General features: G+C 72.2%; 50 protein-coding genes (2 of these 50 running past the window's edge). 20 read left to right on the forward strand and 30 right to left on the reverse strand.

Annotation, left to right across the window (positions count from 1 at the left end; genetic code table 11):
- Positions 1 to 682, forward strand: partial view of a D-alanyl-D-alanine carboxypeptidase/D-alanyl-D-alanine-endopeptidase gene (gene dacB / locus ACIBF7_RS31925; RefSeq protein WP_271280015.1) — the 3' end only. It extends 860 nt beyond the left edge of the window; only the last 682 of its 1,542 coding nucleotides appear in the window; the start codon falls outside the window, past its left edge; it ends in the stop codon at positions 680 to 682.
- 213 nt (positions 683 to 895) lie between these two features.
- The gene (locus tag ACIBF7_RS31930; RefSeq protein ID WP_397198808.1) at positions 896 to 1,726 is read left to right on the forward strand and encodes a CAP domain-containing protein; all 831 of its coding nucleotides are present in this window, start codon (positions 896 to 898) and stop codon (positions 1,724 to 1,726) included.
- A 140-nt stretch (positions 1,727 to 1,866) separates the two neighbouring features.
- Here the strand turns inward: ACIBF7_RS31930 and ACIBF7_RS31935 are convergent, their stop codons facing one another.
- A complete protein-coding gene (locus ACIBF7_RS31935) occupies positions 1,867 to 2,709 on the reverse strand; it encodes a LysR family transcriptional regulator (protein WP_397198809.1) in 843 nt (280 codons plus the stop codon).
- Positions 2,710 to 2,817: 108 nt separating this feature from the next.
- Between ACIBF7_RS31935 and ACIBF7_RS31940 the strand changes: the two genes are divergently transcribed.
- Positions 2,818 to 3,330, forward strand: a complete 513-nt coding sequence (locus ACIBF7_RS31940) for a nuclear transport factor 2 family protein (protein ID WP_397198810.1) — start codon at positions 2,818 to 2,820, stop codon at positions 3,328 to 3,330.
- 90 nt (positions 3,331 to 3,420) lie between these two features.
- On the opposite strand, the gene ACIBF7_RS31945 is transcribed toward ACIBF7_RS31940, so the two are convergent.
- The 6 genes from ACIBF7_RS31945 to ACIBF7_RS31970 form a co-directional block, all read right to left on the reverse strand.
- Positions 3,421 to 3,672, reverse strand: a complete 252-nt coding sequence (locus tag ACIBF7_RS31945) for a hypothetical protein (RefSeq protein WP_219548433.1) — start codon at positions 3,670 to 3,672, stop codon at positions 3,421 to 3,423.
- Positions 3,673 to 3,986: 314 nt separating this feature from the next.
- Positions 3,987 to 4,970 (reverse strand): ketol-acid reductoisomerase, encoded by a 984-nt coding sequence (ilvC, locus tag ACIBF7_RS31950; RefSeq protein WP_148034310.1) that lies wholly within the window; start codon positions 4,968 to 4,970, stop codon positions 3,987 to 3,989.
- A 23-nt stretch (positions 4,971 to 4,993) separates the two neighbouring features.
- Positions 4,994 to 5,518, reverse strand: coding sequence for an acetolactate synthase small subunit (gene ilvN, locus ACIBF7_RS31955; protein WP_148029472.1), 525 nt, complete (start codon positions 5,516 to 5,518; stop codon positions 4,994 to 4,996).
- Entirely contained in the window at positions 5,515 to 7,251 is a 1,737-nt protein-coding gene (locus ACIBF7_RS31960) for an acetolactate synthase large subunit (protein WP_148029471.1), read from the reverse strand. Before ACIBF7_RS31960 ends, ilvN begins: the two co-directional genes overlap by 4 nt.
- 215 nt (positions 7,252 to 7,466) lie before the next feature.
- A complete protein-coding gene (locus ACIBF7_RS31965) occupies positions 7,467 to 10,085 on the reverse strand; it encodes a bifunctional diguanylate cyclase/phosphodiesterase (protein WP_271276417.1) in 2,619 nt (872 codons plus the stop codon).
- Positions 10,086 to 10,324: 239 nt separating this feature from the next.
- Entirely contained in the window at positions 10,325 to 11,245 is a 921-nt protein-coding gene (locus tag ACIBF7_RS31970; RefSeq protein WP_148029470.1) for a 2-hydroxyacid dehydrogenase, read from the reverse strand.
- A gap of 38 nt (positions 11,246 to 11,283) precedes the next feature.
- On the opposite strand from ACIBF7_RS31970, the gene ACIBF7_RS31975 reads away from it, so the two are divergent.
- The gene (locus ACIBF7_RS31975; protein WP_397198811.1) at positions 11,284 to 12,333 is read left to right on the forward strand and encodes a PQQ-dependent sugar dehydrogenase; all 1,050 of its coding nucleotides are present in this window, start codon (positions 11,284 to 11,286) and stop codon (positions 12,331 to 12,333) included.
- Positions 12,334 to 12,336: 3 nt separating this feature from the next.
- Here the strand turns inward: ACIBF7_RS31975 and ACIBF7_RS31980 are convergent, their stop codons facing one another.
- From ACIBF7_RS31980 to ACIBF7_RS31990, 3 genes are all read right to left on the reverse strand, one after another.
- Entirely contained in the window at positions 12,337 to 14,220 is a 1,884-nt protein-coding gene (locus ACIBF7_RS31980) for a VanW family protein (RefSeq protein ID WP_397198812.1), read from the reverse strand.
- A 179-nt stretch (positions 14,221 to 14,399) separates the two neighbouring features.
- Complete coding sequence (locus ACIBF7_RS31985; protein ID WP_148029467.1) at positions 14,400 to 15,062, reverse strand: response regulator; 663 nt, start codon at positions 15,060 to 15,062, stop codon at positions 14,400 to 14,402.
- A complete protein-coding gene (locus ACIBF7_RS31990; RefSeq protein ID WP_261808327.1) occupies positions 15,059 to 16,606 on the reverse strand; it encodes a sensor histidine kinase in 1,548 nt (515 codons plus the stop codon). Before ACIBF7_RS31990 ends, ACIBF7_RS31985 begins: the two co-directional genes overlap by 4 nt.
- A gap of 142 nt (positions 16,607 to 16,748) precedes the next feature.
- Here ACIBF7_RS31990 and ACIBF7_RS31995 point away from each other — a divergent pair, with 142 nt between their 5' ends.
- The 3 genes from ACIBF7_RS31995 to ACIBF7_RS32005 are packed head-to-tail and all read left to right on the forward strand — an operon-like array spanning position 16,749 to position 19,759.
- Positions 16,749 to 17,711, forward strand: coding sequence for a tripartite tricarboxylate transporter substrate binding protein (locus ACIBF7_RS31995; RefSeq protein WP_148029465.1), 963 nt, complete (start codon positions 16,749 to 16,751; stop codon positions 17,709 to 17,711).
- A complete protein-coding gene (locus ACIBF7_RS32000) occupies positions 17,711 to 18,238 on the forward strand; it encodes a tripartite tricarboxylate transporter TctB family protein (protein ID WP_148029464.1) in 528 nt (175 codons plus the stop codon). The genes ACIBF7_RS31995 and ACIBF7_RS32000 overlap by 1 nt, the downstream gene beginning before the upstream one ends.
- Positions 18,239 to 19,759 (forward strand): tripartite tricarboxylate transporter permease, encoded by a 1,521-nt coding sequence (locus ACIBF7_RS32005; RefSeq protein ID WP_397198813.1) that lies wholly within the window; start codon positions 18,239 to 18,241, stop codon positions 19,757 to 19,759.
- A 39-nt stretch (positions 19,760 to 19,798) separates the two neighbouring features.
- On the opposite strand, the gene ACIBF7_RS32010 is transcribed toward ACIBF7_RS32005, so the two are convergent.
- The 7 genes from ACIBF7_RS32010 to ACIBF7_RS32040 all read right to left on the reverse strand — a co-directional run bounded on the left by ACIBF7_RS32010 (position 19,799) and on the right by ACIBF7_RS32040 (position 30,118).
- Positions 19,799 to 21,118 carry an MFS transporter gene (locus ACIBF7_RS32010; protein ID WP_397198814.1) on the reverse strand — a complete coding sequence of 440 codons (1,320 nt, stop codon included), beginning with the start codon at positions 21,116 to 21,118 and terminating at the stop codon, positions 19,799 to 19,801.
- Between the two features lie 112 nt (positions 21,119 to 21,230).
- A complete protein-coding gene (gatB, locus tag ACIBF7_RS32015; RefSeq protein ID WP_397198815.1) occupies positions 21,231 to 22,736 on the reverse strand; it encodes an Asp-tRNA(Asn)/Glu-tRNA(Gln) amidotransferase subunit GatB in 1,506 nt (501 codons plus the stop codon).
- A gap of 38 nt (positions 22,737 to 22,774) precedes the next feature.
- Positions 22,775 to 24,268 (reverse strand): Asp-tRNA(Asn)/Glu-tRNA(Gln) amidotransferase subunit GatA, encoded by a 1,494-nt coding sequence (gatA, locus tag ACIBF7_RS32020; protein WP_397198816.1) that lies wholly within the window; start codon positions 24,266 to 24,268, stop codon positions 22,775 to 22,777.
- Positions 24,265 to 24,564 (reverse strand): Asp-tRNA(Asn)/Glu-tRNA(Gln) amidotransferase subunit GatC, encoded by a 300-nt coding sequence (gatC, locus tag ACIBF7_RS32025; protein WP_049556801.1) that lies wholly within the window; start codon positions 24,562 to 24,564, stop codon positions 24,265 to 24,267. The genes gatA and gatC overlap by 4 nt, the downstream gene beginning before the upstream one ends.
- A gap of 109 nt (positions 24,565 to 24,673) precedes the next feature.
- Positions 24,674 to 26,734, reverse strand: a complete 2,061-nt coding sequence (locus ACIBF7_RS32030; RefSeq protein WP_364231014.1) for an EAL domain-containing protein — start codon at positions 26,732 to 26,734, stop codon at positions 24,674 to 24,676.
- A gap of 161 nt (positions 26,735 to 26,895) precedes the next feature.
- Complete coding sequence (gene ligA, locus ACIBF7_RS32035) at positions 26,896 to 29,058, reverse strand: NAD-dependent DNA ligase LigA (protein ID WP_271276452.1); 2,163 nt, start codon at positions 29,056 to 29,058, stop codon at positions 26,896 to 26,898.
- Between the two features lie 70 nt (positions 29,059 to 29,128).
- On the reverse strand, positions 29,129 to 30,118 hold the full coding sequence (locus ACIBF7_RS32040) for a methionine synthase (RefSeq protein ID WP_271276424.1): 990 nt from the start codon (positions 30,116 to 30,118) through the stop codon (positions 29,129 to 29,131).
- Positions 30,119 to 30,142: 24 nt separating this feature from the next.
- Here ACIBF7_RS32040 and ACIBF7_RS32045 point away from each other — a divergent pair, with 24 nt between their 5' ends.
- The gene (locus tag ACIBF7_RS32045) at positions 30,143 to 30,772 is read left to right on the forward strand and encodes an MBL fold metallo-hydrolase (RefSeq protein ID WP_271276425.1); all 630 of its coding nucleotides are present in this window, start codon (positions 30,143 to 30,145) and stop codon (positions 30,770 to 30,772) included.
- Here the strand turns inward: ACIBF7_RS32045 and mnmA are convergent.
- Both mnmA and ACIBF7_RS32055 read right to left on the reverse strand, forming a co-directional pair.
- Entirely contained in the window at positions 30,769 to 31,827 is a 1,059-nt protein-coding gene (gene mnmA, locus ACIBF7_RS32050; RefSeq protein ID WP_187280965.1) for a tRNA 2-thiouridine(34) synthase MnmA, read from the reverse strand. The two genes, ACIBF7_RS32045 and mnmA, sit on opposite strands and share 4 nt — an antisense overlap.
- 284 nt (positions 31,828 to 32,111) lie before the next feature.
- Positions 32,112 to 32,333, reverse strand: coding sequence for a hypothetical protein (locus tag ACIBF7_RS32055; RefSeq protein ID WP_397198817.1), 222 nt, complete (start codon positions 32,331 to 32,333; stop codon positions 32,112 to 32,114).
- 201 nt (positions 32,334 to 32,534) lie between these two features.
- Here ACIBF7_RS32055 and ACIBF7_RS32060 point away from each other — a divergent pair, with 201 nt between their 5' ends.
- The gene (locus ACIBF7_RS32060; RefSeq protein WP_397198818.1) at positions 32,535 to 33,584 is read left to right on the forward strand and encodes a DUF695 domain-containing protein; all 1,050 of its coding nucleotides are present in this window, start codon (positions 32,535 to 32,537) and stop codon (positions 33,582 to 33,584) included.
- Positions 33,585 to 33,611: 27 nt separating this feature from the next.
- On the opposite strand, the gene ACIBF7_RS32065 is transcribed toward ACIBF7_RS32060, so the two are convergent.
- Positions 33,612 to 34,775, reverse strand: a complete 1,164-nt coding sequence (locus ACIBF7_RS32065) for a cysteine desulfurase family protein (RefSeq protein ID WP_397198819.1) — start codon at positions 34,773 to 34,775, stop codon at positions 33,612 to 33,614.
- A 54-nt stretch (positions 34,776 to 34,829) separates the two neighbouring features.
- On the opposite strand from ACIBF7_RS32065, the gene ACIBF7_RS32070 reads away from it, so the two are divergent.
- The 10 genes from ACIBF7_RS32070 (at position 34,830) to ACIBF7_RS32115 (ending at position 43,639) form a co-directional block, all read left to right on the forward strand.
- The gene (locus ACIBF7_RS32070) at positions 34,830 to 35,342 is read left to right on the forward strand and encodes a TetR/AcrR family transcriptional regulator (RefSeq protein ID WP_148029454.1); all 513 of its coding nucleotides are present in this window, start codon (positions 34,830 to 34,832) and stop codon (positions 35,340 to 35,342) included.
- Positions 35,343 to 35,501: 159 nt separating this feature from the next.
- Entirely contained in the window at positions 35,502 to 36,689 is a 1,188-nt protein-coding gene (locus tag ACIBF7_RS32075; RefSeq protein WP_397198820.1) for an MFS transporter, read from the forward strand.
- A gap of 91 nt (positions 36,690 to 36,780) precedes the next feature.
- Complete coding sequence (locus tag ACIBF7_RS32080) at positions 36,781 to 37,701, forward strand: ABC transporter ATP-binding protein (protein ID WP_271276431.1); 921 nt, start codon at positions 36,781 to 36,783, stop codon at positions 37,699 to 37,701.
- Positions 37,698 to 38,495 (forward strand): ABC transporter permease, encoded by a 798-nt coding sequence (locus tag ACIBF7_RS32085; RefSeq protein ID WP_271276432.1) that lies wholly within the window; start codon positions 37,698 to 37,700, stop codon positions 38,493 to 38,495. The genes ACIBF7_RS32080 and ACIBF7_RS32085 overlap by 4 nt, the downstream gene beginning before the upstream one ends.
- Before the next feature lie 50 nt (positions 38,496 to 38,545).
- Positions 38,546 to 38,800, forward strand: coding sequence for a LuxR C-terminal-related transcriptional regulator (locus ACIBF7_RS32090; RefSeq protein ID WP_333485704.1), 255 nt, complete (start codon positions 38,546 to 38,548; stop codon positions 38,798 to 38,800).
- Positions 38,801 to 38,817: 17 nt separating this feature from the next.
- Entirely contained in the window at positions 38,818 to 39,318 is a 501-nt protein-coding gene (locus tag ACIBF7_RS32095; RefSeq protein WP_271276433.1) for an HIT family protein, read from the forward strand.
- Between the two features lie 94 nt (positions 39,319 to 39,412).
- Positions 39,413 to 40,309: an ABC transporter ATP-binding protein gene (locus tag ACIBF7_RS32100; protein ID WP_271276434.1), complete on the forward strand. Its 897-nt coding sequence runs from the start codon at positions 39,413 to 39,415 to the stop codon at positions 40,307 to 40,309.
- On the forward strand, positions 40,306 to 41,067 hold the full coding sequence (locus ACIBF7_RS32105) for an ABC transporter permease (RefSeq protein WP_271276435.1): 762 nt from the start codon (positions 40,306 to 40,308) through the stop codon (positions 41,065 to 41,067). Before ACIBF7_RS32100 ends, ACIBF7_RS32105 begins: the two co-directional genes overlap by 4 nt.
- Positions 41,068 to 41,102: 35 nt before the next feature.
- Entirely contained in the window at positions 41,103 to 41,816 is a 714-nt protein-coding gene (locus ACIBF7_RS32110; protein ID WP_148029447.1) for a response regulator transcription factor, read from the forward strand.
- On the forward strand, positions 41,813 to 43,639 hold the full coding sequence (locus tag ACIBF7_RS32115) for a HAMP domain-containing sensor histidine kinase (protein ID WP_271276436.1): 1,827 nt from the start codon (positions 41,813 to 41,815) through the stop codon (positions 43,637 to 43,639). Before ACIBF7_RS32110 ends, ACIBF7_RS32115 begins: the two co-directional genes overlap by 4 nt.
- Before the next feature lie 404 nt (positions 43,640 to 44,043).
- On the opposite strand, the gene ACIBF7_RS32120 is transcribed toward ACIBF7_RS32115, so the two are convergent.
- From ACIBF7_RS32120 to ACIBF7_RS32165, 10 genes are all read right to left on the reverse strand, one after another.
- Positions 44,044 to 44,997: an electron transfer flavoprotein subunit alpha/FixB family protein gene (locus ACIBF7_RS32120; protein ID WP_148029445.1), complete on the reverse strand. Its 954-nt coding sequence runs from the start codon at positions 44,995 to 44,997 to the stop codon at positions 44,044 to 44,046.
- 19 nt (positions 44,998 to 45,016) lie between these two features.
- On the reverse strand, positions 45,017 to 45,796 hold the full coding sequence (locus ACIBF7_RS32125; protein ID WP_397198821.1) for an electron transfer flavoprotein subunit beta/FixA family protein: 780 nt from the start codon (positions 45,794 to 45,796) through the stop codon (positions 45,017 to 45,019).
- A 229-nt stretch (positions 45,797 to 46,025) separates the two neighbouring features.
- The gene (locus ACIBF7_RS32130) at positions 46,026 to 47,252 is read right to left on the reverse strand and encodes a serine/threonine-protein kinase (RefSeq protein ID WP_271276437.1); all 1,227 of its coding nucleotides are present in this window, start codon (positions 47,250 to 47,252) and stop codon (positions 46,026 to 46,028) included.
- Between the two features lie 36 nt (positions 47,253 to 47,288).
- Entirely contained in the window at positions 47,289 to 49,088 is a 1,800-nt protein-coding gene (locus ACIBF7_RS32135) for a serine/threonine-protein kinase (RefSeq protein ID WP_246640756.1), read from the reverse strand.
- Between the two features lie 10 nt (positions 49,089 to 49,098).
- Positions 49,099 to 51,741 carry a protein kinase gene (locus ACIBF7_RS32140; RefSeq protein WP_397198822.1) on the reverse strand — a complete coding sequence of 881 codons (2,643 nt, stop codon included), beginning with the start codon at positions 51,739 to 51,741 and terminating at the stop codon, positions 49,099 to 49,101.
- Positions 51,742 to 51,932: 191 nt separating this feature from the next.
- Entirely contained in the window at positions 51,933 to 52,445 is a 513-nt protein-coding gene (locus ACIBF7_RS32145) for a YbaK/EbsC family protein (RefSeq protein WP_148029442.1), read from the reverse strand.
- Positions 52,446 to 52,505: 60 nt separating this feature from the next.
- Positions 52,506 to 54,056: a flavin monoamine oxidase family protein gene (locus tag ACIBF7_RS32150; RefSeq protein WP_148029441.1), complete on the reverse strand. Its 1,551-nt coding sequence runs from the start codon at positions 54,054 to 54,056 to the stop codon at positions 52,506 to 52,508.
- Positions 54,057 to 54,235: 179 nt separating this feature from the next.
- On the reverse strand, positions 54,236 to 55,078 hold the full coding sequence (locus ACIBF7_RS32155; protein ID WP_219548340.1) for a M55 family metallopeptidase: 843 nt from the start codon (positions 55,076 to 55,078) through the stop codon (positions 54,236 to 54,238).
- A 34-nt stretch (positions 55,079 to 55,112) separates the two neighbouring features.
- Complete coding sequence (locus ACIBF7_RS32160; RefSeq protein WP_271276443.1) at positions 55,113 to 56,327, reverse strand: DUF6395 domain-containing protein; 1,215 nt, start codon at positions 56,325 to 56,327, stop codon at positions 55,113 to 55,115.
- Positions 56,318 to 56,701 (reverse strand): hypothetical protein, encoded by a 384-nt coding sequence (locus tag ACIBF7_RS32165; RefSeq protein ID WP_364230976.1) that lies wholly within the window; start codon positions 56,699 to 56,701, stop codon positions 56,318 to 56,320. Before ACIBF7_RS32165 ends, ACIBF7_RS32160 begins: the two co-directional genes overlap by 10 nt.
- A 201-nt stretch (positions 56,702 to 56,902) precedes the next feature.
- Here ACIBF7_RS32165 and ACIBF7_RS32170 point away from each other — a divergent pair, with 201 nt between their 5' ends.
- Positions 56,903 to 57,032: the 5' portion of a glycoside hydrolase gene (locus ACIBF7_RS32170; RefSeq protein ID WP_364230974.1), read on the forward strand. The gene runs 1,211 nt beyond the window's last position; 130 of the gene's 1,341 nt are visible here — the first part of the coding sequence; its start codon is at positions 56,903 to 56,905; its stop codon lies beyond the right edge, outside the window.

The following is a 57,032-nucleotide window of genomic DNA, read 5'->3' on the forward strand; positions in this document are numbered from 1 at the left end:
GGGCAAGACCGTGGCCGGCGCGGCCCCCGGCGGCGCCAAGGAGCTGGCGAAGAAGGAGTCGATGCCGCTCAGCGAGCTGCTCGTGCCGTTCATGAAGCTGAGCAACAACATCCACGCCGAGATCCTCACCAAGGCGATGGGCCGCAAGGTCGCCGACCAGGGCACCTGGGCCGCCGGGCTCAAGGCGAGCTCCGACTTCGCCCGCGCCAACGGGGTGCAGGTGCTCAACCTGCGCGACGGCTCCGGCCTGTCGCGCCGCGACGGCATCACGCCCGCCTCGATCGCGCAGCTGCTGCTCGCCGTGCGTGACAAGCCGTGGTATCAGGCGTGGTACGACTCGCTGCCGGTCGCGGGGAACGCGGACCGGTTCGTGGGCGGCACCCTGCGCAGCCGGATGCGCGACACTCCGGCGGCGAACAACGTGCGCGCCAAGACCGGGTCGCTCACCGGCGTCACGGCGCTGTCCGGATACGTGACGAGCGCCGACGGGGAGCCACTGGTGTTCTCCATCATGCTGAACCAGTATCTGTCGTCCTCGCCGAAGGACATCGAGGACAAGATCGCGATCCGCCTCGCGCAGTTCTCCAGGACCGCGACGGTGGACGCCGCGGTCCAGCTCAAGTCGGCCGCCAAGGAGTCGCCCGACCTGGAGTGCTCGTGGCTCAAGCCCGCGCAGTGCTAGCACGATCACTTTTCTGACCGGGTGCGCCCCAACGGGCGCACCCGGTTTTTTGTGCCCTGGACGCGTGATCCAGGCGATGGGTTTACCGAGGCCAGCGGGTTAATTGTTACGATTGGGTCACGTGGAGCTCCAGATATAGAGGAGTTTTTCCGGACATCAACGACGCGGAGGGCCAGAATGCGGTCTCGACGCTCAACTCACCGGAGGACAGCGATGCGAAGACGGCTCCAGGCACTGGCCTGCCTCGGAAGTCTCGCGGCGACGGGCATTCCCGCGTCGAGCCCGGCGGTCGCGCAGACCGCGTACACGGCGCAGGCCGTGGGGACCGCGGCGGGCGCCGCGGTCCCCACGATGGCGGCGTGCCGCGTGGTGGCCGCCAGGCCGGTGCTGGACCCGGGCGGGACGATCACGGCCACGGCCGTGCGAACCGGCTGCGACGACGAGTCCCTGCTCCGCCTACGGATCAGGGAGGCAGGACCCGGCCCCGACCGCACCCTCGGGAGCGACTCCCGGGTGCTGGTGAACGGCCGCGTCACGGTCAGGCTGCGCTGCTCCCCCGCTCCGCGCCGCTACTACGTCACGGCCATGGACTTCGAGGGCCGCCCCGCCATGTCGCGCAGCGTGGTGCTGTCATGCGGGTACGGGCCGGGGTCCGGTTCGGACGCCTCCGCCGCCGAAGCCGCGGTCGTCAGGCTCACCAACCAGGCCCGCGCCGGCCGGGGCTGCCGGCCGCTGCTGCACGACCGCAGGCTGCACAGGGCGGCCGAACGGCACTCGGCGGACATGGCCGCCAGGGGCTACTTCGACCACACCGGCCGGGACGGCCGCTCCGGGGGCGACCGCATCCGGGCCGCCGGTTTCGCACCGCTCCGCGGCTGGGGCGAGAACATCGCCGTGGGCCCGCACTCCGCCGCCCAGGTGGTGCGGGGCTGGCTCAACAGCCCCGGTCACCGCAGGAACATCATGGACTGCTCGTACACCCACATCGGCGTCGGCCAGCACCCGCGCGGCCCGCACTGGACCCAGACCTTCGCCAGCCACTGAGCGCCGGGCGCCGAGACCACCGGAGCGCCGGGCGTACCGGCCCCACCCGTGCCGGTTCCCACCGCACGCCCCGCGCTCCCCTCCGGCGGGCCCGGCCGCGACTCCGTATCGGACCGTGGCCGGGCCCGCACCCAGGTGTGTCAGTCGCTCAGAAGGTCCACCGCGGCCCGGCCGAACGCGCGCACCCTGCCCGTCTCGCCGCCGGCCCGCCACACCAGCCCCCATTCGACCCGCGGCGCGTCGCGTACCGGCACGTAGGCCACGTCAGGGCGGGCGTAGTAGCGCCGCGTCTGCGCCCCCACCAGTAGCACCCCACGCCCCGCGCCGACCAGCGTCAGGGCCTCGTGCAGGGTCGCCGCCCGAGGCCCCGGCGAGCCCGGTGCGGCCCGGCCGCCGCCCGCCAGCTCCACCACCGTCACCCGCTCCAGGTCGGCCGGCCCCACGGACTCCCGGCGGGCGAACGGATGCCCCGCCGGAACCGCCGCCATCAGCGCCTCCCGCACCAGCACCGGCCCCGCGTCCGCGCCCGGCACCGGCAGCGTCGTCAGCACGACGTCCACCTCGCCGTCGCGCAGCCACGGCGCCACCTCTCCCGGCTGCGCCTCCCTGATCACCACCTCGCAGCCCGGCACCCTGCTCCGGAACAGCTCCTCCACCCCGGCCAGCAGTTGCCCCGCGGCCGCCCCGGTGAAGGCCGCTCGAAGCGTCCCCGTCAGCCCGCGGCCCGCGTCGGCCGCCCGCTCGTACGCGGCCCCGATGGCCTCCCAGGCGGGCCGCACCTCCTCGTGGAGCCGGCGCCCCACCGGGGTGAGCGCGACGCGGCGGCTGGTCCGGTCGAACAGCGGCGCGCCCACCCGCCGCTCCAGCTTCCTGATCGTCTGACTGACCCGCGCGGTGGACACGCGCAGCCGCTCGGCGGTGTGCCCGAAGTGCAGCTCCTCGGCGAGGGTCAGGAACGCCTCGATCTCGTGCCTCTCCAGCACCCCGCCCTCCCGTCCTTAAGCCCGGCTTCACGATCGTGGCACAGAGCGGCGTTGATCACCGCCCGCCGGAACCGGAGGCTGGAGGCCCGTTCGAAAGGAGCACCACGCATGTACGTCACCGAGCACCGCGCCCTGTCCGGGGCCCCGCGCGAGCTGGAGGACCGGACGGAGATCACCGACGCGCTCCTGCGCTTCGCCCTGGGCCAGGATCTGCGGGACGAGGACCTGTTCGCGTCCTGCTTCACCGAGGACGCCGAGCTGGACTTCCGCCCGGCAGCCGCCCGCTGGGGCGCCGCGCCGCCGCTGATGAAGGGCCGGGACGCGATCGTCACGACTATCCTGTCCGGCTTCAGCGGACGGGTCGACACCACCCACCAGGTCACGAACCCGCGCATCGCCGTCACCGGCGACACGGCCCGCCTGACCGCCCTGGTCGAGGCGCAGCACCTGCTCACCGCCGACCACGACACGCACGCGCTGCTGAAGAACCGCTACGACGTCAGGCTGGTACGGGACGGCGGCCGATGGCTGATGAGCCGGATCCGCATCGAGAACGCCTGGTACACCGGCGACCCGGCGGCCATCTTCACGGACAGTAACCGCCCCGGCGGCGTCGCGTAGAGAGGGAGGGGAATGGGGGAAGGGGCTGAAAACGGTGACGGGGCCCACCTCGTCGATGAGGTGGGCCCCGCTCTAACGACCTGTTATGCCTCAGCGGTTGGTGAGGATGTCCAGGACATCGTTGAGGACGTCGAGGTCGAGGAAGTCATTGTCAGAACCGTTGTTGGTCCACTCGCCATCCTGCGACCTGTTGTACCTGATGTCGTCGCCGTCGTCGTCGTGGTCGTGGTCGTAGTTGGCCACTACCGGTGCGGTGGTGTAACCCTGAGCGAGCGCGGGAGCGCCGCCCAGCATGACCATGCCGCCGATCAGACCGGTCAGGACAAGTCCCGTCTTGTACATCGGATCTCCTCTGTTACCTCTCGACTACTCTCCGTAGGTAGCGGTCGGAAGTATCCCCGAAGGCCTCTCCGAACAAACGCCGAGAATCACGCTTTGACGTACGAAGAAGCCTCCCTTGGCGGAACCTAGACGAAAGCCGGTCCTCCATGACGATCGGACTACCCACAGGCGACGCCGTCCGGATGAGACGGGGACGGGCGGGGCGGCGCCGGAAAAGCGGCAAAAAGGGCGCGGCCCGGGCCGGAGGATCACCCCGGCCGGGGCCGCGCACGCGGACTCACGCGGCTCTGTCAGCCGCGTAGCGTCATGAAAAATCAGGCCTTGAGCCAGCTCATCATCGGACGGAGCTCGGCGCCGGTCTTCTCGATCGGGTTCTCCGCCAGCTCGTCACGGTGACGCTGGAACTCCTTCTGGCCGCCGTCGAACTCCTCCACCAGCTCGCGGGCGAACCGGCCGTCCTGGATCTCGGCGAGGATCTCGCGCATCGCCTGGCGGGTCTGCTCGGTGACGACGCGCGAGCCGCGGGTGTAGCCGCCGTACTCGGCCGTGTCGGAGACCGACCAGTACATCTTCGAGATGCCGCCCTCGTACATGAGGTCGACGATGAGCTTCATCTCGTGCAGGCACTCGAAGTAGGCGACCTCCGGCTGGTAGCCCGCCTCGATCAGGGTCTCGAAACCGGCCTTGATCAGCTCGGAGACGCCGCCGCACAGCACGGCCTGCTCGCCGAACAGGTCGGTCTCGGTCTCCTCGGTGAAGGTGGTCTTGAGCGCGCCGGCGCGGGTCCCGCCGATGCCCTTGGCGTACGAGAGCGCCAGGTCGAGGGCCTTGCCGGAGGCGTCCTTCTCCACCGCCACCAGGCAGGGCACGCCGCGCCCCGCCTCGAACTGGCGGCGCACCAGGTGGCCGGGGCCCTTGGGCGCGACCATGCACACGTCGACGCCCTCGGGCGCCTCGATGAGGCCGTAGCGGATGTTGAGGCCGTGGCCGAAGAAGAGCGCGTCGCCCTCCCTGAGGTTCGGCGCGACGTGCTCGGCGTAGAGGTGGCGCTGGATGTGGTCCGGCGCCAGGATCATCGTGACGTCGGCCTCCTTGACCGCCTCCGACGGCGTGAGCACGCGCAGGCCGTCGTTCTCGGCCTTCTCACGGCTCTTGGAGCCCTCGGGCAGGCCGACGCGCACGTCGACGCCGGAGTCACGCAGGGAGAGCGCGTGGGCGTGGCCCTGGCTGCCGTACCCCAGCACGGCCACACGGCGCCCCTGGATGATCGACAGGTCGGCCTGGTCGTCGTAGAAAATCTCGGTCACTTGCGAATAACCTTTCAGGCGGTACGGTCCAGTGCCCTGAGGGACCGGTCGGTGATGGAACGGGCGCCGCGGCCGATGGCCACCATGCCCGACTGGACGAGTTCTTTGATGCCGAAGGGCTCGAGCACCTTGACGAACGCGTCGAGTTTGTCGGGGGTGCCGGTGACCTCGATGGTCACCGCGTCGGAGGCCACGTCGATGCAGCGGGCCCGGAAGAGCTGGACGAGCTCCAGCACGTGGGAGCGGCTGTCGGCGTCGGCCTTGACCTTGATCAGCGTCAGCTCGCGCTGCACGGACTGGGACGGGTCGAGCTCGACGATCTTGAGCACGTTCACCAGCTTGTTGAGCTGCTTGGTGACCTGCTCCAGCGGGAGCTCCTCGACGTTGACCACGATCGTCATGCGGGAGATGTCTTCGTGCTCGGTGGGCCCGACGGCCAGCGAGTCGATGTTGAAGCCCCGCCGGCTGAACAGCGCGGACACCCGCGCCAGGACACCCGGCTTGTTCTCCACGAGCACTGACAGCGTGTGTCTGCTCATTCTTCGTTCTCCCACGTAGGCGCCATGTCACGGGCGTACTTGATCTCGTCGTTGCTCGTCCCTGCCGCGACCATGGGCCAGACCATGGCGTCCTGGTGGACGACGAAGTCGACCACCACCGGCACGTCGTTGATCTCCATGGCCTTCTTGATGGTCGCGTCGACGTCTTCGGGACGCTCGCACCTCAGGCCAACACAACCATAGGCCTCCGCCAGCTTGACGAAGTCGGGGATCCGGCGGGTCGCCTGCAGGTCGGTGTTGGAGTAGCGCTCGTCGTAGAAGAGGGTCTGCCACTGGCGGACCATGCCGAGGTTGCCGTTGTTGATGACGGCGATCTTGATCGGCACGCCCTCCAGGGTGCACGTGGCCAGCTCCTGGTTGGTCATCTGGAAGCAGCCGTCGCCGTCGATGGCCCACACGACCGCGTCGGGGTCGCCCATCTTGGCGCCCATCGCGGCCGGGACCGCGAAGCCCATGGTGCCGGCGCCGCCGGAGTTGATGAACGCGCCCGGCCGCTCGTGCGCGATGAACTGGGCGGCCCACATCTGGTGCTGGCCGACCCCGGCCACGTAGTAGGCGTCGGGCCCGGCGATCGCGCTCAGCCGCTGCATCACGTACTGGGGGGCCAGCGAACCGTCGTCGAACTCGTCGTAGCCGAGCGGGTAGGTCTCCTTGTAGCCGTTGAGCGTCGTCCACCAGTCGGCGTAGTCGCCCTGCTGGCCGGACGCCTCGACGGCGGCGATCAGGTCGCCGATGACCTCCTTGCAGTCGCCCACGATCGGCACGTCGGCGTGGCGGTTCTTGGAGATCTCCGCCGGGTCGATGTCGGCGTGCACGATCTTGGCGTACGGGGCGAACGTGGAGAGCTGGCCGGTGACCCGGTCGTCGAACCGGACGCCCAGGCCGACGAGCAGGTCCGCCTGCTGCAGGGCGCCCACCGCGGAGACCGAGCCGTGCATGCCGGGCATGCCGAGGTGCTGGGGGTGGCTGTCGGGGAACGTGCCGCGCGCCATCAGCGTGGTGACGACCGGGATGCCCGTCAGCTCGGCCAGGCGGAGCAGCTCCTCGGAGGCGCGTGCCTTGTGGACGCCGCCGCCGACGTACAGCACGGGCCGCCGGGACTCGGCGATCAGCTTGGCCGCTTCGCGGATCTGCTTGGAGTGCGGCCGGGTGACGGGGCGGTAGCCGGGCAGCTGCATGACCGGCGGCCAGCTGAACAGGGTCTCGGCCTGCAGCGCGTCCTTGGAGATGTCGACCAGCACGGGCCCGGGGCGGCCGGTGGCGGCGATGTGGAACGCCTCGGCGATCGTCCGCGCGATGTCGTCGGCGTCGGTGATGAGGAAGTTGTGCTTGGTGATCGGCATGGTGATGCCGGAGATGTCGGCCTCCTGGAAGGCGTCCGTGCCGATCGCCCCGCTGGCCACCTGCCCGGTGATCGCCACGATCGGCACCGAGTCCATGTAGGCGTCGGCGATCGGAGTCACCAGGTTGGTCGCACCCGGCCCGCTGGTCGCCATGCACACGCCGACCTTGCCGGTGGCCTGCGCGTATCCCTCGGCCGCGTGCCCGGCGCCCTGCTCGTGCCGTACAAGCACGTGCCGGACCTTGGCCGAGTCGTACAGGGGATCGTAGGCGGGGAGGATGGCGCCGCCAGGGATCCCGAACACGGTGTCGACTCCCACGTGCTCCAAGGCCCTGACCAGGGCCTGTGCACCTGTCATCCGTTCGGTCATCGGCTCGTTCCTTGTGTGATCACACGTCAGGACATAAAAAATGCCCCTCCCCACGGGAAGTGGGAGCGGGGCGGCGCGCAGGTCGGAGTGCTTCGCTAACGGCCTGCGCGCCGGCGAAGTACTACGAGAATCTCACTGCGAAGCATGGCTTACACGATAGCCGCTCTGAACCGCCCGGTGTCAACTTGGTGGGACACAGGTCTCACACGCTGAGATCAAACGGTGAGACTGGTCCGCATCAGCGAGTCGACGCCCCTGGCCGCCATGGGCCGGGCCACGAGGAAACCCTGACCGCGGGTGCAGCCCATCTCGCGCAGCAGGTCGAGCTGCTCGGGCCGCTCGATGCCCTCGGCCACCACGATGAGCCCGAGGTCGTGGCCGAGCCGCACGATGGTCCGGGTGAGCAGGGTCAGCGTGTCGTCCTGGCCCAGCCCGGACACGAACGACGGATCGATCTTGATCATGTCGACCGGGAGCTGACGGAGGAAGGCCAGCGAGGCGTAGCCGGTGCCGAAGTCGTCGATGGCCAGCCGCACGCCCAGGGCGCGCAGCTCCGACAGCCGCTTGACGGTCTCGTCGGCGTCGTCGACGAGCATCTCCTCGATCACCTCAAGGGTGAGCGCGCAGGCGGGCAGCCCGCTCTCCTCCAGCGCCTCCTCGACCGTCTGCACGAACCGGGGGGCGGTGATCTGGCGGGCGGACAGGTTGAGCGACAGGCCGATGTCCCAGGACTCGGCCCGCCAGGCGGCCACCTCGCGGCACGCCTCGCGCAGGATCCACTCCCCCAGCGGCACGATGAGGCCGGTGTCCTCGGCCGGGCCGAGGAACTGGTCGGGCGGCACGAACACCGAGCCGCGGCACCACCGCACCAGCGCCTCGACCGCGGTCACCCGGGAGGTGGCCAGGTCGACCACGGGTTGGTACTCGATCGCGAACTGGTGCTCGATCAGCGCCCGCTGCAGGTCGGCGGCGAGCTCCAGCCTGCGGACCACGTCGGCGTGCATCTGCGCGGCGAACACCTCGACCCGGCGCCCGCCGAGCTCCTTGGCCCGCGCCATGGCCACGTCGGCGTTGCGGATCAGGTCGCCTGCGGGCACGTCGTCCTCGGCGAAGGCGACCCCGACGCTGCCGGTGAGCGCCACGTCTCGGTCGGCCACCCGGAACGGCTCCTGCGAGACCGCCCGCAGCAGGCGCTCGGCCAGGTCGACGGCGAGCTGCGCGTCGCCGCCGGTCTCGATGAGCACGGCGAACTCGTCACCGCCCCACCGGGCGAGCGTGTCGTCGGGGCGTACGGCGCCGCGCAACCGGCGCGCGGCCTGGCCGAGGAGGTAGTCGCCGCTGGCGTGGCCGACGGAGTCGTTGACGGAGGTGAACCCGTCGAGGTCGAGGAAGATGACCGCGACGTGGCCGGAGCCGCCGAGCACCTCGCGGGTGCGCTCCTCGAAGTAGGCGCGGTTGGGCAGGCCGGTGACGCCGTCGTGGAAGGTCAGGTGGGCGACCTGGTTGCGCAGCGCCTCCTCGTCGCTGATGTCGCGGGTGGTGACCAGGATCTGGTCCTCGCCGCTGGCGTGGCGGGTGGCGACGGACTCGGTGGGCCGCCAGGTGCCGTCGGCGGCGCGTACGCGGCAGGCGATGAGGCAGGCGCCGGGATTGGCGTCGTCCTCGTCGTCGAGGCCCATCGCGCGCAGCGACGACTGGATCTGGGGCACGTCCTCGGGGTGGATGTAGTCGAAGATCGATCCGCCGACGAGCTGCTCGGGGCGGTAGCCGTAGGTCTCCTCCACCCCGGCCCCGATCTCGTGCACGGTGCCTTCGTGGTCGCAGATGAGCACCACGTCGCCGGTGCTCTCGGCCAGGTCGCGCAGCTGCTTCTCACCGCGCGAGAGCAGCGTGCGCAGCCGCAGGTTGACGCCCGACAGCACGAACAGGCGCAGCAGCAGGAGCAGCACCATCGAGGCGGCGACCACCACGACGCCGGTGACGGGCGCCTGCCGCCCCCCGCCCGACAGGTGGACGACCATCGTCACGGTGGCCACGGCGACCAGCGCCAGCGGCAGCAGGGCGACGAGGCTGCCCATGAGCGGCCAGGCCGTCACCTCGCGGGGGCGTGCCCAGGGCACGACGGTCAGCAGCAGGAACGCCGCCGGCGCGAGCGCCAGGCTCCATCCGGGCGGCCCGCCGCCGTCGAGCCTGGCCACGGCGCCGGCCAGGCTGGAGGTCGTGGTGGCCGCGAGCACGCACAGGCCGGCCACGCCGAGCGGCAGGGCGACGGCCCTGCCGGTGACCACGGAAGGCACCACCGCGCACGTCACCAGCAGCGCCAGCATGGGCGGCAGCATCGAGAAGGTGAACAGCGCCGGGTCGGCGGTGTTGTCGTAGACGTGGCGCAGCGCCACCACCCAGCCGACCACGAACAGCGCGGCGGCGGACAGGTAGGAGTCGGTGACGTGGCGGAGCACGACCAGGGCGGGCGGGCGGCGACCGCCGGCGACGAGCGCGCCCCCGCCGATCAGCACGGTGCCGAGCAGCACGAGCAGGTCGGCGAAGCTCACCATGAGGCTGGAGCTGTCGGTGAACGGGCGCACGGCCACGCCGAGTGCCCAGACCGCGGCGCCGCCGCCCATCCAGCGGATGCCCCTGGACATGGACCGGCGCTCGGCCGGCGGCCCGGAGGCGAGCAGCAGCGAGGCGGCGGCGAGCATGGCCGCGAGGAATCCGGCGACAGCGCCGATGTAGAGGGCCGGGCCGCCCGCAAGGAGCGCAGCCGCGACCCCGGCCGCGCCGATCGCCGCTCCGGCGGTCAGCGATGCCCGTGGATCACGCCAGCGGATCACAGTCGTTGCCCATCCCGTCCTCGAACCCTGCTCCCGTGGCCGCCGAAGCCCGGCGGGTCCACATCGCCAGTGTGTGTGGTCTCGGCTGCGCGGGTGGTGACAACGCCGATGTCGTCACCGATCTGATAACCACACGGACCAATTGCCGCCAAGAATTCCTTGACAGGAAGTCAGGAAACCTTGGATAGACGCAACCGTACGCACCGAAGGTCACGGCCCAGCCACGTTCCGGATTCTCCTCAGTACGCGTCGGTGATGATGTTGTCCAGCGGCTCGCCGCGGAGGTGCCTGGAGATTTGCGCCCGGATGAGCTTCAGCGTGCGCCGGCCGGATGCGGGCGTGCTGCCGGCCACGTGGGGGGTGATCAGCACGCCCGGCGCGCTCCACAGGGGGTGGCCCTCGGGCAGCGGCTCCGGATCGGTCACGTCGAGCGCGGCCCGCAGCCGGCCGGCCTCCAGCTCGGCGACCAGCGCGCCGGTGTCGACCACCCCGCCCCTGGCGGCGTTGACCAGCACGGCGCCGTCCTTCATGCGGGCCAGGAATCCGGCGTCCACCATGCGCGCGGTGGCGGGGGTGGAGGGCACGAGCAGCACCACCACGTCCGCTTCGGGCAGCAGGCCGGGCAGCTCGTCCATGCCGTGGACGGGCCCGTACTCGCTGTCGCGGGCGCTCCTGGCCACCCGGACGATCTCCACCTCGAAGCCCGCCAGGCGGCGCTCCAGCGCACCGCCGATGGAGCCGTAGCCGACGATCAGCACGGTGGAGTCGGCGAGCGCCCCGGTGTGGCGGTAGGTCCACGCGCCGCGCCGCTGCGCGCCGGCGAACTCGGGGAACTCGCGGACGACCGCGATCATCGCTCCCGCCGCCCATTCGGCGGTGCCGGCGTCGTGCACGCCGCGCGCGTTGCACAGGACCACGCCCTCCGGCAGGTGAGGGCGGTACGGGTCGACGCCCGCGGTGACGGTCTGGAGGAGGCGCAGCGAGCGCATGCGGGCGAGGATCCCGGGCACGTCGGACACCACCACGAGAGGCGGGACCCACACCTCGACGTCCTCGATCCCGGGCGGCTCCGGCACGTCGCGGTGGAACACCGCGCACTCCACGCCGGGCAGCTCGGACAGGACGTCGGCGACAGCGTCGGAGGGCACCCAGATCTTCATGCGGGAAACCTTAAGGGTCGGGAGTGAGTATGGGACACATGAGGCACATCTGGATGATCATCTTCCTGGCGGCGCTCACCGCCTGTTCAGGCGCGGACGGGGTGGCGACCACGCCCACGGCCTCCGTCAGCCCCGGGCGCTCCCCGGGCGAGCCCACGACGGTGGCGGAGAACCTGGCGGTGCCGTGGTCGATCGCGTTCCTGCCCGGCGGGGACGCGCTGGTGACCGAGCGCGACACCGCCCGGCTGGTCCGCGTGAGCGCCTCCGGCCAGGTCACCGAGGTGGCCAAGATCGACGGCGTCGTCCCCGACGGCGAGGGCGGGCTGATGGGGCTGGCGGTCAAGGACGACCAGGTGTTCGTCTACTACACCGCCGCCGAGGACAACCGGATCGTCCGCTACCGGTTCACCGGCGACGCGGTGTCGGATCCGCGGGTGATCGTCCAGGGCATCCCCAAGGGCGGCATCCACAACGGCGGCAGGCTGGCGTTCGGGCCCGACGGCCACCTGTACGCGAGCACCGGCGAGATCGGCGACCGGGAGCTGGCGCAGCAGCGCGACTCGCTCGCGGGCAAGATCCTGCGGATGACCCCCGACGGCGAGCCCGCGCCCGGCAACCCGTTCGGCACGCTCGTCTACAGCCTCGGCCACCGCAACGTGCAGGGCCTGGCCTGGGACGACCAGGGCAGGCTGTACGCGTCCGAGTTCGGCGCCAACAGCTTCGACGAGCTCAACCTGATCAAGCCGGGCGCCAACTACGGCTGGCCGGAGGTCGAGGGCCGCGGCGACAACCCCGCGTTCGAGAACCCGATCGTCACCTGGGACACCTCGGAGGCGTCGCCGTCGGGGCTGGCCTACGCCGACGGGTCGCTCTGGATGGGCGCGCTGCGCGGCGAGCGCCTGTGGCAGATCCCGCTGGCCGCGGACGGCTCGCCCGGCGAACCGGTGGCCCACTACTCCGGCGTCTACGGCAGGCTCCGCGCGGTCTCCACGGCTCCCGACGGGAAGCTCTGGGTGGGCACCAGCAACAAGGACGGCCGGGGCGACGTGCGTGACGGCGACGACAGGATCATCGCCGTCACGCCGTGACGGTCAGCTTCCGGAGGCGCAGACGACCTCGGCCCGCGGCCGGTACTTGGTGGTCAGCTTCTTGTCGCGCTTGACCACCTTGCCGTCGTTGTGGAAGACGCGGGTGACGTCGATGGTGAAGCCCTGCTGGCCGGGGCCGGCCACGCAGTCGGGGGCGTCGCTGGTCTCGCGGCGGAACGGGGTGAAGTCCCGCTTCTCGGACTCGACGGCCTCGACCTTCTCGTACCGCTTGGTGCTGTAGAGGGTGACGGTGACGGACGTCTCGGTGGACGCCGTCTTGATCAGCACGCCGTGGTCGGAGTCGTTGCGCCACTTCAGGTCGAGGTCGGGGTAGAGCAGCGCGGCGTCGCGGCCGGCCGGGTAGCGGGTCGAGTGGTAGTCCATCGGCGTGTGCGTCACGTCCTCGAAGCCGCCGTAGAAGACCGCGTTGTAGAGCGCGGTGGCGAACTGCGACGAGCCGCCGCCCATGATGGTGAGCAGCCGGCCGCCGACGATCTGCGGCGCCGGCACGTAGCCGCCCTCGGTGGTGCGCTCGCCGACCAGTTCGTTGAGCGAGAACGTCTGGCCCGGCCTGACCAGGTGGCCGTCCACGTCCGCGGCCATCTGCCTGATGTTGGTGACCCGCGGCTGGCAGCAGTCGAACATGGAGGTGAACGAGCCCACGGCCTCCTTGATGCCGAGCCCGCTCACCTCCTCGGTGGTGACGTCCGGCGGCGCGGCGGACAGCGTGACGGGGACGACCCGCTCGCCGCCGCGCCGCAGCATGCCGGTCACGTCGCGGGCGAGGCGCTCCTCGTCGATGCCGCGCCCCGCGCGGGAGGTGACGAGCCGGGGGCTGCCGTCGACGATCTCGTACGTGGCGTCGCGTGGCGCCTGGGCCGCGTCCACCAGGACGCTCTCCACGGGGCCGAGCGCCTTCGCGGCGTCGAACCGGGGCTTCAGCGCCCCCTCGTCGTCGGCCACGAAGGTCAGGCTGGCCGCGATGGCCGCCGGGGTGAGCTGGGCCTGCTTGCCGTCGAGGGTCAGCGTGATCGGGCCGGCGACGGCGCGCCTGGCCTGGGTCCTGGCCCGGTTCACGGCCTCCTGCGTGGTGGCGGGCTCGGCCGGTTTCAGCGACAGCGACGCCTTGCCGCTGCCGGTGAGGAAGGCGGCGCTGATGGCCTTGACGGCCTCGCCCCGGTCGAGCAGCACGCCGGGGCGCGGCTGGGTGACGACGGGCCGCAGCTCCTTGAACGTCACCTTGCCCTCGGTCGGAGGCTTGTCGACGGTCCCGGCCAGCGCCTCGACGGTCCTGGCGAGCTGGGAGGCGTCGACGGTTACCTGGGGTTCCAGCTCGGTGGTGCCGGTCAGCGCCCGCCACACCTCGCCGGGGCTGGGGAAGCCGCTGGGCACCTGGTTGATCGTGCTGACGACGTCCAGCTGCAAGCCGGCCTCGTCGGGCTGGACGGTGTCGCGGTGCTTGCCGACGGTCACCACGACGGGCTTGCTGAGCTCGGCGGCCAGCTCGGCGCGGAGCTTCTCGGCCGCCTGCGTGACGGTCAGGCCGCCGATGTCGACGCCGTCGACGCGGGTGCCTGGCAGTACGGTGCCGGACATCAGCACGGCCGGCACCAGGTAGGCCAGGAGGACGGCGAGGAGCACGAGCACGCCGACGGCGGGCAGCAGGCGGCGCCGCCTGGACGGCTCGGGGTCGGTGTAAGCGGGCGGCTGCGGCTCGGTGAAGGCCGGCGCTGGATTCACGCTGACCGGCCACGGCTGCGACTGCTGCGGGGCCGGGGGCGGCCCGCCGTTCGCGGCGGCCTGGGGGCCCTGGCCCGCGGGCGGGGACTCCGGCCGGCCCTGGGGGCCGAAGATGTCCCTGGACACACCGGGTGGAAGGCCTTCCACCTTCGGCTTCCTCGAAGTGGCGCGCGAGGGTAACGGCACCGAGGCGAACGGGTCGGTCGGTGATTCGATCGGTCCCGCGTTACGCACGCCTCAATCTCCTCCCTCTCCGCAGCCACTTCTCAGGAAACAGTAAGGCACGCGGGTACGGATATGTCACGAGAAACGACTACGGAAGTGTGTCAGCCGATCCAGCGGTATCGGTGTTCCGGTCTGCCCGCCGTCCCGTACCTGGGCCGCAGCTCGGCCCGGCGGGCGCCGCACAGGTACTCCAGATAGCGGCGGGCGCTGACCCGCGACAGCCCCGTCAGGGATGCGGTCTCCACGGCCGACAGGTCGCGGCCCGCCTCCCGCAGCACCGTGGCGACCAGCGCACAGGTCGCCTGCGACAGGCCCTTGGGCAGCGCCGGCGGGGTGCCGGTGACGCCGAAGAGCCGGTCCACGTCGTCCTGGTGGGCCTCCGGCCCGATGGCGCTGAGCTGCCTGCGGGTATGGGCGTACTGCTGGAGCCGCTCGGTGAGCGCGGCGGCGGCGAACGGCTTGATCAGGTAGTTGACCGCCCCGCCGCGCATGGCCTCCCTGACCGTCGGCACGTCGCGGGCCGCGCTGATGACCAGCACGTCCACGCCGCTGATCGCCTTGAGCACTTCCAGGCCGGACATGTCGGGCAGGTAGATGTCGAGCAGGACGAGGTCGGGCCGGGACCCGGCGACGGCCGTGATCGCGTCGGCCCCGTTGTGGGCGGTGGCCACCACCTCGAAGCCCGGCACCCTGGCGACGTAGCCGGCGTGGATGCGGGCCACCATGAAGTCGTCGTCCACGACCAGCACCCGGATGTCGCTCACGTCGCCGCCTCCTCGGGCAGCAGGGCGGTGAACACCGCGCCACCGGAGTTGCGCACCCGCACCCAGCCGCCGCGGCGCAGGCAGGCCTGACGGGTGAGCGCCAGGCCGAGCCCGCGCGGCCCCGAGTGGGCGGCCTTGGTGGTGAACCCCTCGCGGAAGACCTCCTCCACCAGCTCCGGCGTGATGCCCGGCCCCGAGTCGCGCACCCGTACGCGCAGCCCGCCGTCCCCCGCCACGACCGAGACCTCGATCGTGCCGGCCCGGCCGTCGAGCGCGTCGATGGCGTTGGCCACCAGGTTGCCGACGACCAGGACCGCGTCCTGCGGGTCGCCGAGCGCCCCCTCGGGCACCGTGGAGTCGTCCGACAGCACCAGCCGGGCGCCGCGCTCGGCCGCCTCGGCCGACTTGGCCAGCAGCAGCGCGGCCAGCGTGGGGTCCTGCACCCGCTCGCGCAGCTCGCCCGCCTTCACGCCCGGGGTGGTGCTGGTGATGAACGCGATGGCGGCGTCGTGCTCGCCCATCTCCAGCAGCCCGACCACGGTGTGCATGCGGTTGGCGAACTCGTGCGCCTGGGCCCGCAGCGCCTCCGTCGCGCTGCTGGTCGACTCCAGCTCGCGGGCGAGGCGGACCAGCTCGGTGCGGTCGCGCAGGGTGATCACCCAGCCGCTCTGCCGGCCCCGTACGGACACCGGGGTGCGGTTGAGCACCAGCACCCGCTCGCCGTGCAGGACCACCCGGTCCTCGCCGGGGTCGGCGCCGCCGAGCACGTCGCGCATGCGGTCGGAGACCGGCATCCGGGTCAGGTCGTCGCCGACGTCGCCGAGCAGCTCGCGGGCGGCGTCGTTGACCAGCGTCACCCGGCCGTCGAGGTCGAGCGCGAGCACGCCTTCCTTGACGCCGTGCAGCACGCCCTCGCGCTGCTCCAGCAGGGCGGCGATCTCGCGCGGCTCCAGCCCGAACGTCTGCCTGCGCACCCTCGCGGTGATCAGGGCGGCCGCGGCGAGCCCGGCGACGAGCACGGCCGTCGCGGTCCACAGCAGCGGCGGCAGCGCGCCCGCCACCTCGCCGATGACCGTGGTCTCCAGCACGCCGACCGAGACCAGGCCGATGACCTCGCCGTACTCGTCGCGCACCGGGGTCTTGCCGCGGACCGTGATGCCGATCGTGCCCTTCTGGGTGCCCACCCAGTCGCCGCCGGTGGTGAGCACGTAGCTGCCGTCGGTGGACAGCCGGTGGCGGATCAGCGAGGCGTTGGGGTGGGCGTAGCGGACCTGGTCGGCGTTGGCGATCACCACGTAGTCGGCGCCGGTGGTCTGCTGCACGCTCAGCGCGAGCGGCTGCAGCACGGTCTCCGGCCGGCGCAGCTTGAACGCCTCGCGCACCTGCGGCAGGGCGGCGACCGACTGGGCGATGGCCAGCGCCCGCTGCTCGTAGCGGGAGTCGTACTGGTTGCGGGTGTGCTGTGCCCAGACAGCGGCGGTGCTGCCGACGGCGAGCAGCACGATCGCCATCTGGAGCACGAACAGCTGGGTGCCGAGTCTCACGCAGCACATGCAAACAGCGCCAGGTCACGGGCCGGTTGCGACCAATACGACCACTACGACCGCTACCTGCAGAGTCTCGACGCGGGCGCTCACGGGCCGCACGATCCAGGGTTCATAGATGTGAAACCCCCTGGAGTTGATCATGCGTTTGCGCATCATCGCCGCGCTCGCGGCGTTCTCCGTCGCGCTGGCCGGCTGCGGCGGCGGCAGCGGCGGCGGCACCACGACCCTGCGCATCATGGCCCCGGCCTCGCCCGGCGGCGGCTGGGACCAGACCTCACGCACCGCGGAGCAGGCGCTGAAGTCCGTCGCGCCGGACCGCGGCGTCGAGGTCTTCAACGTCCCCGGCGCCGGCGGCACGATCGGGCTGGCCCAGCTCGCCGGTGAGCAGGGCAACGGCAACCTGCTGATGACCATGGGCCTGGTCATGGTCGGCGCCATCGAGCAGAACAAGTCCAAGGTCACGCTGGCCGAGACGACGCCGATCGCCAAGCTGACCGAGGAGTACGAGATCGTCGTGGTCCCGGCGGAGTCCCCGCTCCAGTCGCTGCAGGACCTGGTGGCCGCGTGGAAGGCGGACCCGGCGAAGGTGTCGGTCGCGGGCGGCTCGGCCGGCGGCACCGACCACATCGTGGCCGGGCTCATGGCCAAGGCCGCGGGGGTCGACCCCAAGCAGGTCAACTACATCGCGCACTCCGGCGGCGGCGAGGCGCTCAACGCGCTGCTCGGCAACAAGGTCACGATCGGCGTCTCGGGCGTCGGCGAGTTCGCCGAGCACGTCAAGTCCGGCAAGCTGCGCGCGCTCGGCGTCACCTCCGGCGAGCGGCTGCCCGAGCTGGACGCGCCCACGCTGAAGGAGGGCGGCCTGGACGTGGAGCTGGCCAACTGGCGCGGCTTCGTGGCCCCCGGCGGGCTCGCCGACGCCGACCGGCAGGCGCTGACCGACCTGGTCACCAAGATGCGCGACTCGCAGCCGTGGAAGGACGCGGTGGCCAAGAACGGCTGGATCGACTCGTTCATGACCGGCCAGGAGTTCGACGCCTACCTGAAGTCCGAGGAGACCCGGGTCAAGGGCATCATCGCCGAGATGGGGCTCGTGTCCTGATGTCCTCACCCGAGGAGCCCACTCTTCAGGAGACCGGGCGCAAGCGCGGCCTTTGGCGGCCCGAGCTGGGGCTGGCCCTGGTGGTGCTCGGTCTCGGCGTGTTCGTCGTCGTGGGCACGCTCGACGTGTCGGCAGCGGCCTCCCGGCTCGGGCCGGGGCCGCGGTTCTTCCCCATGCTGGTCGGCGGGGCGATGATCCTCATCGGCCTGTTCTACGTGGCCGACGTGCTGCGCGGCGGGCGCGGCGACCCGGAGGAGAGCGAGGACGTGGACGCCGAGGCGCCCGCCGACTGGCGCGGCGTCGGCCTGGTGAGCGGCGTCTTCCTGGCCTTCACCGCCGTGCTGGACGTGCTCGGCTGGATCATCGCGGCGAGCCTGCTGTTCTTCGGGCTGTCGCTGGCGCTCGGCGCCGAGCACAGGGTCCGCGCGGCCCTGATCGCGGTGGTGCTGGCCGTCTCGACGTACCTGACGTTCGTCGAGGGGCTGGGCGTCACGCTGCCCGCCGGGCTGCTGTCGGGGGTGATCTGAGTGGAGTCGCTGGGGCTGCTGCTCGACGGGTTCGCCGCCGCGCTGACGCCGGTCAACCTGCTGTACGCGCTCGTCGGCGTCACGCTCGGCACCCTGGTCGGCGTGCTGCCGGGCATCGGGCCGGCGATGACCGTGGCGCTGCTGCTGCCGATCACCTTCACGGTGCCGCCGGCCAGCGCGTTCATCATGTTCGCCGGCATCTACTACGGCGGCATGTACGGCGGCTCGACCACGTCCATCCTGCTCAACACGCCCGGCGAGTCCTCCTCCATGATCACCGCGCTGGAGGGCAACAAGATGGCCAGGCGCGGGCGGGCCGCGCAGGCGCTGGCCACGGCGGCCATCGGCTCGTTCGTGGCGGGCACGATCGCCACCGCGCTGCTGGTGTTCGCGGCGCCGGCCGTGGTGAGCTTCGCGATCTCGTTCGGCCCCGAGGACTACTTCGCGCTGGCGATCCTGGCCTTCACCGCGGTGTCGTCGGTGCTGTCGCGGTCGGTCGTGCGCGGGCTGGCCTCGCTGGTGCTGGGGCTGGCGATCGGGCTGGTCGGCATCGACCAGCAGACCGGGCAGGCCCGGCTCACGCTGGGCATCCCGCAGCTCCTCGACGGCATCGACGTGGTGATCGTCGCGGTCGGGCTGTTCGCCGTGGGCGAGGCGCTGTACGTGGCCTCCCGGCTGCGGCACGCCCCGCCGGACGTCGTACCCGTCGGGCGGGCCTGGATGGGCCGCTCGGACTGGGGCCGGTCGTGGCGGCCGTGGCTGCGCGGCACCGCGCTCGGCTTCCCGTTCGGCGCGCTGCCCGGCGGCGGCGCCGAGATCCCCACGTTCCTGTCGTACGCGGCCGAGAAGCGGCTCGCCCGCGGCGTGGCGCGGGAGGAGTACGGGAAGGGCGCGATCGAGGGCGTGGCCGGGCCCGAGGCGGCCAACAACGCCTCGGCGGCGGGCACCCTCGTGCCGCTGCTCACGCTGGGGCTGCCGACCTCCGCCACGGCCGCGATCATGCTGGCGGCCTTCCAGCAGTACGGTCTGCAGCCCGGGCCGCAGCTCTTCGACCACAACCCGGCGCTGGTGTGGGCCATGATCGCGTCGCTGTTCATCGGGAACACGATGCTGCTCGTGCTGAACCTGCCGCTCGCGCCGGTCTGGGCCAAGCTGCTGCGGATCCCGCGCCCGTACCTCTACAGCGGGATCATCCTGTTCGCCGCGCTCGGCGTCTACGCGCTGAACGCCAGCGCGGTGGACCTCGTGGTGCTGTTCGTGCTCGGGCTGCTCGGGTTCGCCATGCGGCGGTTCGGGCTGCCGGTCGCGCCCGCGGTGATCGGCATGATCCTGGGGCCGATGGCGGAGATCCAGCTGCGTCGGGCGCTGGCCATCGGCGCCGGCGACGTGACCGTGCTGGTGGGCAGCCCGGTCGCGGTGGTGCTGCTCGTGCTGTCACTGCTGGCCCTGCTGACGCCGCTGCTGCGGGGCTTCATGGCCAGACGGCGGATGCCGCCGCTGCCGGTCTCGCACGAGGACTGAACGGCGCGGCCCCGGACACCACCCGGGGCCGCGACCGTCTCAGACCGCCGCGGCTGCGGGGACGGGGGTTCCGGCCCGCACGGCGCGGGGCACGATCAGCAGCCCGGCCGCCGCTATGACCAGGGTCGCGGTGAACACCGTCCAGTAGGCCCCGCCGGCCGCGATGAACAGCGCGGACGTGACGGCGACCGCCACCACCGAGAACACCGACTCGCCCAGGTGGAGCGCCCCGCTGTTCTCGCCGGCCTCGCCGGGGGCCGACAGCTCCAGCGTGAGCACCGACAAGGTCGGGTAGATCAAACCCATCCCGAACCCGGCCGCGATCCAGGCCGGATAGGCCAGCTCCAGCGGCACCCCGGGGAACGTCACGGCCCCCATCGCCACGATGCCCGCCGACAGCGCCACCGAGCCCAGCCGCAGGTTCGTGCTCCGGCTGAACACCTCGCGCCCCTGCAGCCAGGAGGCGAGCGACCAGGTCAGCGCGCCGCCGGTGAGCGCGATCCCGGCGGTGAACGGCGACATGCCGCGCTCCTCCTGCAACATGAGCGGCACCATCACCTCGGCCGCGAAGAACGCCCCGGTGGCCAGGCCGCGCAGCCCCACCACCGCCGGCAGCCCTCTGGCGGCCCTGAGCGTCCCGGGGGGCAGCAGCCTGGGCAGCGCCACGGCCAGGATCACCAGCCCGATCGCCAGCAGCGCGAACCGCCCGTCGCTCCCGTACTGCATGAGGGCCGCCGCCACGGCCGTCACCGCCGCCCACGCGATCTTGCCCATGAGCCCCGGCGCCGGGGCGCCCTGACCGCCGCGCACCGGCTGCCCGGCCAGCCCGCGCGCCAGCACCAGCCCGGCCGCCACGGTCAGGAACGGCACCAGCAGGAACACCCACCGCCAGCCCAGCGTCTCCACGATCACGCCGACGATCGCCGGCCCCACCATCGACGGCACCACCCACGCGGTCGCGAACAGCGAGAACACCCGGGGATGCAGCTCCTCGGGATAGACCCGGGCCACCACCACGTACAGCGCCACGTTCACCAGCGCCCCGCCGAACCCCTGGATCAGCCGACCGGCGACCAGCACCTCCATGGCCGGCGCCAGCCCCGCCAGCGTCAGCCCGCCGATGAACGCGGCCGCGCCGGTCCAGAGCGGCGGGAGCGGCCCGCGCACGTCCGCCCACCGGCCGCCGAGCACCGTGCCCACCACCCCGGCCGCCAGCGCGCTGCTGAACGCCAGCCCGTAGAGCTCGAACCCGCCGAGCTCACGCGCCACCACCGGCATCGCCACCGCGACCGCCACATATTCGAAGGCCACCAGCGACACCATCGCCACCAGGCCCGCGGTCAGAGCAGATGTCTTCATACCGGAGACGGTAGATCCGCTCCTCGCGGAAAACCTCCAGCCACGGCCGTAGGCCGGGGTACGCGGATCGTCCTAGGTCCCGCCCCCACGCGCGGAGGGCGGGACCTAGGACCTACTCGGAGACGCCCAGCTTCTCCAGGATGAGCTGACGGGCGCGGGCCGCGTCGGCCTTGCCGCGGCTGGCCTTCATCACGCCGCCGACCAGCGCGCCGACGGCCGCGATCTTGCCGGAGCGCACCTTGTCGGCGGCGTCGGCGTTGCCCGCCAGGACCCCGTCGATCATCGCCGACAGCTCGCCCTCGTCGTTGACGATCTTCAGGCCGCGCTTCTCGACCACCTCGTCGGGGGCGCCCTCGCCGCCGAGCACGCCCTCCAGCACCTCGCGGGCCAGCTTGTCGTTGAGCGCGCCGGAGGCGACCAGCTCGGTCACCTTGGCCACCTGCGCGGGCGTGATCGGCAGGTCGGCCAGCGCCACGCCGGTCTCGTTGGCGCGGCGGGCCAGCTCGCCCATCCACCACTTGCGCGCGTCGGCCGCGGGCGCGCCCGCGGCGACCGTGGCCTCCACCAGGTCGATGGCGTCGGCGTTGTGCATGGCCCGCATGTCGAGGTCGGACAGCCCCCACTCGGCCTGCAGCCGCTTGCGCTTGACCGTCGGCAGCTCGGGCAGCCCTGCCTTGAGCTCCGCCACCCACGCCGGGTCCGGCGCGATCGGCACCAGGTCGGGCTCGGGGAAGTAGCGGTAGTCCTGCGCCTCCTCCTTGGACCGGCCGGACGTGGTGGTGCCGGTGTCCTCGTGGAAGTGACGGGTCTCCTGCACGATCCGGCCGCCGTCGGCGAGGATCGCGGCCTGCCGCTCGATCTCGCCGCGCACCGCGCGCTCGACGCTGCGCAGCGAGTTGACGTTCTTGGTCTCGGTACGGGTGCCCCATTCGGACGCGCCGCGCGGCATGAGCGAGACGTTCACGTCGCAGCGCAGCGAGCCCTCCTCCATGCGCACGTCGGAGACGCCCAGCGAGCGCATGATCTCGCGCAGCTCGGTCACGTAGGCCTTGGCCACCTCGGGCGCGAGCCGGTCGGTGCCGGGGATCGGCTTGGTGACGATCTCGACCAGCGGGATGCCGGCCCGGTTGTAGTCGACGATCGAGTAGTCGGCGCCGTGGATGCGGCCGGTGGCGCCGCCCACGTGGGTCGACTTGCCGGTGTCCTCCTCCAGGTGGACCCGCTCGATCTCGATCCGCACGGTCTCGCCGTCGACCTCCACGTCGAGGTAGCCGTCGAAGCAGAGCGGCTCGTCGTACTGGGAGATCTGGTAGTTCTTCGGCATGTCCGGATAGAAGTAGTTCTTCCGAGCCATGCGGCACCACTCGGCGATCGAGCAGTTGAGCGCCAGGCCGATCCTGATCGTGGACTCGATCGCCATGGCGTTGGCCACGGGCAGCGCCCCCGGCAGTGCCAGGCAGGTCGGGCACACCTGCGTGTTGGGCGGCGCGCCGAAGGTGGTCTTGCAGCCGCAGAACATCTTCGACGCGGTGCCCAGCTCGACGTGCGTCTCCAGCCCGAGCACGGGCTCGAAGCGAGCGAGCGCCTCGTCGTACGGCATGGCCGTCTCGACAGTCATGATGAGGTCCTTCGTTCAGATCGCATGCGAACCAGCTCCTAGAGCGCCGGGGCCTTGGCCAGCAGGCTGCCGCCCCAGCGGCTTTCGAGGGCCTGCTCCACGGCGGCGCCGACCCGGTAGCAGCGGTCGTCGCCCAGGACCGGGGCCATGATCTGCAGGCCCACCGGCAGGCCGTCCTCGTCGGCCAGGCCGCACGGCACCGAGATGGCCGCGTTGCCCGTCAGGTTGGACGGGATCGTGTAGAGGTCGGCGAGGTACATCGCCATCGGGTCGTCGGCGCGCTCGCCGATCGGGAACGCCGTCGTCGGCGTCGTCGGCGAGACGAGCACGTCGACCTGGTGGAAGGCGGCCTCGAACTCGCGCGAGATGACCGTGCGGACCTTCTGCGCCTGGCCGTAGTAGGCGTCGTAGTAGCCGCTCGACAGGGCGTACGTGCCCAGCATGATGCGCCGCTTGACCTCGGGACCGAAGCCGGCGGCCCTGGTCAGCGCCATGACCTCCTCGGCGCTGCGGTCACCGTCGTCGCCCACGCGCAGGCCGTAACGCATGGCGTCGAAACGGGCCAGGTTGGAGGAGCACTCCGACGGCGCGATCAGGTAGTAGGCCGGCAGGGCGCTCGCGAACGCCGGGCAGGACACCTCGACGACCTTGGCGCCGAGCGACTCCAGGAGCTGCACGGTCTCGTTGAAGCGGGCCAGCACGCCGGCCTGGGCGCCCTCACCCGCGGCGAACTCCTTGACGACGCCGATCCGCATGCCGGAGACGTCGCCGTGTCGCGCGGCCTCGACGACGGACGGCACCGGGGCGTCGATGGAGGTCGAGTCCATCGGGTCGTGGCCGGAGAACACCTCCTGCAGCAGCGCCGCGTCGAGCACGTTGCGGGCGAACGGGCCCGGCGTGTCGAGCGAGCTGGCGAAGGCGATCAGCCCGTAACGGGACGAGCCGCCGTAGGTGGGCTTCATGCCGACGATGCCGGTGACGGAGGCGGGCTGGCGGATCGAGCCGCCGGTGTCGGTGCCGGTCGCCAGCGGGGCCTCGTAGGCGGCCACGGCGGCGCTGGAGCCGCCCGACGAGCCGCCGGGCACCCGGGTCAGGTCCCACGGGTTGTGGGTGGCGTGGTAGGCCGAGTTCTCCGTGGAGGAGCCCATCGCGAACTCGTCCAGGTTGGTCTTGCCCAGGATGACCAGCCCGGCCTTGCGCAGCCGCCGGGTGACGGTCGCGTCGTAGGGCGGACGCCAGCCTTCGAGGATCTTGGACGCGGCCGTGGTCGGCATGTCGTGGGTGGTGAAGATGTCCTTGTGCGCGATGGGCACCCCGGCCAGCGGCCCGAGCTTCTCGCCCGCCCGCAGCCGGGCGTCCACGGCCCGCGCCTGCCCCAGCGTGGTCTCGCGGTCGACGTGCAGGAACGCCTTGACCTGGGGCTCCACCTCGGCCATCCGATCGAGGTGGGCCTCGGCCACCTCGACCGCGGACACCTCACCGGCGGCGATCATCGCGCCGAGCTCGGCGGCGGTCTTGCGGATCAGGCTCATGCCTCCTCCCCGAGGATGCGCGGCACCCGGAAGCGGTCGTCCTCGACGGCGGGAGCGCCCGACAGGGCCTGCTCGGGCGTCAGGGACTGTCGCACCTCATCGGGACGGAAGACGTTGGTCAGAGGCAGAGCGTGCGACGATGGCGGCACGTCCTCGGCGGCGACCTCGGCCACCTTCGCGACCGACTCGATGATGGCATCGAGCTGCGTGGCGTAGTGGTCGAGCTCGTCGTCGGTGAGCGCCAGCCTGGACAACCGGGCCAGATGCGCGACCTCGTCGCGGGTTATGGCGGACATGAGTCGTTGAACCCGTTTCGTGGATGGAGTTTGGACACTCACATCCTAGGGGCCTTGACGGATCGCCTCAGAACCCTTAACCACCTGGTAACACCAGTGGCGTGACGCCTCAGACGGTCTGGGGGAACTCCTCGCCGTACTCGTACTCGCGCTCCTGACGCTCGCGGAGCCAGGCGGTGGCGTCGGCGGCCGGCATCGGCTCGCAGAACAACCACCCCTGGCCCAGGTCGCAGCCGATCTCGGCGAGGCGGAGCGCGACCGTCTCGGACTCGACGCCCTCCGCCACGGAGCGCAGGCCGAACGAGCGGACCAGGTCGACGATGGAGCGGACGATGCGGTCGTCGTCGGCGGAGTCGGCCATGCGGCGCACGAAGGAGGAGTCGATCTTCACTTCGGAGATCGCCAGCCGCTGCAGCCGGATGAGCGACGAGTAACCGGTGCCGAAGTCGTCGAGCGCGAGCGGCACGCCGAGCGCGGCCAGCGCCTTGATGGTCTCCTGGGTGTAGACCTGCTCGCCGGTCAGGATGCGCTCGGTGACCTCCAGCTGGATCGCGGCCGGCGGCAGCCGGTGCCTGGCCAGGCCGGCTTCGAGCTGCTCGGGCAGGGCGGGGCCGAGCAGGTCGCGGGCGGAGATGTTGACCGAGATCTGCACCCGCAGGCCGGTCTGCCACCAGCGGGCGGCCTGCTCCAGCGCCTCGTCGACGACGTAGGCGGTGAGCTGGCGCATCAGGTAGGACTGCTCGGCCAGCGGGATGAAGTCCGACGGCCCGATGGCGCCGTGGACCGGGTGGTGCCAGCGCAGCAGCGCCTCGACCCCGTCGACGGCGCCGCCGGCCAGGGCGACCTTCGGCTGGTAGTGCAGGCGCAGCTCGCGGCCGTCGAGCGCGCGGCGCAGGTCGCCCAGCAGGTTGAGGCGTTCGGGCGAGTTGCGGTCCTTGTCCGGCTGGTAGATCTCGACGCCGGTGCGGCCCTCCTTGGCCAGGTACATCGCCACGTCGGCGCGCTGGAGCAGCAGCTCGAAGTCGGGCGCGTGGTCGGGGTAGAGGGCGATGCCGACGGAGCCGTCGAGGTCGAACGACATGCCTTCGAGCCGCACCGGCTCGGTGAGCGCGGCCCGCAGCCGGGCGGCCACCTCGCGGGCGGCGTGGGCGTCCCTGATGGACGGCAGCAGCACGGCGAACTCGTCGCCGCCGAGCCGGGCCACCACGTCGCCGGGCCGCACGGAGTGGGTGAGCCGGTGGGCGACGAGCTGCAGCAGCCGGTCGCCGACCGGGTGGCCCATCGTGTCGTTGACCTCCTTGAACCGGTCGAGGTCGATGAGGAACAGGCCGACCCGCTCGTCATGGCGGGCCTCGGCCAGCGCCTCCTCGGTGCTGACGATGAGCATCTTGCGGTTGGGCAGCCCGGTCAGCTCGTCGTGCAGCGCCTGGTGGTCGCGGCGCATGGAGAGCGTGGCGGTGAAGTAGACGGCCGCGAGCGGGGCCACGAACAGCGGCACCAGCCCGGGTGAGTGGTTCATCACGACGACGACCAGCGGGGCCAGCCCCAGCAGCCCGGCGTACACCAGGGCCTGCGGCCCGATCGAGGCGCGCAGCACCCGCAGGATGGAGCGGCGCTCGTGCAGCGCCACGGCGCCGCACACGAGGGTGGCCCGGGTGGCGAAGTAGGCGACCCCGGCCAGCGTGATGGCCGGCAGCGCGTCGCCGGTCGGCACCCACGGCACGGCCGGGTTCGGCGCGTGGCCGAACGCGCCGATCACGACGGCGGCGGCGGTGAGCGCGAGCGTCGACTGGGCGATGTTGAACATCACCCGGTGCCAGGCCTTGCGGGTGGCGATGCCGTTGACGGTGACGGCCACGGCCTGCAGGAGCACGGCCACGGGCAGGCCGAGGTAGAGCAGGACCGCGAAGGTGAACATGGCCGAGGGGTACGTGCCGCCCACCGCGGTGGCGGAGGACACCATGACCGGCCGCAGCTCGCCCAGGACGACCAGCACCGCGAGCACCCAGAACAGCGGCGTGCGGACGAGCTCCGTCAAGGGGCCCGGGTCCAGTCTCAGCACGGCCACGAGGAGCGCGGTGAAGCCGATCACGGTGACGCCCGCGAGGAACGCCCACAGGGGCGTGCCGGCGCGCGGCCCGGTGTCGCGGGTGTCGGTTGGGTCAGTCATCGTTAACGAAACCCCCATTAGTTCACTATGGGAGGGTACGACCATAACCCACTTCTCGCAGCCAAGTGCGTACGTTCCGTCACATCTCCTCCCCGGCCTGCACCCACCCTCCGTAGTTACCTGGTCAACGCCCTGTATTCGCAGAAACTTCCCGAGCGTCACTATTCGGGCGTGACCGCCAGCTCCGCGGCGGCGTCGGGCCCGTGTTCGAGCAGGGTCGCGAAACCTTCGTCGGTCAGAATGGGGATCTTGAGGCTGACGGCCTTGTCGTACTTGGACCCGGCGTTCTCGCCGGCGATCAGGAACGACGTCTTCTTCGACACCGATCCGGTCACCTTGCCGCCCCTGGCGGTCAGCTCCGCGCCCGCCTCGTCGCGGGTGTGGCCGGCCAGCGTGCCGGTGACCACGAACGTGAGCCCCGCCAGATTCTGCGGCAGCTCGGAGACGGCCGGGGCCGCCTCCTCCATGCGGACGCCCGCGCGCCGCCACCGCTCGACGATCTCGCGGTGCCAGTCGACCTGGAACCACTCCTTGATGGTGACCGCCATCCGCGGGCCGATGTCCTCGACCGCGGCGAGCTCCTCCTCGGTGGCGTTCATGACGGCGTCGACGGAGCGCAGCTCGGCGGCCAGCTTCTGCGCGGTCGGCGGGCCGACGTGGCGGATCGACAGCGCGACCAGCACGCGCCAGAGCGGCGCCTCCCGCTTGACCCGGTCGAGCTCGGCGATGAGCTGGTGGGCGGCCTGGCTGGGCCTGCCGTCGGCGTTGGAGAACAGCGAGACGACCTTCTCCTCGCCGGTCTTCGGGTCGATCTTCGGCAGGCCGGACTCCTGGTCGCGGACCACCGACCTGATCGGCACCAGCCGGTCGAGCGTGAGGTCGAACAGGTCGGCCTCGGTGCGGACCACCGGCTCCTGCGGCGGCACCGGCTGGCTGAGCGCGGTGGCGGCGACGTAACCCAGGCCCCGGATGTCGAGCGCGTTGCGGTGGGCGGCGAAGTAGAGGCGCTCGCGGATCTGCGCGGGACAGCCGCGGGCGTTGGGGCAGCGCAGGTCGGCGTCGCCCTCCTGCTCGTAGGCCAGCTCGGTGCCGCACTCCGGGCAGTGGGTGGGCATGGCGAAGGCCCGCTCGGAGCCGTCGCGCAGCGCGGTGACCGGGCCGATGATCTCGGGGATGACGTCGCCGGCCTTGCGCAGGATCACCGTGTCGCCGATGAGCACGCCCTTCTTCTCGACGACGGCGGCGTTGTGGAGCGTCGCCCGGTTGACGGTCGAGCCGGACACCACCACCGGCTCCATCACGCCGAAGGGCGTCACCCGGCCGGTGCGCCCGACTCCGACCTGGATGTCGAGCAGCTTGGTGTTGACCTCCTGGGGCGGGTACTTGTAGGCGATGGCCCAGCGCGGCGCCCGCGAGGTGGAGCCCAGCTCGCGCTGGATGCGGAACCGGTCGACCTTCACGACCACGCCGTCGATCTCGTAAGCGGGATCGTGACGGTGCTCGCGGTAGTGCTCGATGTAGGCGTTGACCTCGTCGAGCCCGTCCACGACCCGGTAGAGGTCGCTCACCGGCAGCCCGAACCCGCGCAGCCGCTCGTAGACCTGCGACTGCGACCGCGGCTCCGCCGCGCCCTCCCAGACGCCCACGCCGTGGACGAGCATGCGCAGCGGCCGCTTGGCGGTGACGCGCGGGTCCTTCTGCCTGAGCGTGCCGGCGGCGGAGTTGCGCGGGTTGGCGAACGGCGGCTTGCCCTCCTCCACGAGCTGTTCGTTGAGCAGCTTGAAGTCGTCGACCGGGATGTAGACCTCGCCGCGCACCTCGACCAGGCTGGGGACGTCGTCGCCGGTGAGCCGGTGCGGGATGTCCCTGATCGTGCGCACGTTGGCGGTCACGTCGTCGCCCACCCGCCCGTCGCCCCGGGTGGCGCCGCGCTCCAGCCTGCCGTCGCGGTAGACCAGCGCGATGGCCAGCCCGTCGATCTTCAGCTCGCAGAGGTAGGGGCCGGGATCGCCTTCGGCCAGCCGCTCCGCCCTGGTCAGCCAGCCGGTCATGCCGTCGGCGTCGAAGACGTTGTCGAGGCTCTCCATGCGGGCCAGGTGGTGGACCTTGGTGAACTCGCCCGAGACCGGCGCGCCGACCTTCTGGGTGGGCGAGTCGGGCGTCTGCAGCTCCGGATGGGCCTTCTCCAGCTCCAGCAGCTCGCTGAACCAGGTGTCGAACTGCGCGTCGCTGACCGTCGGCGCGTCTTCGACGTAGTAGCGGTAACGCGCCTCCTCGACCAGCTCGCTCAGCTCGGCATGCCGCTGCCGCGCCGCCGCCGGCATGTCCCCCTGCTCGCTCACGGCGTCTCCTTCCGTACGAACACCCCTGGCCGAACGGTATCGCGCGGCACCGTCACTCCTGGAGGTCGCGCGCGGGGTCGTCCTTGATCACCTGGGCGGCCTTCCGGCAGGCGGCCAGCGCCGACCTGGCGTAGCCGGGCGAGGCGCCGGCGAGCCCGCAGGCGGGCGTGAGCACGATCTTCCCGGCCAGCTCCTCCGGCGCGAACCCGAGCCGCCGCCACAGCTCCAGCGCGGGCCGGGCCACCGCCGAGTAACGGGGCAGCCGCGTGTCGGTCGCGGGCACCACGCCGAGGAACAGCCCGACGCCGGCCTCGACCAGCTCGCCGATCGGCTCCTCGTCCCTGCGCCTGATCAGCGACGCGTCCGCGGACACCGCCCGCACCCCCGCCCGGCGCAGCAGCGCGTACGGCACGGAAGGGGCGCAGCAGTGGACCACCACGTCGGGGAAGGCGCGCAGCGACTCCTCCACCCGCCACTCCTCGGCGGCGGGCAGCCGCCCGAACCCGGACGCGGTCGGCACCGTGCCGTTCAGCACGCCGGGCAGGCCGGGCTCGTCCAGCTGGAGCACGAGGTCGGTGACGCCGGGCATCCGCCGGCGCACCTCGGCGCAGTGGTCGGCGACGCCCTGCGCGAGCGAGGCGGCCAGGTCGCGCACCGCGCCCGGGTCGGACAGGACCTTGTCGCCGTGACGCAGCTCGATCGCGCCCGCCAGCGTCCACGGCCCGCAGACCTGCAGCTTCAGCGGCCCCACGTAGCCGTCGCCGACCTCCTCCAGCCCGTCGAGGTCGCGCCGCAGATGGTCGACGGCCCGCTGGTGGTCGCGCCCCGGCCGCCCCGCCAGCCGCCATCCGGACGGCTGCACCTCCACGGGCAGGTCGACGAGCAGCCCCGCCGTCCGCCCCACCATGTCGGCGCCGACCCCGCGCGCCGGCAGCTCCGGCAGGTAGGGCAGCCCCGGCACCTCCCCGAACACGACCCGCAGCGCCTCAAGATGATCATCGCCGGGATGCGACCCGACCCCGGTGGCTTCCCACGTCAGCATGGGCACAAGCGTAGGGTGTGCCAGATGAAGCTCACGAAGTACGGGCACGCCTGCGTACGCCTGGAGAAGGACGGCAAGGTCCTGGTCATCGACCCCGGCACCTTCACCCGGGACCCGGTGCTCGACGGCGCCGACGCGGTGCTCATCACCCACCAGCACCCCGACCACCTGGACGTCGACCGGCTGGCCGCCGCCTCCCCCGATCTGGAGGTGTGGACGTGCGAGGCCGTCGCCGCCGAGCTCGACGAGCTGCCGCTGAAGGTCGGCGTGGTACGTCACGGCGACGACTTCCAGGCGGCCGGGTTCCGGGTGGACGTGTTCGGCGAGTGGCATCTGAAGAACCATCCCGACCTGCCGATCGTGCAGAACGTCGGCTTCATGGTCGACGGCGCGCTGTTCTACCCGGGCGACGCGCTCACCGTGCCCGACGCCGAGGTGGAGACGCTGCTGGTGCCGACCAACGCGCCGTGGCTGAAGCTCGTGGAGATGGTCGAGTATCTGCGCACGATCCGGCCCGCGCGGGCGCTCTCCACCCACGACGGGCTGCTCAACGACATCGGGCTCGGGCTGGTCGACAACTGGCTGCGGATGGAGTCGGAGGCTCAGAAGGCCGACATGCGCCGGCTGCCCGTCGGCGGGTCGATCGAACTCTAGGCCGCCGACGTGATCGTGGCCGACCCGATCACCGTCGGCCCCGAGTAGAGCACCGCCGCCTGGCCGGCCGCGACGCCGGTGGCCGGCCTGTCGAGCTCGATCTCCAGGCCGCCGTCGCGCTCCTCGAACGCGCACCCGTACACCTCGCCGTGCGCGCGCAGCTGCACGGTGAGGTCGTCGCGGACGTGCGGGCCGTTCCACACCGGTCGCACGCAGGAGATGCGGGTGACCTCCAGCGCCGAGCGCGGCCCGACCGTGACGGTGTTGGACACCGGCTCGATCGACAGCACGTAGCGCGGCCTGCCGTCGGGCGCGGGCCGGTCGATGCGCAGGCCCTTGCGCTGGCCCACGGTGAACCCGTGGGCGCCCTGGTGGCTGCCGACGACCGCGCCCGACTCGTCGACGATCGGCCCCTCGTCCGCGCCGAGCCGCTCGGCCAGGAAGCCGCGGGTGTCGCCGTCGGCGATGAAGCAGATGTCGTGGCTGTCGGGCTTGTCGGCGACGGTCAGCCCGCGCCGGGCCGCCTCCGCGCGCACCTCGGCCTTGGTGGAGTCGCCCAGCGGGAAGACGGCGTGGCCGAGCTGCTCGCGGGTGAGGACCCCGAGCACGTACGACTGGTCCTTGGCCGGGTCGGCGCTCCTGGACAGCACGCCGTCGACGAGCCTGGCGTGGTGGCCGGTCGCGACCGCGTCGAAGCCGAGCGCCAGCGCCCGGTCGAGCACCGCGGCGAACTTGATCTTCTCGTTGCACCGCAGGCACGGGTTGGGCGTGCGGCCGGCCGCGTATTCGGCCACGAAGTCGTCGACCACGTCACGCTGGAACCGCTCGGCCATGTCCCAGATGTAGAACGGGATGCCGATCACGTCGGCCGCCCGCCTGGCGTCACGCGAGTCCTCGATCGTGCAGCAGCCCCTGGCCCCGGTGCGGTGGGATTGGGGGTTGGCGGACAGGGCGAGATGGACACCGGTGACGTCGTGACCGGCCTCGGCGATCCGGGCGGCGGCCACGGCGGAGTCGACGCCGCCCGACATGGCGGCAAGCACACGCAATCCCATGACCGTTCCAGCGTACTGGCCGCACGGATGTGGTGTGGCGTCACCGAACGGTCGGCTGACCTCCGCTGACGGGGAGGCGCTCCCGGAAAGGATGGCGGACGCGGGGCCGGTCGGCCTGGTCGAGCCATGACCCAAGTCATGCGCGGCGGCCCGGCGAGGCATGATCACGGCCACGCTGTGCTGCGAGAACCGGCTGGTTATGCTCGCGGTTATGCGGGGTTCCCGATCGATCAGAGAGGTGGGAAGCTGGGTGGGATTCACCCACGACCACCCTCCTTTGGTGTTCAGCGCCTTCTTCTGGGATCCGCCATCATCAGCGCGCTGGTCTTCGTCACCGGCTTCCAGGAACTGGGGCGTTCGGACCCGGCCGGCTGGCTGTTACCGAAGGTGTTCCTTTTCGTCAGCGCCGCCGCCCTGCCCATGAGCGGTGTTCTCTGGCTGCTCATGCCGTGGCGGCAGGATGTCCCGCCCCTGCGCAAGGCGGCCACCGTCGCCTTCCTGGCCACGAGCCTGCTCCTCATGCTGGCCGGCGGGATCGCCGCCCTGCTGATCGTGAGCGTGGCGGTCGGGAACGCCCTGGTCGTCTTCGGGCTGCGCGGGGGCCTGGGGTACGCGGCCGTGGCGGGGCTGTTCCCGATCGTGATCCGGCCAGGTCGAAGCGCGCTCGGAGTGCGCGACCTGGGGGGCGAGTCTGCGAGGATTCTGCCATGCGACTGTTCGGGCGCAAGAGCGAAGACGAGGGTGCCGACCCGGGTGAGCGCGTGGCGGGGTTCTGGCAGTGGTGGGCGAGCGCCAGGCCGGAGCTCGACGCGGCGGTGGCGGCGGGAGAGAGCGGGAAGCCGGCGGAGCTGCTCGGCCCCGCGGTGGCGGCGGTCCACCCCGACCTGGTGTGGGAGCTGGCGCCGGGCAGGAACGCGGCCCACGCGCTGGTCGTGACGGCCGCGGGCGACGCCGAGCTGCGCTCGCTGGCGCACCGCTGGGCGCGGGCGGCGCCGCCCGCCGACATGCTGTGGGAGTTCCACCCGTCGCGCCAGGCGAGCGCCCTGCCCGGCGAGCTGACGCTCGACGCGGGCGGGATCGAGTTCGGGCTGGACAAGCTGGTGCTGGGGCTGCGGGTGCCGCGCGGGGCGCTGCGGGTCGACGTGACCGCGCACCACCCGATCTTCGGCGAGCTCGGCGAGGACGCCCGGATGGACGCCACGCTGCTGGCCCTCGACCGGCTGCTCGGCGAGGACGACGTGGCCCGGTGGGTGGGCGAGATCGTCCCCGCCGCCGCGCCGCCGATCGACGCCGTGCCCGCCGTCCACCTGCCCGTGGTGGTGGCCGACGTGGCCGCCGACTACGACACCGAGCAGTGGGCCACGCTGGAGGGCCGGACGGCGAGCGGCGCGCCGCTGGTCGCCTCGGCCCGCTATCCGCTGCGGCCCGTCGACTACCCGCTGCTCGACCACCACATCGCCGTCACGCTGCCGTACCGCGACAAGGACGCGGGCGGACTGCCCCAGGGCAGGTCGCTGGCCGCGCTGGGCGCGTTCGAGGAACGGCTCGGCGAGCGGCTGCGCGCGCTCGGCGACGACGTGGTGCTGGCCGCCCACCTGAGCGCCGAGCGCCGCCGCGTCATGCACGTGTACGCCACGCGGGAGAGCGCCGCCGCGGCCGCGCTCAAGGAGCTGGCGTCCACCTGGAAGGAGGGCAGGGCGCGGGTGGACGTGACCCCCGACCCGGCCTGGAGCGCGGTGGCGGCCTTCCTCGCCTGAGCGGGCCGTACGCGACGGCGGGGTCTGTCAGCCGAGTCCGGCGCGGCGGGCCCGCTCGACCGCGGCCGGCAGCACCTCGATGAGCCTGTCGATGTCGTCCTGGGTCGAGGTGTGACCCAGCGAGAAGCGGAGCGAGCCCCTGGCGGCGGCCGCGTCGGCGCCCATTGCCAGCAGCACGTGGGACGGCTGCGCCACCCCCGCCGAGCAGGCCGAGCCGGTCGAGCACTCCACCCCCCTGGCGTCGAGCAGCATGAGCAGCGCGTCGCCCTCGCAGCCGGGGAAGGAGAAGTGGGCGTTGCCCGGCAGCCGGTCGGCGGGGTCGCCGTTGAGCACCACGCCGGGCACGGCCTGGCGGACGCGGGCGATGAGGTCGTCGCGGAGCGCCGTCAGGTGGCGGCGCTGGGACTCCTGCTCCTTGACCGCGGTGCGGACCGCGGCGGCGAGCCCGGCGATGGCGGGCGCGTCGAGGGTGCCGGAGCGGACGTCGCGCTCCTGGCCGCCGCCGTGTTGCACGGAGACCGGGGTCACCCCGCGGGCCAGCAGCAGCGCGCCGACGCCCATCGGGCCGCCGATCTTGTGGCCGGTCAGGGTGAGCGCGTCGGCGCCGGACTCGGCGAACGACACGGGAAGCTGGCCGATCGCCTGCACGGCGTCGGTGTGGAACGGGATGCCGTGGTCGCCGGCGATGGCCGCCAGGACGTGGACGGGCTGGATCGTGCCGACCTCGTTGTTGGCCCACATGACGCTGACCAGGGCGACGCTGTCGGGGTCGCGCTCGATGGCGGCGCGCAGCGTGTCGGGGCCGACCCTGCCGAGCTCGTCGACCTCCAGCAGCTCGATCTCGGCGCCCTGGCTGTCGGCCAGCCAGTGGGCGGGGTCGAGCGCGGCGTGGTGTTCGACCGAGCTGATCAGGACGCGCTTCCTGGGCTGCCGCGCCCAGAACATGCCCTTGATGGCGAGGTTGTCGGCCTCGGTGCCGCCCGAGGTGAACACGACCTCGCTGGGCCGGGCGCCGAGCGCGTCGGCGATCGTCTCGCGCGACTCCTCCACCACCCGGCGGGCCTCGCGCCCGGCGGCGTGGAGCGAGGAGGCGTTGCCGACCCGGCCGAGTTGCTCCGTCATGGCCTCGATGGCCTCGGGGAGCATGGGCGTGGTCGCCGCGTGATCGAGATAGGCCGACGGTCTGTTCACCCGGCCAGGGTATCTCGTTTGCCCCTGTACCGTCCGGACGGTACAGTAGAGCGCATGAGACGGGACGAGCTACTGGACGCGGCAGAAGAGCTGCTCAGCGACCTCGGCTCGACCGCGCTCACGCTCTCCGCCGTGGCCGACCGGGCCGGCGTCAGCAAGGGCGGTCTCCTCTACCACTTCGCCACCAAGGATGCCCTGATCAAGGCCATGGTGGAGCGTCTGATCGAGGAGTTCGACGACCTGGTGGCCGCCCAGCCGGACGCCACCTACACCGAGCGCTACCTCGGCGCCACGCTCGTCGCCGTTCGCGAGGGCAAGCTGCGCCGCTGGGCCGTGGTCACCGGCGCGTCGGGCAACACCTACCTGCTGGCGCCGCTGCGCGAGGCCATGGCCCGCTGGCATCGCGAGGGCCTGGACGACGAGCCCGACCCGGTGGCGTCGCAGATCGTGCGGCTGGCCTGCGAAGGGCTCTGGGACCTGGCGAGCCATGACCCGGAGCTCAACGGCGACGAGGCTCTGGGCGCGCTCGACGCCCGGATGAGAGCCCTGCTCAAACCTCCTTCCTGAGGCTTCCGGCTCTTTCGTACGGTCGGACACCGCTGCGCGCGCCCTTCTGACGCGACGCGCCGCCGGCGTTCGCGTGCGCCACTCCCCCCTTCCTTCAAGGCTCGGCCACGGCCGGGCCTGATTTCTGCCCGAAGTGATGTTTCTGTGAGGCATGCCCTGATGACTCGTGACCTGAGGATCGCCCGCTACGGCGCCGTCCTCACCTTCGCCCTCGCCGGCCTGATGGTCGGCACCATGACCGTGCGCATCCCCGCGCTGACCGACAAGCTCGGCCTGTCCGAGGCGGAGGTCGGCACCGTCCTGCTCGCCTGGGGCCTGGGCGCGCTGGTGACCATGCAGTCGATGCGCCGCGTGATGGCCCGCGCCGGCAGCCGCACCGTGCTGCGGGTCGGCGGCCCGCTGACCGCGCTCGCCCTGATCGCGGTGGCGCTCATGCCGAGCCTTCCGGCGCTGCTCGTCGCGTCCACGGTGTTCGGCATGACGTTCGGCCTGTTCGACATCGCGATGAACGCCCAGGGCTCCACCGTGGAGCGCGCCTACGGGCGGCCGCTGATGAACGGCATGCACGCCGGCTGGTGCGTGGGCGCCATGACCGCCGGCGTCACCGGCAGCCTGTCCATCGTCCTGGGCCTGTCGTTCACCGCCAACCTGGTGCTGGTCAGCCTGCTGTCCCTGCCGGTGCTCCTGGTGCTCGGCCGGACGTACCTGCCTGACGTCCCCGCGCCCGCGACCGCCGCGGGGCCGCGCCGCCGCATGCCGCCGGTCGTGTACCTGCTGGGCGCGCTGGCCTTCTTCGCGTTCATGGTCGAGGGCGTGGTCGCCGACTGGAACGGCCTCTACATGCGCGACACCATGAAGGCGCCCGAGGCGCTGGCCGCGCTCGGCTACCCGATCTTCGAGGCGGGCATGCTGCTCGGCAGGCTGACGGGTGACCGGCTGCGCTCGCGGTTCGGGGTACGGGGCATGCTGACGGCCGCCGGGCTGGCCACGGCCGCCTTCTTCGGCATGGTGCTGGCGGCGCCCGCGCCGGTGGTCGCGCTGGTCGCGGTGTTCTTCGTGGGCCTCGGTGTGGCGACCATCTCGCCGATGACGCTGTCGCTGGCCGGCACCGCCACCAGCACCCCCGGCCCGGCGATCGCCCAGGCGGGCGCCATGGGATACGCGGGCCTGCTGCTCGGTCCGGTGGCGATCGGGTTCCTGTCGGACGTGACCTCGCTCCGTACCGCGCTCGGGCTGGCCGTCGTGCTGGGCCTGCTGATCGCCGTGGCGGCGCGCCTGCTGCCGCGCGAGGAGCCCGCGGCGGTCACGCAGCTGCCCGCCCCCGAGCGGCAGCCGGTGGCCGCCTGACAAATGTCACGCCCGGACCCTGCGGTTTTCCCGGGAAAGAGCTGAGACAGCGCACTGCCGGGACGGCGCCCCGCCCCGGCACAGTGGTCCCGTGGACACGACAGCGATCGAGGTGCGGGACCTGCACCAGAAATATGGCGACTTCGAGGCGGTCAAGGGGATCGGCTTCCGGGTCGGCCGGGGCGAGCTGTACGCGCTGCTCGGCACCAACGGGGCGGGCAAGACGACCACCCTGGACGTGCTGGAGGGGTACGTCGCACCGACCGGCGGCGAAGTGCGGGTGCTCGGGCACGACCCGGTCAAGGAGCGGGCCCGCATCCGGCCCCGGATGGGCATCGTGCTCCAGGAGGCCGGCTTCTACAAGGACCTGACGGTGGCGGAGACCGTGGACGCCTGGCGGCGCTGGACGCCGCACGCGCTCGGCCGGGGCGAGGTGCTCGACCGGGTCGGGCTCGGTCACCGCGCGGCGGTGCGGGTCGGGCAGCTGTCCGGCGGCGAGAAGCGCCGGCTCGACCTGGCGCTGGCCGTGCTGGGCAGGCCCGAGGTGCTCTTCCTGGACGAGCCCACCACCGGACTGGACCCGGAGGCCAGGCGGAACGTGTGGGAGCTGGTGCGCGGCATGGTCGCCGACGGCGCCACCGTACTGCTCACCACCCACTACCTGGACGAGGCCGAGCAGCTCGCGCAGCGGCTGGCCATCATGCACGACGGCCGGATCGTCACCGAGGGCACGCTGGCGGGCGTGCTCGGGGAGCGGGGCACCAGGATCAGCTTCCGGCTGCCCGGCGCGCGCCCTGGCGACCTGCCGTACTCGCCCGGCCTGGCACGGCGCTCGGTCAGGCAGGACGGCGAGACGTTCACGGTCGAGACCCACGAGCCGCAGCGTGACCTGCGGGATCTGCTGGTGTGGGCGGACGAGCGCGGAACGGAACTGGGCGGCCTCGAAGTGCGCAGGCCGTCGCTGGAGGAGATCTTCCTCGAAGTCGCGGAGACGGAAAGGGTGGCGGCGTGAACTGGCTCTCGACGGTCTGGGCGCAGGCCCGGCTCAACCAGACGGTCCTGCTGCGGCAGCGCGGCCTGGCGTTCACCATCCTGCTGCTGCCGCTGTTCATCGCCTTCGTCTACACCAGCGGCCCGACGGCCTCCGGCGAGGTGAACGGGGTGCCGGCCGCCGCGCTCGCCGCGATCGGGGCCATCGCCGTGGTGTTCCCGTTCTCGTACATGACGATCGCGACCGGCATCGTGGTGCGCAGGGAGGAGCGTGTGTACAAGCGGCTGCGCGGCAGCGCGCTGTCCACCACCGCGATCTTCGCGGGCGACATCCTGCACGCCACGCTGGTCGGCGCGGTGCAGGCGGCGGTCATCCTGGTCTACGCGGTCGGGGTGGTGGGCGTGCCGGTGCCGGGGAACGTGCCTCTCATGCTGGTGGCGTTCGTGCTGGGCGCGGCGGTGTTCGCGGCGCTGGCGATCGGCACGGCCGGGCTCATCCCCAACTACGAGGTGGCGCAGCTGGTGGCGCTGCCTGTGCTGTTCGCCAGCATGCTCGGGGCGGGCATGATGTTCCCGCTGTCGGTGCTGCCCGAATGGGGGCAGCGGGTGGCGGAGGTGCTGCCGATGACACCGGTCGTGGACATGATGCGCATCGCGTTCCTGGGCCGCGACCTCGGCCGGGCGGGCGCGCCCGAGGTCGGCTTCCTGGAGGGCTTCCAGGTGTCGGCCGCGGGCCTCGGGATCGGGCTGCTGTGGATCGGCGTCGGGCTGTGGTGCACCCGGAAGTTCTTCCGGTGGGACCCGCGCCGGGCGTGACCTGGGCAAGGACAACCCGGCGGCGACCCTGGCCCGAGATCATCAGGAAGGTGCACGAGGGCGGCCGGTACATCGACCCGGAGCTGGCCGCGGACGCGCTGTCGATCCGGGAGTGCCCGCTGACCCCGCGCGAGCTGGACACGCTGCGCGCGGCCGCCGGGGGCGCGCCGATGTCCAGGATCGCCAGGCAGCTGAGCCTGTCGGAAGGCACGGTGCGCAACTACCTGTCCTCGGCGGTGACGAAGCTCGCCGTGGCGGACCGGCATGCCGCCGTCCGCCGCGCCCGTGACATGGGCCGGCTCTGACGGTCATGATCGTCATCATGACTGAGAGGAACGTCCCCTTCGACGTGGCCGCCTACGAGGCGCGTGTCCGGTCCATCCCCTGTTTCATCTGCGCCATCGTCGCCGGCGACCCGGCCTACGAGCACGAGCAGATCTTCTACGAGGACGAGCACCACCTGGCGTTCCTGTCCGCCTACCCGACGGTGCCCGGCTACGTGCTGGTCAGCCCGAAGGCGCACGTCGAGCACGTGGTCCGCGACCTGGACGAGGAGGCGTACCTGGCGCTGACGGGCGTGGTGCGGAAGGTGGCGCTGGCGGTGGAGTCGGTGGTGCCGTCGGAGCGCACCTACCTGCTCTCGCTCGGCAGTCAGCAGGGCAACTCCCATCTGCACTGGCACGTGGTGCCGCTGCCGCCGGGCATCCCGTACGGGCAGCAGCAGTACCACGCGCTGATGTCGGAGAACGGGCTGATCCCGTGGAGCCGGGAGCAGGCGGAGGACCTGGCCGCGCGGCTCCGGGAAGCTGTGAGTTCCCTCTGAGTCCGCCCGCGTCCCCCAGGCCGGGGTCGCGGGCTCACAGAGGTCTCACAGGATCGCTCAGGACGTCTCCAACCGGGCGGGCCAGGCTGGCCGCATGATCCGGCTCAACGCACTGACCAAACGCCACGGCGGGACGCTCGCCGTGGACGGGCTCACGTTCGAGGTACGGCCCGGCCTCGTCACCGGTTTCCTGGGGCCCAACGGCGCGGGCAAGACCACCACCATGCGGATGATCCTCGGGCTCGACCTGCCGACGTCCGGCACGGTGACCGTCGGCGGGCGGCGCTACCGGGACCTGGAGACGCCGCTGCGCGAGGTGGGGTCGCTGCTGGAGGCGCAGTCCGTGCACCCGCGCCGCACCGCCCGCGACCACCTGCTCTACCTGGCCAGGGGCAGCGGCCTCCCGGACCGCAGGGTCGGCGAGGTGCTCGACCTAGTGGGCCTGTCCGACGCGGCGGGCTACCCGGCCGGCGGGTTCTCGCTCGGCATGTGCCAGCGGCTCGGCATCGCCGCCGCGCTGCTCGGGGACCCGCCGGTGCTGGTGCTGGACGAGCCGGTGAACGGGCTCGACCCGGAGGGCGTGCTGTGGATCCGTACGCTGCTGCGAGGCCTGGCCGCCGAGGGCCGCACGGTGCTGGTCTCCAGCCACCTGATGAGCGAGATGGCGGTGACCGCCGACCGGCTGGTGGTGATCGGCAGGGGCCGGCTGATCGCGGAAGGGGACGTCGAGGACTTCACCGGCGCCGGCGCCGAGGTGCTGGTCCGGGTGGCCGACGGGGCGGGCTTCGGCAGGCTGCTGGAGCTGGCGGGGGCGCACGTGCGGGCGCACGGCGACGAGCTGGTGGTGACGGGCATGCCGGCCCCGGACATCGGGCGGCTGGCCGCGTCTGAAGGGGTGGCGCTGGCCGAGCTGACGCCTCGCCGCGCTTCGCTGGAGGACACGTTCATGGAGCTGACCAGGGACAGCGTAGAGTTCGGGGCCGCGCTGTGAGGGGGCTGGTGCGGGCCGAGTGGACCAAGTTCAGGAGCGTCCCCGTCATGCCGGTGCTGGCCGGGGCCGTCATCGCCGTGTCGGTGCTGCTGGGATGGCTGTTCGCGCAGGCGTCGGCGGCCGAGTACGCGCGGGCCACGGCGGCGGACCAGGCCGCGTTCGATCCGCTGCAGGGAGGCTCCCGGGGCGTCTTCATCGTCCAGCTGCTGGTCGCGGCGCTGGGTGCGCTCGTGGCCAGCACCGAGTACGGCTCCGGTACGATCCGGGCCACCGTGGCGGCGGCCGGACGGCGCACCCGGCTGGTGGTGGCCAAGGCGGCGCTGGTGGCCGTGGCCGGGCTCACGGCAGGCGCGGCGGCGGTATGGGGGATGTTCCTGGTCTCACAGATCACGCTCGCCATGCACGGCGTGCCGCGGGTCTGGCTGGACGATCCCGACGCGGTGCGGCTGTTGCTCTTCGGGCCGGTGGTGCTGGAGCTGGTGGCGCTGTTCGGGCTGTCGCTCGGGATCCTGCTGAGGAGCACGGCGGCGGCGGTGAACACGGCCACGGCCTTCCTGCTGCTGCCGATGTTCGCCCCGATCATGCCCGACTTCCTGGGCCTCACGCTGAGCACCTGGTGGCCGAACACGGCCGCCTTCCGGTCGCTCATGCCCTCGGAAGGCTCACTCCCGATCTGGATGGGGATGGGCGTGCTGGCCGCTTTCGTGGCGGTCATGATGGTCTGGGCACGCACCCGGTTCCGCACGCGTGATGTGTGACCCCGGCTCGTAGGCTGAAGGCGGGAGGGCGGCAGGTGCGTGAACCCACAGGCGAGCGGCTGCTCGTGGTCGACGACGAGCCGACCGTCAAGGAACTGCTCGCGGCCACGCTCCGGTTCGCGGGTTTCACCGTCAGCTCGGCCGACAGCGGCACGCGGGCCCTTGAGGCGGCCAGGCGCGACCCGCCCGATCTGGTGCTGCTCGACGTGATGCTGCCCGACCTCGACGGGTTCGAGGTGCTCCGCAGGCTGAGAACCTTGCCGAGGGCTGGCGGCAGGCCGGGGCCGGTGCCGGTCCTGTTCCTGACGGCTCGCGACGCCACCGCCGACAAGATCAACGGCCTGCGGCTGGGCGGCGACGACTACGTGACCAAGCCGTTCGACCTGGAGGAGCTGCTGGCCCGCATCAGGGCGATCCTGCGGCGCACCGGCGCCTCACCCGGCGACCACACGCTGACGGTCGGCGATCTGGAGGTCGACCCGGAAGGCCACCAGGTGACGCGGGGCGGCGTCCCGGTGCGGCTGTCGCCGACCGAGTTCAGGCTGCTGCGCCACCTGGCCGAGAACGCCGGCCGGGTGCTGCCCAAGGCGGACATCCTCCAGCACGTGTGGCGCTACGACTTCGCCGGCGACTCCAGCATCGTCGACACCTACATCAGCTACCTGCGCCGCAAGCTCGACACCGGCGGGCCGCGGCTCATCCACACCGTCCACGGCGTCGGCTACGTGCTGCGCAGGCCGAAGCCATGATCAGGCGGCTGTCGCTGCGCGCCCGGCTGCTCGCCATCACGGTGGCGCTGCTCGTGGCGGGCCTCGCGCTGGTGAGCACGGTCGTCGTACGGCAGCTCGAAGCCGAACTGCTGGCCCGGATCGACGCCCAGCTCGGCCCCTTGGCGACAGCGGCCGCCTCGATGCCGCCCGAGCTCATGGACCTGCTGCGCAAGCGGGCCGCCCCCGCCGCCCCGTCCCAGCTCGACCTGATCGAGGAGGTGCGGCTGGCCTTCCTCGCCGCCGACGGCACCGTGGTCACCACTGTGGTCGGCGCCGGGGTCGGCAGCGAGGTCGGCACCGGCGCCGGCCCTTCCTCCGGCGCTCCGACGGTCGGCGGGCTGCCGCGGCTGCCCCGGCTGGACGCGGCGGCCGTCGAGGCCCGCGCGGGGCGGCCGTTCACGGTCTCCGGCGACGACGGCGAGCAGTGGCGGACGGTCGCGGTGCCCGCCACCCGCGGCACGCACGCCTCGGTCGTCGCGGCGGTCTCTCTGGACGGGATGAACTCGACGGTCCAGCGGGTGCGGGTCGCCTCCCTGGTCGCGGGCGGGCTGCTGCTGGGCTTGCTGGCGCTGACGGGCGGGTTCGCGATCCGGGCCGGGCTGGCGCCGCTGCGCCGGGTCGAGGAGACCGCGGCGGCCATCGCCGCCGGCGACCTCAGCAGGAGGGTGCCCGAGCCCGCCGGTCCGGGCACCGAGGTGGGACGGCTGGCCCGCTCCCTCAACGGCATGCTGGCGCAGATCGAGCGGGGCTTCTCCGCCCGGGAGGAGTCGGAGGCCAGGATGCGCCGTTTCGTCGCCGACGTGAGCCACGAACTGCGCACCCCGCTCTTCGGCATCAAAGGCTTCTCCGAGCTCTACCGCATGGGCGGCACGGACGCGGACGCGGCCCTGGCCCGCATCGAGAGCGAGTCCGCCCGCCTGGCCAAACTGGTGGACGACCTGCTGCTGCTCGCCACCATGGACCTCGCCACCCCCAACCCCACCCACACAACCCCCACCCCGGCCGACCCCACCCCCGGAGCCCCCACCCCGGCCGACCGCACCTCCAGAGACCCCACCGCCAGGGACCGCACTCCCGGGGACCGCACCTCCGAGGACCGCACCAAGGGCTGCGGTCCCTTCGGGGGCCGCGCCCTCGGGGACCGCGCCGCCGGTCGCGGCGCCTTCGGGCGCGGCTCCTCCGGAGACGCCTCGTTCGGAGACCGCCCCCTCGGGGACCGCGCCTTTGGAGACGGCTCCTTCGGGGACCGCACCGCCGACCACGGCACTTCGGGAACGGTGGGGTTCAGGGACGGTGGGCTCAGGGACGGTGCGTTCGGGGTGGGGCTTGATCTGACGCCGATGGATCTGCGGACGCTCGCCGCCGACGCCCGCGCCGATCTCGCCGCTCTGGATCCGACGCGGGCGATCACGCTCACCGGCCCCGACGACGGCCCGCCGGGGAGCGCCCCGGTGCTGGGCGACGAGGACCGGCTCCGGCAGGTGGTCACGAACCTGGTGGGCAACGCCGTCACCCACACCCCGCCGGGAACCCCGGTCAGGATCGGCGTGGGCACCGTCGGCCGGGACGCGGCTCTGGTGATCGCCGACTCCGGCCCCGGGCTCTCCCCGGAGCAGGCGGAGCGGGTCTTCGACCGGTTCTACCGCGCCGACGGCTCCCGCAACCGCACGACCGGAGGAGCGGGCCTCGGCCTTGCCATCGTCCGCTCCATCGTGACCGCCCACGGCGGCCGGGTGGAGATCCACTCCTCCCCCGGCGAAGGCGCGACCTTCCGCCTCCTGCTCCCGGCCGAGCCACAGTGAAACGAGAGCCACCCGGCACCTGAACTCCCACGAGAACCGACCACGTCCCAAGGTTCGAGATCCCCACTCACAGAACCACAGGCCGGTCTCCATCGCTTACGGCGGAGCGGGCGGGCCGAAGGCTCGCTAACGGCGCCCAGCCCGAGGGGTTTCCCAAAAAGGCTTATAGGACCCGAACCAACCCAAAAATCCACCGAGACCCCAACCACCACAAAGGCCGCAAAACCCGAATCGGCCCCAAAAGCCTTGCAGACCGACCCACTAGCCAAGAGGTTTACAGAACCCGACCCACCAGCCCAAGCGGCTCGCAGAACCCGAACCGACCCTCACCAATAACCCACCGGACGCGAAAACGGCGCCGCACAGGGGTGCGGCGCCGTTTCCCGGAAAAGAGCTCCGAAAAGCTACTTACGCTTGTCGACCTCTTCGGTGAGCTGCGGGACGACCTGGTGCAGGTCACCCACGACGCCGTAGTCGGCCAGCTCGAAGATCGGCGCCTCCGGGTCCTTGTTGATCGCCACGATGGTCTTGGCGGTCTGCATGCCGGCCCGGTGCTGGATGGCGCCGGAGATGCCGGCCGCGATGTAGAGCTGCGGCGACACGGTCTTGCCGGTCTGGCCCACCTGGAACTGGTGCGGGTACCAGCCGGCGTCCGTGGCGGCGCGGGAGGCGCCCACGGCCGCGCCCAGGGCGTCGGCGAGGCCCTCGATGACCGAGAAGTTCTCCGCCGAGCCCACGCCGCGGCCGCCGGAGACCACGATCGCGGCCTCGGTCAGCTCGGGGCGGGCGCCCTTCTCCTGCTTGACGCGCTCGACGACGCGGGCGGACTTGGCGGCGTCGGACAGCGAGACCGACACCTCCTCCTCGGCGCCGGCGCCCGCGGCGGCCTCCGGGGCCGTCGAGTTCGGCCGCACGGCGACGATCGGGATGCCCCTGCTCACCTTCGCCTGGACGTTCACGCCGCCGCCGAAGATGGACTGCTCGGCCACGAAGCCGTCGCCGAGGCCCACGGCGTCGGTGATGACGCCGGAGTCGGTCTTGACGGCCAGCCGCCCGGCGACTTCCTTGCCCTCGGCGGTCGCGGCGACCAGCACGGCCGCGGGCGACTTCTCGCCGACGAGCTGGGCGAGCAGCTCGGCCTTGGGCGCGACCACGTATCCGGTGATCTCCTCGGAGCCGGCCACGTAGATCGTCTCGGCGCCGTACTCGGCCAGCTTGGCCTTGGCCTCCGGGGTGTAGCCGGGGCCCGCCCAGACGGCGGCGGGCGTGCCGAGCCGGCGGGCCAGGGTCAGCAGCTCCAGCGTGACCTTCTTGACCTCGCCGTCGACCTGCTCGACGAGAACGAGAATCTCCGACATATCAGTAAAACCCCCGTTCTCAGATGAACTTCTTGGACGCGAGGAACTCGGCGGCCTTGGCACCGCCGTCGCCCTCGTCCTTGACGATCGTGCCGGCGGCACGCGGCGGGGCCGGGGCGAAGTCGACGACCTGCGACCAGGAGGAGTCGAGACCCACCTGGGCGGCGTCGATCTCGGCGTCGGCCACGCCCAGGGTCTCGACCGGCTTCTTCTTGGCCGCCATGATGCCCTTGAAGGACGGGTAGCGCGGCTCGTTGATCTTCTCGACCACGGACACGACGGCGGGCAGCGAGGCCTCGACCCGGTCGAAACCGTAGTCGGTGATCCGCTGGATCTTGATGGACGAGCCGTCGACCTCGACCTTGTTGGCGAGCGTGAGCTGCGGCCTGCCGAGGCGCTCGGCCAGCATCGCGGGCAGCACGCCGGTGCGCGCGTCGGTGGACTCCGAGCCGAGGATGACCAGGTCGAACCCGATCTTCTTCAGCGCCTGGGCCATGGCGTAGGACGTGCCCAGCGCGTCGGAGCCGTGGAGCGCGTCGTCGACGAGGTGGACCGCCTTGTCGGCGCCCATGGCCAGGGCCTTGCGGATCGTCTCGGTGGCCTTGCCCGGGCCCATGGTGAGGACGGTCACCTCACCGCCGTGGGCCTCCTTGAGCTTGAGCGCCTCCTCGACCGCGTACTCGTCGAGCTCGTTCACCACGCCGTCGACCGCGTCACGGTCGAGGGTCTTGTCATCGGACCGCAGCTTGCGCTCGGTCGCCGTGTCGGGGACCTGCTTCACGCAGACGACAATGTTCATGGCCGGTGGCCGACCTCCCGTGTTCGCGTGCGCCGCCGCGCGAGCGGTCGGCGCCGGATGTCCTGTCCAGACTGCCAGGGCCCCATGGGCGTTGTGACAGCGGGTGTCCCGGCGCTCATGTTACCCACGGGTAGCTTACGCGCTGACACGTGCATCCGCGCGTAACGACTCCCCGCCCCAACCTTACCGAGCTTTGTTCCGCTGCTTGCTGGCGGCCCTGGTCACGCGCTCAGGCTGTGAGCAGGAACACGATCCCGAGGACCAGTGCCGTGCCCGCGAACAGCGCCAGCACGGGCGTGCTGAAGAACGCGCTCAGCGCCACCGACAGGCCGATCGCCCCGGCGACGCCCACGGCGTCCGCGATGACCCTGCCCTTGGTGAAAGGCCCTCGCGAGAACAGCGCGAACCCCGCGTCCACCACCACTGCCAGCGAGAACACGGCCATCAGGAACAGCGCCACCTCCGGCAGCGGCTCGGTGGCCGCGGCCGACAGTAAGCCCACGAACACCGTCGAGCCGGCCAGCCAGCGCCTGCGCACCCTCTCCTGGTGCCGCGCCCTGGCGTCCTCCGCCGAGAGCTCGCCGACCGCCCTGCCGGGCTGCCACTCCCTCGTCGCCATGTGGTGGACATCACGACCGGAGCGGCGCCCCGTACCCACCGAGGGCCGCGGCAGGCGGCGTAACCGCGGGACCGCCGCCACGCCGAGCCGCGCGCAGATGTCGGCGGCCACCGGCCGCGCCGCCGGGTCGGTGGCGAGGCACTCGGCCAGCAGCGGCTCCAGCCAGCCGGGCGCGCCCTCCAGGTCGGGCTCGTGGTGGACGACGCGGTAGGCGACCGCCGACGCGGGCCCCGTGCCGTACGGGTGACGCCCGGTCGCGGCGTAGGCCAGCGTCGCCCCGAAGGAGAACACGTCGGCCGCCGGGCCGGCCGGCCCGCCCTCCAGCACCTCGGGCGCCAAGTAACCGGGGGTGCCGACCACCGCCCCGGAGGCGGTGACCGACAGCGAGTCGAGCGCGTGCGCGATGCCGAAGTCGATGACGACCGGCTCGCCCTCGCTCATCATCACGTTGGCCGGCTTGAGATCGCGGTGCACGACCCCCGCGTCGTGCATGGCCACCAGCGCCTCGGCCAGCCCGGTGGCCAGCTTGCGCAGGTCGGCCACCGGCACGGGCACCGCGCTGAGCGGCTTGCCCTGCACGTAGCGGGTCACGAGGTAGGGCCGGTCGCCGTCGAACGAGGCGTCGAGCACCTCCGCGACGTTCTTGCCGCCCACCAGCCGCATGGTCTCGACCTCGCGGGCCAGCCGGGCCAGCGCCGCCGAGTCGGCCGTGACGTGCGGATGGAGCACCTTGACCGCGACCGTGCGGCCCTCCTGGTCGAGCGCCAGGTGCACGTGGCCGAACCCGCCCGCGCCCAGCCGCGAGAGCAGCTGGTAGGGGCCGAGGTGCTCGCTCATACCCCTACTTCTCCCCACCACGGCCGCCGGGGACACTCACGACCAGGGCGACAGGAAGCCCAGCCCCAGCTCTCTCATCAGGTCGTCGACGAGGCCCGTGATCAGGCCGGTCGCACTGTCATGCGCCCGGGTGGTCAGCTCCTCGATGACGGTCTCGGGGGCCCGCCAGGGCTCCCACGACGGCGTGCCGCCCAGCGCGAACATCACCGCGAACAGCGCGACCGTGCCCATCACCAGGACCGCCACCGTCGCGGCGCCGGGCGAGCGCAGCACACCGGTGAGCGTGCGGGTGACCGCCTTGCGCGGCGAACCGCCGCCGGGCAGCAGGAACAGGCCGGCCACGAGCGCGCCGGCCGCGTAGGCGGCGGCCTCGTTCACGCCCATCCCGCCGCCCCACCGCAGCACGCCCCACACGCACACGCCGAACAGGATCGCCAGCGGCACCTGCACCACGCTCACCAGCGTGGCCTTGATCAGCGCCCACGGCGTGCCGACCAGCACGAGCAGCGGGTCGGCGGCGCTGCTGCCGCGCACCTGGCGCCGCTGCACCATGTCGCCGAACAGGTATTCGCCCACCCGCAGCACCAGCGCCAGCACGATCGCGATCGCGCTCACCATGACCGGCATCATCACCGCCAGCGCGACCAGCGTGACGAGCCCGAGCAGCGCCACGAACTGGCTGCCCGCGAGGTAGCGCTTGCGCTCGCGCGGCGGCGTCTGGTCGCGCGGCGGCGTGTAGGCCCGGGGCCGCGCCTGGGCCTGGGCCCGCGGCTGGGGCTGGGCCTGCGGCTGCGCGTGTGTGGGGGCCGGCGCGGGATAGCCCGCCACCCGCTGGTCCGGCCACGGGGGCCGGGACGTGACAGGCGCGGGGACGTACGGCGGCGGCTTCTCCTCGCGCGCCGGCCGCCCGTACTGGACCGGCGGCAGCAGGTCCGAGAACGACTCCATGACCTTCGTACGGCCGAGCAGCCGCTTGGTCCGCCCCGGCTGGTCCTCCGGCGGCGACTCGTTGAACGTGGTCACCGACGGGTCGAGCGCCCTGGCCATGCGCAGCAGCTCGCGGGCGTCGGGCCGGTCGGCGGGGTCGACCTGGAGCGCGCGGCTCAGCCAGCCGCGCAGCCACACGGGCGCCTTGTCGAGCTGCGCCCGCCCCTCCATGATGTTGAAGCACACCGCCTCGAACGTGCCGGTGCCGAACGGCGGCACCCCCGTCGCGGCGAAGAACACCGTGGAGGCCAGCGAGTGCACGTCGGCCCGCTGCGTGATGTCGGAGTCGCGGATGATCTCCGGCGCCAGGTAGCCAGGCGTGCCGACGAACATGCCGGTCTGGGTCAGCCGGGTGGCGTTGACCAGATGGGCGATGCCGAAGTCGATGACCAGCGGCTCGCCGTCGACGAGCATCACGTTGGACGGCTTGAAGTCGCGGTGGATCACGTCGGCCGCGTGGATGGCCACGAGCGCCTGGCACAGGCCCTGGGCGAGGGTGATGAGCTGGCGTGGGCCGAGCGGCCCGTCGGACAGCACGGTCTCCTCCAGCGTGCGCCCCGGCGCGAACCGGGTCACCACGTACGGCTGGCCCCCCACCAGCTCGGCGTCGAGCACCTCGGCGACGTGCGGGCTGCGCACCCGGCGCATCGTCTCGACCTCGCGGGTGAGCCGGTCGCGCGCCTTCAGGTCGGCGGCGACGTGCGGATGCAGGACCTTGATGGCGACCTCGCGGCCGTCGCCGTCGATGCCGAGGTGCACCACCCCCATGCCGCCTTCGCCGATCTTCCGCACCAGCCGGTACGGGCCGAGCCGCTCTGGCGTCTGGGTGTTGCCCGCGCTCATCGCCATCGTCCCAGCGTCATCCCCCCGAGTCCCCCTTCCAGTCCTGCAGCAGATCGACCACGGGCCCGACGTTCACCGGAGTCCATATGGCCCTCCTCGCGTTGTCCCCGAATGTGCCGGTGGCGAGGATCGGCGTGAGCGCGGCCATCGCCGCGAACACTCCCGCCATCACCATCGCCGCTGTTCTCGAGGGTACGAGCGATGAGAGCGTCCTGCGCATCTGGCGCCCCGGGCCCTCGACTCCGGGGCCTGCGCACACCGTCCACAGGGCCACCCCGGCGCCCCAGGCCAGCGCGTTGTACGGGCTCATGCCGGCCATCACCGTGAGCAGGAGCGTCACGGGCAGTCCGAGTATGAGCGCGTACGGGACCAGGGCAAGCGTGATGGCCGCCGACTTGACCAGCGCCTTGGGGTAGGCGAACACTCTGATGACGTCCAGCGCGGCCGCGCCCGTCGGCCGGCGGGTGATCAGCTCGGGCTGGGCCAGGTCGGCGGCGCGCAGCAGCACCGCGACCGGCAGCGACACCAGGGCCACCAGCACCGGCGCCCGCGCGGCCAGCACGATCATGATGATGAGCAGCATCGCGCCCGCCACCCCGTAGGCGGCCGACCGCTGCAGCACCTGACCGGGGCGGGCGCCGGGGATGAACGGCTCCCGCTTGGTCTGCGGGTCGGGCGGGAACTGGGCCTGCGGCGGGATGTACGGAGGGGGCTGCACCGGGGTGCCCCTGCCGTAGTCGGGGGCCTCGGGGCGCACCCGCCTGGTGGGCAGGTCCTGCGGGTCGGGCCGCACCCGCCGGGTCGGCACGTCGGCCTCCGGCACATGGTGGTTGGCCTGACCCTGGCCGCCCGGGCCCGGCTGCCAGGGCGCGCTCTGCTGGGCCTCGCGCTGCATCTGACGCAGCTCCTCAGGGCTCACCCTGCGCGTCGGCCACGGGTCGCCCTGGCCGAGCAGCGAGACGTACCGCTGGTCCTGCGCGGGCGGCGGGACGCGCGGGTCCTGCCCCTCGACGAGCTTGCGCGGCGTCATCGGCGGCGTGGAGATCTCCCAAGACGGCTTGTCACCGGCCTCGGCATCCCGAGACCCGCCACCCCCTTGCGCCCCACCAGCCACCCGCGAGCCGTGCGGCCCTCCAACAGGCCCTTGCGGCCCACTGCCGTGAGGCCTACCGGCAAGCCCTTGCGGCCCACTGCCAGCACCATGAGACCCGCTCGCAGGACTCTGCGGCCCGCTCCCTTGCCCATACGGCCCGGCGGCGGCACTTTGAGCACCGCTTCCCTGCCCATATGGCCCGGCGGCGGCACCCTGAGCGCCGCTGCCAGGGCCATGCGGCCCTCCGGCGGGGCCTTGGGGGCCGCTCTGCGGGCCTCCGGCGGGGCCTTGACCGGGCGGGCCGCCGAGGAGGCTCTGTGGCTGGCTGTGGGGGGTTCCGCCGGGGCCTTGGGCGCCGCCGCCCGGCCCGTACGGGGTGCCGGGCGTACCGGCGGCGGGGCCGCTGTCGGGGCTCTGGGAACCGGTGAGGAGGCTCTGCGCTCCGCTGCCCGGCCCCTGCGGGCCGCTCGCCGCGGCGCCGTGCGGCAGGGACGAAGGCACCTGAGGGCCGCCGCTCTGCGGGACCTGAGAACCGCCGCCGACCGCGGGGAACGCCGACTGAGAACCGCCGCCAGCCGGAGGGAACGATGGCTGAGAACCGCTTCCAGGGAAGGCCGGCTGGGAGCCGCCGGGGAAGGCCGGTTGGGGGCCGCTGGCGGGCTGGGGGCGGATTCTGTCGTGGCCGGGTGCGGGGGTGGTCGGTCCCTCGTACGGGGGAGTCACGGACGGGTCCGGGTGGGGGACCGTGGAGATCTCGTCGGGCATCGACAGCCCGGCCTTGGGCATCAGCCTGGCCACCTGCTCGGCCAGCTCGGCCGCCTTGGGCCGCTTCGCCGGGTTGCGCTGGAAGGCGCCCTTGAGCAGCGGCTGGAGCGGCCCGGGGGCGGCGCTCACGTCGGCCTTGCCCGCGGTGATGTTGTAGAACACCATCTCCAGCGTGCCCTTGCCGAACGGCGGCTGGCCCGTGCCGGCGTAGAGGAGCGTGCCGGCCCAGGCGTGGATGTCGACCTCGGGCCCGGCCTCCTGCCCCTCGATGATCTCCGGCGCGAGGTAGCCGGGCGTGCCGATGAACATGCCCGTCTGGGTCAGCCGCGTCGCGTCGACCGCCTGCGCGATGCCGAAGTCGATCAGCACGGGATCGCCGTCGAGGATCAGCACGTTGCCCGGCTTGAGGTCGCGGTGGATCACGCCGACCGAGTGGACGGCGGCCAGCGCCGCGGCCACCCCGTGACCGATCTTGAGCAGCGCGGGCAGGTCGAGCGGGCCGTCGTCCTTGACGATCTCGTCGAGCGAGCGGCCGGCGACGTAGCGGGTGACGATGTACGGGCGATGACCGGTCACATCGGCGTCGAGCACCTCGGCGATGTACTTGCTCCGCACCCGGCGCATCGTCTCGACCTCGCGCGAAAGCCGCCGCCTGGCGAGCTCGTCGCCGGCGACCTCGGCGCGCAGGACCTTGACCGCGACCTGCCGCCCCTGGGGGTCGACCGCGAGGTGGACGACGCCCATTCCCCCCTCGCCGAGCCGCCTGAGCAGCCGGTAAGGGCCGAGTCGGTCATCGTTCATGGCATGAAGCACCATACCGGCTTAATCCCCGCCCACGAGATGAACCATGAGGCCACATTCCCACTCGTACAACGTCCGGATCGGGGTGAATGGTTTCCGATCCAACGGTCTCGGTTCGGCCACGGTGTCTTCCCTCCGTGACCGATCGGCCCTCCGCCGGCATCGTTCCTCGCTCTCTGGAGCTGTCGCGCTCAGACGGACAGGGAGAGGACTTCCGCTCCCTTCAGCCCGGCCAGGGTGGCTCCGGAGACGGCGAGCTTGGACCGGCGCAGGCCGCTGCCGATGACCACCTCGGGGTGCTCGGCGACCTGGGTGTCGACCAGGATCGGCCAGTCGGCCGGCAGACCGACCGGGGTGATGCCGCCGTACTCCATCGCGGTGAGCTCCACCGCCTCCTCCATCGGGGCGAAGCTCGCCTTGCGGGCGCCGAGATGCTTGCGCACCACGCCGTTGACGTCGGCCCGGGTCGTCGCCAGCACCATGCAGGCGGCGTAGCGGACCTCGCCGCCGCGCTTGGCGGCGACGACGACGCAGTTGGCCGAAGCTCCCATGGCCACGCCGTAGCGCTCGCAGAACGCGGCCGTGTCGGCCAGCTCCGGGTCGATCTCCGCGACCCGGGCGTCCTCCACCTGCCCGATCGCCCGCGCCACCGGCTCGGCCAGCAGGTCGGTCCGGCCGGCGGCCGGCACCCAGTGCAACGTCATCCCATCTCCTCGATCGCTCCTCTCAGGACCTTACGCCGGTCCCGGGAGCAGCGGGTGGCGTCACGATGACTGCAGCACGCGTTTGTGCAGCTCAGTGACGACGCCACGGGCTGATTCCATCGCTCCGGCCATCCAGGCGGTCAGCCGGGTGAGCCAGTCGCCCGCGAAGTAGACCCTTCCGCTGGGACGTTGCAGAAGAGTGAAGGACGAATCAAAGGCGGGCCAGCTCGCCCAGCCGCCCTGGATGTGTTCCTGACGCTCCCATGCGATGGAGATGGAGGACAGGACGCCGGTGCGGTACTTCTCGCCGTGGATCTTCTTGCCCTGGGTGAGCGCGCGGCGGCGGCGGTCGTCGGGGGTGAGCGCGCCGTACAGCTCGGCGTCCGGCCCGTGGTTGTAGTAGCCGACCAGCACGCCGCGCTCGCTGTGGTAGCCGTACGAGGGGTACCAGATGCGTGCGATGTCCAGGTCGGTCTCGCTGACGCCGCCGTAGATCCGGTCCTCCAGCTCCCACCAGCGGCGGTCGTACTCCAGGCCGATCTTGCCGGTGGACATGGGCGTGGGGAGCCGCAGGGCGGCGGTGACGTCCGCGCCCAGGTTGTGCGGGATCTTGGCGAGCAGGTGGGGCGGCAGGGTGGCGATGCAGTAGTCGGCCTTGATCCGGCCGCCGTCCCAGGTGACCTCGACCCCGTCGGGCAGGTCGGTGATCCCGGTGACCTTGGCGCCGGTGGTGATCCGGTCCGCGCCGATGGCCTCCACCAGTCTGGTGACGATCGTGTCCGTGCCGCCGACGACCTGGAACATGGGGCTGGCCTGGTCGTGGCCGAAGTCGTTGGTGATGGCCCGGCCGGTGCCCGCGGCGAGCACCTGCGCCAGGCTGCCGGGCGGGGGGAACGGGCTGCCCTCGTCCAGGCCCGGGTAGTCGAAGAAGCCGCGGCGGGGCGAGCCCTCGTAGTCGAGCTCGGGGCCCAGGTCGCCGAAGCGTCGCAGGAAGGTGAGCAGCCGATCCCGGTCCTCGGCGGTGAGCTTGCGGTCGAGCGCGCCGGAGTCGGTGGCCTTCGCGAGCAGTTCGGCGACATATCCGTACATGTCGGCGCGGGCGGTGCGTTGGCGCACGGACTGGCCGTTGGTGTGGATGTACGCCTGGGCGTTCCTGTTGACGAACGTCTCGATGGGGACGCCCAGTTCGCGGCAGTAGTCCAGGGTCACCATCCACTGCGCGATCCGGGCCGGGCCGGCGTTGAAGTAGAGGCCCTCGCCCAGCTTGACCTCCTGGGCGGGGCCGTTCAGCTCGGTCAGCCGGTCGCCGCCGCGCAGGGTGAGGTTGCGCCCGCCGGCCTTGGCCCTGGCCTCCAGCAGGGTGCAGTCGTAGCCGGCCTTGCCCAGCTCGTAGGCGGCGGTCAGCCCCGTCACGCCGGCGCCGAGTATCACCACCTTGGCCGCGCCGCGTCCTTGCAGGGAGAAGTCGCCCGGCCTGGGCGGGGTGAAAGTCTTGTCCTGCTCGTCGGGGGCCAGCCCCAGCGCGCCCATGGCGGCGTACATGGCCCCGGCGCCGCCCGCGGCCCCGATGCCCACCAGCAGCCCGCGCCTGGTCAGCTCCGCGCCTTCCATGCCACCCGCCTCCAGCCCTGGCCGCGCTGTCAGACCCGCGCGGCGTCACGAACCCGCCCATGCTGCCGCCCCGCCGCCCGGGACACCCACGGAACCGGCCAATCCATCGCAAAACCCGGAACCCCGGACGAACGGTGGAACCCTACGACTCCCCGCCCCCGGTCCTCACGCGAGGGCCCTCACCCGTACGGGCCGCTGCCGCACGCCACCTGGCCGCCGATCGTCGCGAAGATGCCGAACAGCGCCATGATCTGCGCGAAGTCGTCCGTCGTGAACTCGGTGTGCCGCGACCCCGCCACCTTCACCCCGGGGATCAGCGCCACGGCCGCCGCGATCGCCGTCGAGTTCCACTCCACACCCAGCGTGTACGGGGGATCGATCGTGTAGGGCGTGAAGTCGGTCAACCGGCTTAGCGCCCTGGCCATGCCCTCACGGATCCGTCCCTGGGCCACGCTCGGCGGCAGCAACTCGGCGGAGAACTTGTCGATCCCCTTCTTGACGGCCACCGTCTCCACATCGCCGAGCAGCTGGCGGGCCTCCTCGCCGACGGCCTCGTCACCGGTGACCAGCACCACCGGCACGCCGTGGAACCCGGCGCACGCCGCCACCACCCGCGTCTCCCCGGCGATCTCGCCGTTGAGGTAGACGTTCTGGATCTCCTTGCCCATCCACGTGTGGTTGAGCACGCCGTGGCTCACCCCGGCCCGCGCGTGGTAGCCGACGAAGCCGGCCGCCTGGAAGGACCCGTCGAGCCCGTGCGCCATCCGCTGCGCCTTGCCCGGCCCCCTGATCAGGGTCGCCCGCGGGTCGAGCAGGTCGATCCGCAGGTTCTTGGTCGACCCGTGGGCGTCGTTCACCAGCACCTTCCCGGCGCCGGCGGCGAACGCCCCCTCGACCGCCGCGTTGGCGTCGGCCGTCATCAGCTCGCAGCCCCGCTCGTACCCGCGCTTGCCCGCGTGCATCTCCTCGGGGTCGGTCAGGCCGGTGACGCCTTCCATGTCGACGGACAGGTAGACCCTCATGCGCTCACTCCCTCACTCGCTGCCGCCGGAGACGTTATCCGGTGGAGCCCCAGGTCTCGACCCGGTGGATCTCCTTCTCCGTCATGAGGCCGACCTCGGCGGTCATGAACGAGGTGGCCCGCTCGCGCCACGGCTCCGGGATCTCGGCCAGCGCCGGCGGGTAGCAGTGTTCGAGCCAGCTGGTGGACTCCTCCGTGGCGTCGAAGTAGTCGAGTGCCCCGGCGAAGAGCGTCCGCTCGATCCCGGGGATGCGGGCCAGGCCGTACTCGACCATCTCCTGACCGCCGTACGGCGGCGGGCGGAGCCACTTCCTGGCCCGGGGGTGGCCGGCGGTGAGCGGGGTGTCGAGCGGGCGGCGTTCGACGGCGGCCTGGATGAGCTCCTTGTACAGGCACTTGGCGCAGGTCCGGCAGGGGCCGTCGGCCGCGCCGCTGAGGCACCACCGGACCTGGCCGGCGAGTTCGGACTCCAGCGCCAGGCGCATGGTGACCGCCTCGCTCACGCCGCCGACGGGCAGCACGATGTGCACGCCCACCGCGGCGAAGAGCCGGCCCCACTTGCCGTGCGGGGCCCACATGGGGTTGTCGGGGGTGTAGCGGTGCAGGTAGCGGCCGCCGCCGAGCCAGCGCGACCCGATCTCGTAGCCGAAGCCCAGCCCGCCGAGGTCCAGCCGGTCGGCGTTGAGCAGCGCGCCCGCCGCCACCGCGTGGTGCTCCGGATAGCCGGGGCGCGGCTCGGCCAGGGTGTACTCCAGGTCGGAGCGCACCGTGGTGAGCGGCCGGCCGGTCTGCTGGGCGAGCCTGGCCAGGACGTCGGAGCGGTAGTGCGGCCACCTGTTCGGCACCCGGGGGTGCGGCACCCGGCGGAAGTGCACGAACGGGGCGTCAGGGTAGATCGCGGCCGCGGCCACGGAGTCGGCGCCGCCGCTGTACGAGATCGCGAGCGTGCCGCCGGCGGCCCGGGGCTCGGCGCCGACGGGGCCGGCCTCGACGCCCCAGCCGTCATGGAGGACCTGCGCGAACCGGGCGGAGACCGCGCGGTCGAAGGTGATCCGCTTCCTCGTCCAGGGCGCGACGACCGTCCAGGCGGCGACGGCGAACAGGTCGGGGTGGGCGTCGTCCGGCACGTCGGTGATGGTGCAGGAGTTCGTGGCCAGCTTGACGGGATACTCGTCGGAGGCCTTGCCGGTGATCTGGTCTTCGAGGTCGAGCCGGAACGTGAGAAGGCCGTCAGCCCAGGTCACGCGCACGGCCGAGGCTCCTCCCGCGCCACGGCGGGCACCCGCGCCTTGAGGTCGTCGATCGCCTGCCAGATGAGGACCTCGTTCTGCAGCAGGCCGTCGAGAGCCTGGGCGGTCTCCTTGGCCAGGCGGTGGGCGTCACCGGCGACCCGCTGGGCGTCGGCGGACCCGGGCTGCGGCCCCGGCGGCCTGGCCTGTTGCCTGACGGCGGCGCGCAGGCGCTCGACCTCGGACTGGAGGGCGGCCATCTCCCGGCGCAGCGTCTGCACCTCCCAGAGAGCGTCTCTGATGTCCTGGCGGTGATCCGCGATCGAGATGTACCGGGAGTCGAACCACGAACGCACGGCTTGACGCAGCCGCGCGGGGACGAGGACGCGCTTCATGGAACGTCACCATAGTCGGAAACCTCCCTCGCTCCTGCCGTCCGAATCCGGGCTGTAGCTGGATCGGTATGGCTCTGCCACCGAATATCCGGCATATCCGGCGGACCTTGACAGAGGTGTTGACGAAGCGGCCCCCGCCATCTACGTTTCCGGCTGGCGACGAAATATATCGTCACTTTTCCGAAAAGTTTCGGAGGCGCCATGTTACGAGGCGTTGTCGCGGTCACCCTGCTCGGCTTCACCGCCGTGAACCCCGCGCCGCACGGGGACCCCCCGGCCGTCACCGTCCGGGAGCACGTCCGCCACCAGAACATCGACGGGTTCGGCCTCT

It is taken from the genome of Nonomuraea sp. NPDC050478, from assembly GCF_044458265.1.
GTDB lineage: Bacteria > Actinomycetota > Actinomycetes > Streptosporangiales > Streptosporangiaceae > Nonomuraea > Nonomuraea ferruginea.

Coding starts and splice junctions, on each gene's coding strand:
- ACIBF7_RS32100 (WP_271276434.1), top strand. CDS start 39,413: ATGATCCGGCTCAACGCACTGACCAAACGCCACGGCGGGACGCTCGCC.
- ACIBF7_RS31975 (WP_397198811.1), top strand. CDS start 11,284: ATGAGGCACATCTGGATGATCATCTTCCTGGCGGCGCTCACCGCCTGT.
- ACIBF7_RS32040 (WP_271276424.1), bottom strand. CDS start 30,118: ATGCTGACGTGGGAAGCCACCGGGGTCGGGTCGCATCCCGGCGATGAT.
- mnmA (WP_187280965.1), bottom strand. CDS start 31,827: ATGGGATTGCGTGTGCTTGCCGCCATGTCGGGCGGCGTCGACTCCGCC.
- ACIBF7_RS31995 (WP_148029465.1), top strand. CDS start 16,749: ATGCGTTTGCGCATCATCGCCGCGCTCGCGGCGTTCTCCGTCGCGCTG.
- ACIBF7_RS32155 (WP_219548340.1), bottom strand. CDS start 55,078: ATGAGGGTCTACCTGTCCGTCGACATGGAAGGCGTCACCGGCCTGACC.
- ACIBF7_RS32120 (WP_148029445.1), bottom strand. CDS start 44,997: ATGTCGGAGATTCTCGTTCTCGTCGAGCAGGTCGACGGCGAGGTCAAG.
- ACIBF7_RS32140 (WP_397198822.1), bottom strand. CDS start 51,741: ATGAACGATGACCGACTCGGCCCTTACCGGCTGCTCAGGCGGCTCGGC.
- ACIBF7_RS32165 (WP_364230976.1), bottom strand. CDS start 56,701: ATGAAGCGCGTCCTCGTCCCCGCGCGGCTGCGTCAAGCCGTGCGTTCG.
- ACIBF7_RS32135 (WP_246640756.1), bottom strand. CDS start 49,088: ATGGCGATGAGCGCGGGCAACACCCAGACGCCAGAGCGGCTCGGCCCG.
- ACIBF7_RS32000 (WP_148029464.1), top strand. CDS start 17,711: ATGTCCTCACCCGAGGAGCCCACTCTTCAGGAGACCGGGCGCAAGCGC.
- ilvN (WP_148029472.1), bottom strand. CDS start 5,518: ATGAGCAGACACACGCTGTCAGTGCTCGTGGAGAACAAGCCGGGTGTC.
- gatB (WP_397198815.1), bottom strand. CDS start 22,736: ATGACTGTCGAGACGGCCATGCCGTACGACGAGGCGCTCGCTCGCTTC.
- ACIBF7_RS32145 (WP_148029442.1), bottom strand. CDS start 52,445: ATGACGTTGCACTGGGTGCCGGCCGCCGGCCGGACCGACCTGCTGGCC.
- ACIBF7_RS31960 (WP_148029471.1), bottom strand. CDS start 7,251: ATGACCGAACGGATGACAGGTGCACAGGCCCTGGTCAGGGCCTTGGAG.
- ACIBF7_RS32070 (WP_148029454.1), top strand. CDS start 34,830: ATGAGACGGGACGAGCTACTGGACGCGGCAGAAGAGCTGCTCAGCGAC.
- ACIBF7_RS32060 (WP_397198818.1), top strand. CDS start 32,535: ATGCGACTGTTCGGGCGCAAGAGCGAAGACGAGGGTGCCGACCCGGGT.
- ACIBF7_RS31970 (WP_148029470.1), bottom strand. CDS start 11,245: ATGAAGATCTGGGTGCCCTCCGACGCTGTCGCCGACGTCCTGTCCGAG.
- ACIBF7_RS31930 (WP_397198808.1), top strand. CDS start 896: ATGCGAAGACGGCTCCAGGCACTGGCCTGCCTCGGAAGTCTCGCGGCG.
- ACIBF7_RS32130 (WP_271276437.1), bottom strand. CDS start 47,252: ATGAGCGAGCACCTCGGCCCCTACCAGCTGCTCTCGCGGCTGGGCGCG.
- ACIBF7_RS32010 (WP_397198814.1), bottom strand. CDS start 21,118: ATGAAGACATCTGCTCTGACCGCGGGCCTGGTGGCGATGGTGTCGCTG.
- gatA (WP_397198816.1), bottom strand. CDS start 24,268: ATGAGCCTGATCCGCAAGACCGCCGCCGAGCTCGGCGCGATGATCGCC.
- ACIBF7_RS32115 (WP_271276436.1), top strand. CDS start 41,813: ATGATCAGGCGGCTGTCGCTGCGCGCCCGGCTGCTCGCCATCACGGTG.
- ACIBF7_RS32095 (WP_271276433.1), top strand. CDS start 38,818: ATGACTGAGAGGAACGTCCCCTTCGACGTGGCCGCCTACGAGGCGCGT.
- ligA (WP_271276452.1), bottom strand. CDS start 29,058: ATGCCGGCGGCGGCGCGGCAGCGGCATGCCGAGCTGAGCGAGCTGGTC.
- ACIBF7_RS31945 (WP_219548433.1), bottom strand. CDS start 3,672: ATGTACAAGACGGGACTTGTCCTGACCGGTCTGATCGGCGGCATGGTC.
- ACIBF7_RS32075 (WP_397198820.1), top strand. CDS start 35,502: ATGACTCGTGACCTGAGGATCGCCCGCTACGGCGCCGTCCTCACCTTC.
- ACIBF7_RS32030 (WP_364231014.1), bottom strand. CDS start 26,734: ATGACTGACCCAACCGACACCCGCGACACCGGGCCGCGCGCCGGCACG.
- ACIBF7_RS32125 (WP_397198821.1), bottom strand. CDS start 45,796: ATGAACATTGTCGTCTGCGTGAAGCAGGTCCCCGACACGGCGACCGAG.
- ACIBF7_RS31940 (WP_397198810.1), top strand. CDS start 2,818: ATGTACGTCACCGAGCACCGCGCCCTGTCCGGGGCCCCGCGCGAGCTG.
- ACIBF7_RS32045 (WP_271276425.1), top strand. CDS start 30,143: ATGAAGCTCACGAAGTACGGGCACGCCTGCGTACGCCTGGAGAAGGAC.
- gatC (WP_049556801.1), bottom strand. CDS start 24,564: ATGTCCGCCATAACCCGCGACGAGGTCGCGCATCTGGCCCGGTTGTCC.
- ACIBF7_RS32150 (WP_148029441.1), bottom strand. CDS start 54,056: ATGGAAGGCGCGGAGCTGACCAGGCGCGGGCTGCTGGTGGGCATCGGG.